47 protein-coding genes (1 of these 47 only partly in view) are annotated in these 57,180 nt (G+C 63.0%); 12 read left to right on the top strand and 35 right to left on the bottom strand.

The window, feature by feature from the left end:
* The 12 genes from GXN74_RS05940 to GXN74_RS05885 form a co-directional block, all read right to left on the bottom strand.
* Positions 1-950, bottom strand: partial view of an MFS transporter gene (locus GXN74_RS05940; RefSeq protein WP_162370002.1) — the 5' portion only. It extends 274 nt beyond the left edge of the window; only the first 950 of its 1,224 coding nucleotides appear in the window; its start codon is at positions 948-950; its stop codon lies beyond the left edge, outside the window.
* A gap of 105 nt (positions 951-1,055) precedes the next feature.
* Positions 1,056-2,159, bottom strand: a complete 1,104-nt coding sequence (locus GXN74_RS05935) for a diguanylate cyclase (protein ID WP_162370001.1) — start codon at positions 2,157-2,159, stop codon at positions 1,056-1,058.
* A gap of 157 nt (positions 2,160-2,316) precedes the next feature.
* Positions 2,317-2,937 carry an ABC transporter ATP-binding protein gene (locus GXN74_RS05930; RefSeq protein WP_162370000.1) on the bottom strand — a complete coding sequence of 207 codons (621 nt, stop codon included), beginning with the start codon at positions 2,935-2,937 and terminating at the stop codon, positions 2,317-2,319.
* Between the two features lie 53 nt (positions 2,938-2,990).
* Positions 2,991-4,643, bottom strand: coding sequence for an ABC transporter permease (locus GXN74_RS05925; protein WP_162369999.1), 1,653 nt, complete (start codon positions 4,641-4,643; stop codon positions 2,991-2,993).
* Positions 4,644-4,701: 58 nt separating this feature from the next.
* Positions 4,702-5,784, bottom strand: coding sequence for a Fe(3+) ABC transporter substrate-binding protein (locus GXN74_RS05920; RefSeq protein ID WP_162369998.1), 1,083 nt, complete (start codon positions 5,782-5,784; stop codon positions 4,702-4,704).
* A 422-nt stretch (positions 5,785-6,206) separates the two neighbouring features.
* Entirely contained in the window at positions 6,207-7,574 is a 1,368-nt protein-coding gene (locus GXN74_RS05915; protein WP_162369997.1) for an O-antigen ligase family protein, read from the bottom strand.
* Positions 7,568-8,719: a trans-sulfuration enzyme family protein gene (locus tag GXN74_RS05910; RefSeq protein ID WP_162369996.1), complete on the bottom strand. Its 1,152-nt coding sequence runs from the start codon at positions 8,717-8,719 to the stop codon at positions 7,568-7,570. The genes GXN74_RS05915 and GXN74_RS05910 overlap by 7 nt, the downstream gene beginning before the upstream one ends.
* Before the next feature lie 76 nt (positions 8,720-8,795).
* A complete protein-coding gene (locus GXN74_RS05905; RefSeq protein ID WP_162369995.1) occupies positions 8,796-10,226 on the bottom strand; it encodes an isochorismatase family protein in 1,431 nt (476 codons plus the stop codon).
* A gap of 114 nt (positions 10,227-10,340) precedes the next feature.
* On the bottom strand, positions 10,341-13,496 hold the full coding sequence (locus GXN74_RS05900; RefSeq protein ID WP_162369994.1) for an S-layer homology domain-containing protein: 3,156 nt from the start codon (positions 13,494-13,496) through the stop codon (positions 10,341-10,343).
* Positions 13,497-13,571: 75 nt separating this feature from the next.
* Complete coding sequence (locus tag GXN74_RS05895) at positions 13,572-15,842, bottom strand: putative bifunctional diguanylate cyclase/phosphodiesterase (protein WP_162369993.1); 2,271 nt, start codon at positions 15,840-15,842, stop codon at positions 13,572-13,574.
* 59 nt (positions 15,843-15,901) lie between these two features.
* Positions 15,902-16,282: a hypothetical protein gene (locus tag GXN74_RS05890; protein WP_162369992.1), complete on the bottom strand. Its 381-nt coding sequence runs from the start codon at positions 16,280-16,282 to the stop codon at positions 15,902-15,904.
* A 38-nt stretch (positions 16,283-16,320) separates the two neighbouring features.
* Positions 16,321-18,135 (bottom strand): S8 family serine peptidase, encoded by a 1,815-nt coding sequence (locus GXN74_RS05885; RefSeq protein WP_162369991.1) that lies wholly within the window; start codon positions 18,133-18,135, stop codon positions 16,321-16,323.
* 90 nt (positions 18,136-18,225) lie between these two features.
* Here GXN74_RS05885 and GXN74_RS05880 point away from each other — a divergent pair, with 90 nt between their 5' ends.
* Positions 18,226-19,503, top strand: a complete 1,278-nt coding sequence (locus GXN74_RS05880; protein WP_162369990.1) for a 4Fe-4S binding protein — start codon at positions 18,226-18,228, stop codon at positions 19,501-19,503.
* 149 nt (positions 19,504-19,652) lie between these two features.
* Here GXN74_RS05880 and GXN74_RS05875 read toward each other — a convergent pair whose 3' ends face one another.
* Positions 19,653-20,639, bottom strand: coding sequence for a GDSL-type esterase/lipase family protein (locus GXN74_RS05875; protein WP_162369989.1), 987 nt, complete (start codon positions 20,637-20,639; stop codon positions 19,653-19,655).
* Between the two features lie 225 nt (positions 20,640-20,864).
* On the opposite strand from GXN74_RS05875, the gene GXN74_RS05870 reads away from it, so the two are divergent.
* Positions 20,865-22,034 carry a Gfo/Idh/MocA family protein gene (locus GXN74_RS05870; RefSeq protein ID WP_162369988.1) on the top strand — a complete coding sequence of 390 codons (1,170 nt, stop codon included), beginning with the start codon at positions 20,865-20,867 and terminating at the stop codon, positions 22,032-22,034.
* 7 nt (positions 22,035-22,041) lie between these two features.
* Here the strand turns inward: GXN74_RS05870 and GXN74_RS05865 are convergent, their stop codons facing one another.
* Positions 22,042-22,608, bottom strand: a complete 567-nt coding sequence (locus GXN74_RS05865; protein WP_162369987.1) for a hypothetical protein — start codon at positions 22,606-22,608, stop codon at positions 22,042-22,044.
* A gap of 178 nt (positions 22,609-22,786) precedes the next feature.
* On the opposite strand from GXN74_RS05865, the gene GXN74_RS05860 reads away from it, so the two are divergent.
* The 4 genes from GXN74_RS05860 to GXN74_RS05845 all read left to right on the top strand — a co-directional run bounded on the left by GXN74_RS05860 (position 22,787) and on the right by GXN74_RS05845 (position 26,933).
* Entirely contained in the window at positions 22,787-22,972 is a 186-nt protein-coding gene (locus GXN74_RS05860; RefSeq protein WP_162369986.1) for a hypothetical protein, read from the top strand.
* Between the two features lie 217 nt (positions 22,973-23,189).
* Positions 23,190-24,656 (top strand): DEAD/DEAH box helicase, encoded by a 1,467-nt coding sequence (locus GXN74_RS05855; protein WP_212505720.1) that lies wholly within the window; start codon positions 23,190-23,192, stop codon positions 24,654-24,656.
* A gap of 13 nt (positions 24,657-24,669) precedes the next feature.
* On the top strand, positions 24,670-25,650 hold the full coding sequence (locus GXN74_RS05850) for a 2-hydroxyacid dehydrogenase (RefSeq protein ID WP_162369985.1): 981 nt from the start codon (positions 24,670-24,672) through the stop codon (positions 25,648-25,650).
* A 56-nt stretch (positions 25,651-25,706) separates the two neighbouring features.
* A complete protein-coding gene (locus GXN74_RS05845; protein WP_162369984.1) occupies positions 25,707-26,933 on the top strand; it encodes a nickel pincer cofactor-dependent isomerase, group 22 in 1,227 nt (408 codons plus the stop codon).
* A 120-nt stretch (positions 26,934-27,053) separates the two neighbouring features.
* On the opposite strand, the gene GXN74_RS05840 is transcribed toward GXN74_RS05845, so the two are convergent.
* The 3 genes from GXN74_RS05840 to garR are packed head-to-tail and all read right to left on the bottom strand — an operon-like array spanning position 27,054 to position 30,822.
* A complete protein-coding gene (locus GXN74_RS05840) occupies positions 27,054-28,496 on the bottom strand; it encodes a four-carbon acid sugar kinase family protein (RefSeq protein WP_162369983.1) in 1,443 nt (480 codons plus the stop codon).
* A gap of 28 nt (positions 28,497-28,524) precedes the next feature.
* Positions 28,525-29,883, bottom strand: a complete 1,359-nt coding sequence (locus GXN74_RS05835; RefSeq protein ID WP_162369982.1) for a GntP family permease — start codon at positions 29,881-29,883, stop codon at positions 28,525-28,527.
* A 42-nt stretch (positions 29,884-29,925) separates the two neighbouring features.
* Positions 29,926-30,822 carry a 2-hydroxy-3-oxopropionate reductase gene (gene garR, locus GXN74_RS05830; protein WP_162369981.1) on the bottom strand — a complete coding sequence of 299 codons (897 nt, stop codon included), beginning with the start codon at positions 30,820-30,822 and terminating at the stop codon, positions 29,926-29,928.
* A gap of 370 nt (positions 30,823-31,192) precedes the next feature.
* On the opposite strand from garR, the gene GXN74_RS05825 reads away from it, so the two are divergent.
* Together GXN74_RS05825 and GXN74_RS05820 are read left to right on the top strand one after the other, a co-directional pair.
* Positions 31,193-31,855 carry a GntR family transcriptional regulator gene (locus tag GXN74_RS05825; RefSeq protein ID WP_212505719.1) on the top strand — a complete coding sequence of 221 codons (663 nt, stop codon included), beginning with the start codon at positions 31,193-31,195 and terminating at the stop codon, positions 31,853-31,855.
* A gap of 283 nt (positions 31,856-32,138) precedes the next feature.
* Positions 32,139-33,242 (top strand): S-layer homology domain-containing protein, encoded by a 1,104-nt coding sequence (locus GXN74_RS05820; RefSeq protein WP_162369980.1) that lies wholly within the window; start codon positions 32,139-32,141, stop codon positions 33,240-33,242.
* A gap of 103 nt (positions 33,243-33,345) precedes the next feature.
* On the opposite strand, the gene GXN74_RS05815 is transcribed toward GXN74_RS05820, so the two are convergent.
* From GXN74_RS05815 to GXN74_RS05790, 6 genes are all read right to left on the bottom strand, one after another.
* Positions 33,346-34,101 (bottom strand): PepSY domain-containing protein, encoded by a 756-nt coding sequence (locus GXN74_RS05815; protein ID WP_162369979.1) that lies wholly within the window; start codon positions 34,099-34,101, stop codon positions 33,346-33,348.
* 102 nt (positions 34,102-34,203) lie between these two features.
* On the bottom strand, positions 34,204-35,262 hold the full coding sequence (locus tag GXN74_RS05810) for a PepSY domain-containing protein (RefSeq protein WP_162369978.1): 1,059 nt from the start codon (positions 35,260-35,262) through the stop codon (positions 34,204-34,206).
* Positions 35,252-35,854: an RNA polymerase sigma factor gene (locus GXN74_RS05805; RefSeq protein ID WP_162369977.1), complete on the bottom strand. Its 603-nt coding sequence runs from the start codon at positions 35,852-35,854 to the stop codon at positions 35,252-35,254. Before GXN74_RS05805 ends, GXN74_RS05810 begins: the two co-directional genes overlap by 11 nt.
* Positions 35,855-35,896: 42 nt before the next feature.
* Positions 35,897-36,844 carry an EFR1 family ferrodoxin gene (locus GXN74_RS05800; RefSeq protein ID WP_162369976.1) on the bottom strand — a complete coding sequence of 316 codons (948 nt, stop codon included), beginning with the start codon at positions 36,842-36,844 and terminating at the stop codon, positions 35,897-35,899.
* A gap of 80 nt (positions 36,845-36,924) precedes the next feature.
* Positions 36,925-37,347: an HIT family protein gene (locus GXN74_RS05795; protein ID WP_162369975.1), complete on the bottom strand. Its 423-nt coding sequence runs from the start codon at positions 37,345-37,347 to the stop codon at positions 36,925-36,927.
* Positions 37,348-37,447: 100 nt separating this feature from the next.
* A complete protein-coding gene (locus tag GXN74_RS05790) occupies positions 37,448-38,629 on the bottom strand; it encodes an MFS transporter (protein WP_162369974.1) in 1,182 nt (393 codons plus the stop codon).
* 227 nt (positions 38,630-38,856) lie between these two features.
* Between GXN74_RS05790 and GXN74_RS05785 the strand changes: the two genes are divergently transcribed.
* Entirely contained in the window at positions 38,857-40,350 is a 1,494-nt protein-coding gene (locus GXN74_RS05785) for a hypothetical protein (protein WP_162369973.1), read from the top strand.
* A gap of 107 nt (positions 40,351-40,457) precedes the next feature.
* Here GXN74_RS05785 and GXN74_RS05780 read toward each other — a convergent pair whose 3' ends face one another.
* From GXN74_RS05780 to GXN74_RS05765, 4 genes are all read right to left on the bottom strand, one after another.
* Positions 40,458-41,849: an S-layer homology domain-containing protein gene (locus GXN74_RS05780; protein ID WP_162369972.1), complete on the bottom strand. Its 1,392-nt coding sequence runs from the start codon at positions 41,847-41,849 to the stop codon at positions 40,458-40,460.
* Between the two features lie 183 nt (positions 41,850-42,032).
* Positions 42,033-43,307: an S-layer homology domain-containing protein gene (locus GXN74_RS05775; RefSeq protein ID WP_162369971.1), complete on the bottom strand. Its 1,275-nt coding sequence runs from the start codon at positions 43,305-43,307 to the stop codon at positions 42,033-42,035.
* A gap of 63 nt (positions 43,308-43,370) precedes the next feature.
* On the bottom strand, positions 43,371-43,931 hold the full coding sequence (locus GXN74_RS05770) for a phosphohydrolase (protein WP_162369970.1): 561 nt from the start codon (positions 43,929-43,931) through the stop codon (positions 43,371-43,373).
* 109 nt (positions 43,932-44,040) lie between these two features.
* A complete protein-coding gene (locus GXN74_RS05765; RefSeq protein ID WP_162369969.1) occupies positions 44,041-44,460 on the bottom strand; it encodes a VOC family protein in 420 nt (139 codons plus the stop codon).
* Between the two features lie 249 nt (positions 44,461-44,709).
* Here GXN74_RS05765 and GXN74_RS05760 point away from each other — a divergent pair, with 249 nt between their 5' ends.
* Positions 44,710-44,979, top strand: a complete 270-nt coding sequence (locus GXN74_RS05760) for a hypothetical protein (protein ID WP_246208615.1) — start codon at positions 44,710-44,712, stop codon at positions 44,977-44,979.
* Positions 44,976-46,568, top strand: coding sequence for an ABC1 kinase family protein (locus tag GXN74_RS05755; RefSeq protein ID WP_162369967.1), 1,593 nt, complete (start codon positions 44,976-44,978; stop codon positions 46,566-46,568). The genes GXN74_RS05760 and GXN74_RS05755 overlap by 4 nt, the downstream gene beginning before the upstream one ends.
* A gap of 109 nt (positions 46,569-46,677) precedes the next feature.
* On the opposite strand, the gene GXN74_RS05750 is transcribed toward GXN74_RS05755, so the two are convergent.
* The 5 genes from GXN74_RS05750 to GXN74_RS05730 form a co-directional block, all read right to left on the bottom strand.
* A complete protein-coding gene (locus tag GXN74_RS05750; RefSeq protein WP_162369966.1) occupies positions 46,678-47,448 on the bottom strand; it encodes a DUF2500 domain-containing protein in 771 nt (256 codons plus the stop codon).
* 86 nt (positions 47,449-47,534) lie between these two features.
* The gene (locus GXN74_RS05745; protein ID WP_212505718.1) at positions 47,535-48,263 is read right to left on the bottom strand and encodes a ferritin-like domain-containing protein; all 729 of its coding nucleotides are present in this window, start codon (positions 48,261-48,263) and stop codon (positions 47,535-47,537) included.
* A 175-nt stretch (positions 48,264-48,438) separates the two neighbouring features.
* Positions 48,439-49,089 (bottom strand): stalk domain-containing protein, encoded by a 651-nt coding sequence (locus GXN74_RS05740; protein WP_162369965.1) that lies wholly within the window; start codon positions 49,087-49,089, stop codon positions 48,439-48,441.
* Positions 49,090-49,129: 40 nt separating this feature from the next.
* Positions 49,130-51,352: an ABC transporter permease gene (locus tag GXN74_RS05735; RefSeq protein ID WP_246208614.1), complete on the bottom strand. Its 2,223-nt coding sequence runs from the start codon at positions 51,350-51,352 to the stop codon at positions 49,130-49,132.
* 26 nt (positions 51,353-51,378) lie between these two features.
* Positions 51,379-52,077: an ABC transporter ATP-binding protein gene (locus GXN74_RS05730; RefSeq protein ID WP_162369963.1), complete on the bottom strand. Its 699-nt coding sequence runs from the start codon at positions 52,075-52,077 to the stop codon at positions 51,379-51,381.
* Positions 52,078-52,315: 238 nt separating this feature from the next.
* On the opposite strand from GXN74_RS05730, the gene GXN74_RS05725 reads away from it, so the two are divergent.
* Positions 52,316-52,684 carry a cyclophilin-like fold protein gene (locus tag GXN74_RS05725; protein ID WP_162369962.1) on the top strand — a complete coding sequence of 123 codons (369 nt, stop codon included), beginning with the start codon at positions 52,316-52,318 and terminating at the stop codon, positions 52,682-52,684.
* Positions 52,685-53,229: 545 nt separating this feature from the next.
* Here the strand turns inward: GXN74_RS05725 and GXN74_RS05720 are convergent.
* From GXN74_RS05720 to GXN74_RS14470, 3 genes are all read right to left on the bottom strand, one after another.
* Positions 53,230-55,029, bottom strand: a complete 1,800-nt coding sequence (locus tag GXN74_RS05720; RefSeq protein ID WP_246208613.1) for a stalk domain-containing protein — start codon at positions 55,027-55,029, stop codon at positions 53,230-53,232.
* Between the two features lie 377 nt (positions 55,030-55,406).
* Positions 55,407-56,201 (bottom strand): PhzF family phenazine biosynthesis protein, encoded by a 795-nt coding sequence (locus GXN74_RS05715; RefSeq protein ID WP_162370017.1) that lies wholly within the window; start codon positions 56,199-56,201, stop codon positions 55,407-55,409.
* Between the two features lie 21 nt (positions 56,202-56,222).
* On the bottom strand, positions 56,223-56,981 hold the full coding sequence (locus GXN74_RS14470; protein ID WP_246208612.1) for a prepilin-type N-terminal cleavage/methylation domain-containing protein: 759 nt from the start codon (positions 56,979-56,981) through the stop codon (positions 56,223-56,225).
* Positions 56,982-57,180: the final 199 nt, after the last annotated feature.

Here is a 57,180-nt window from a genome sequence, read left to right as displayed (position 1 = left end):
AGGCCCATGAGGACGAAGCTTCCCATGAGGAGGACCGGGGGGAGGGGCAGCAGAAGCGCCGCCGCCCCCAGGATGGCCACGGCCTGCCCCGCCCGGACCAGCCTCCTGCTGGAGACCTGGAAGGTGAGGAAGCCGGTGAGGAACCGGCCCAGCATGATGCCCCCGTAGTAGAAGGAGACCCAGCGGGCGGCCGTCTCCGGGGCCAGGCCCCGGGTCTGGACCAGGAAGCTGCTGCCCCACAGGCCCATGGTGGTTTCCGCCCCGCAGTAGAAGAGGAAGGAGGCCAGGGCGAACTTCACTCCCGGCACCTGGAGGGGGCCTTTGGCCGCCGTCCCCTGGTCCTGGAGGCCGTCCCCAGCCTCCGCAAGCCCCGCGGCTTCCCGCCGCTTATGGTGCAGCTTCTCCATTTTTGCCCAGAGGGGCAGGGACAGGAGCAGGACAAGGACCAGGCCGAACTGGATCAGGGAGGTGGCCCGGTAGCCCATGCGCCAGTTCCCCTCGGACCCCATGGCCGCCGCCATGACCACCGGCCCCAGGGTGGCCCCCACCCCCCAGAAGGAGTGGAGCCAGCTCATGTGGTGGGCCTTGTAGTGGGCGGCCACGTAGCTGTTCAGGGCCGCGTCCACCGCCCCGCCGCCGAAGCCCAGGGGGACGGCCAGGGCCACGACCCAGCCGAAGCCGGGGGCCAGGGAATAGCCCATCAGGGCGCCGGCGGTGAGGATGCAGCTGCCCAGGACCACCTTCCCCGTGCCCAGGAGCTTGGTGGCGTGGCCGCTGACCAGGCTGGAGAGGATGGTCCCCACGGCGATGGTCATGGAAACGGCCCCCGCCGCCTCCAGGGGCAGGCCGAAGCCGGGACGCATCACCGGCCAGGCCACCCCCAGGAGGGAATCCGGCAGCCCCAGGCTGATGAAGGACATGTAGATGATCAGTAGGAAAATGGTTGCCATAGGTCGCACCTCGCTGTTTCTTCAGGATGACCCCAGTGTACAACAAAAAAGGCCGGATGGCAAGGAGGGCAACGGACCGAGGGGACGGTCCATCTTTTTTTCCAGCTAGGCCCGGCCGGCTTCCCCGTCTTCCCCGGCCACCATCACCTGGTTCCGCCCCGCCTGTTTGGCCCGGTAGAGCGCCCGGTCGGCCCGCTCCAGCAAATCCACCGCTGACGGAGCCTCCTCCAGGGCTGCCACCCCAATGGAGACGGAGATATGGATGCACCCGTGGTCGGGCAGCTGGAACCCGTGCTCCTCCACCGCCTTCCGGATGCGTTCCGCCACCAGGGCCGCCTGCTCCAGCCCGCAGTCCACCAGGAGCATGGTGAACTCCTCTCCCCCCTTCCGGAATACGATGTCCCGGCTGCGCCCCATCCTCTTCAGGATGGCGCCCAGTTCCTGGAGCACCAGGTCCCCGCTGGAATGCCCGTACCGGTCGTTGATGTTCTTGAAATAGTCGATGTCGATGTAGAGAAGGGAGACGCCTTTTCCCGACAGGCCACCCGCCGCCAGATGCTTCTTCAGGTTCCTCTCGAACTGCCTGGGGGTCTTCAGACCGGTCAGATGGTCCACCTCCGCCTCTTCCCTGATCCTCTGGATCTTCCGGTTGAAGGCGGCGATGTACTCCGTGAAGAAATGCATGGCCGTGGACATCCCGGCCAGCAGGGCCAGATAGGCCAGCAGGATGTAGGGGCGGTCCGGATGGCCCTCCAGCACGGAATGGATCCCCACCCCTGTGACCAGGCAAACGGAGGCCACCGACAGCAGCCATTTCGTACGCATCCGCAACGAGGTCCTGCCCACCAGGCCGCATGCCACGCCGGCCAGAAGGACCACCCCAAAGGCGACCAAAGAGGCCCTGTTGACCCCGAAATACCCAAGGCGGAAGATGCCGATGACCAAGGCCGTTTCCATGGCGGCGAAGAACGACACGTACAGTGCCATCAGGATCACCGGGATGCACCGGAAATCGATGATCACCTGGTCGGTGATGGGGACGCTCAGGAGCATCAGGATGCAGCCCAGGATTCCGGAAAGGAACCCGTTGCGGACGTTGTTTTTCCAGTTGACCGAAAGATGCTTTTCATGCATCAGCATGTTGGCGAACATGACGATGGACGTGATGGTTGCCATGTTGAAGAGCAAACCCTTTATGATTTGGACCATTTTGCCGATTCTCCCGCCTGTGCAAATCCGTTTGTGGCTTCAATAGTAAATCCTAAGCCAGTCCGGAACGTTTGTCAACAGGAAATGGAACAAGGGGACGGTTCTTCCGTACCAGTCCTGATGGACTGGTACGGAAGAACCGTCCCCTTGTTCCAACCTAGAGCTCCAGCCACTGGTCGGCCAGGACTTCGGCGTCCTCCCGGTTGTGGGTGACGAAGATGGTGGTCATGTTCTTCTTGCGGATGATCTCCTTCAGGTCCCGGCGCATGTCCGCCACCAGGGCGGTGTCCAGGTTGCTGAAGGGCTCGTCCATGAGCAGGAGGGCCGGCTCGGCCCCCAGGGTCCGGGCCAGGGCGGCCCGCTGCTGCTGGCCCCCGGAGAGCTGGTGGGGATACCTTTTCCCCAGCCCTTCCAGCCGGGTGAGCTCCAACAGCTCCTCCGTCCGCTTCCTGTCCTTCCGCTTCATGCCGAAGCCGATGTTCTGCTCCACCGTCAGGAAGGGGAACAGGGCGTAGTCCTGGAAAAGGAAACCGATGTTCCGCTTCTCCACGGGCAGGAAACGCCTTCTGTCCTGGAAGGTCCGCCCTCCCACCTGGATGGTCCCCCCGGCCCTGTCTTCCAGGCCGGCGATGATCCGCAGGAGGGTGCTTTTTCCGCTGCCGCTCTGTCCCAGGACGGCCAGGATCTTCCCCTCCGCAAGCTCCAGGTCGAACCCCTGGAAGAGGGGCTTGTCCATGGTCTTGAACTTGAACTGCAGGTCCTTTATCCTCAATTGCATGCCTCTTGCTCCTTTCCTGATCCGCACGGCTTCCTTGTCGCGCGGCTTCCTTGTCATGGGGTTTCCTTGCCGCAGGTCCTCTTCTCGCTCAGCCGGGCCAGGACCGCCACCCCTCCCAGGCTGACCAGCACGATCAGCAGGGAGGGCACGGAGGCCTCCATGATCCGCTCGTCGTTGGCGTACTCGTAGGCCCGGCTGGCCAGGGTGTTGTAGTTGAAGGGCCGCAGCAGCAGGGTCAGGGGCAGCTCTTTCAGGATGTCGATGAAGGTCAGCAGGAACCCCGCCACCAGGGAGTTCTTCAGCATGGGCAGCTCCACCCCCAGCATGGCCGCCCCCCGGCTCCGTCCCAGGGTCCGGGCCGCATCGTTGTATTTACGGCCGATCCGGGAAAAGGCGGCGTTCACGCTGTTGTAGCCCACGGCCATGTAGCGGACCACGAAGGCGAAGACCAGCATGGCCACGCTGCCGGAAAGGACCAGCTTCCTGGTCTCCGGATCGAAGAACCGGTAGACCGGATGCAGGAAGTTGTCCAGGGAAACGAAGGTGGTGACCACCCCTATGGCGATCACCGCCCCCGGGATGGAGTAGCCCGATTGGGTCAGGCGGCCCAGGACCTGCTTCCCCCGGTCCCCGTACCAGCGCCGGTAGTGGGAGACGGTCACGCCCAGCAGGACCACCAGCCCAGCGGCCAGGCTCCCGAAGAGCAGGGTGTTCCCCACCACGGCCCCCAGGTTCTCCAGCCGCACCTGCCGGTAGGCCAGGACGGACCAGCCCAACATCTGGGCCAGGGGCAACAGGAAGGCCACCGCGAAGAACAGGAAGAGCCCCCCCGTGAGGGCCCAGCCCCGGCCTCCCCCAAGAACCTTGGGGGTGATCCCCCGGGGCTGGGAACCGGACTGGTTGAACCTCCTTTTTCCCCGGAGCACCTCCTCCAGCACCTGGAAAAGCAGGATGAACAGCAGGACATGGAAGGCCAGCCGGATGGCCACCTCCCCGTCCCCCATCCCGAACCAGAGGCTGAAGATGGAGGAGCTGACGGTCCGGATGTTGAAGTATTTCACCACCCCGTAGTCCCCGACGACCTCCATCATGACCAGCATGAGGCTGCCCGCCAGGGGCACCCGGACCAGGGGCAAGACCACCTTGGTGAAGATCCGCAGGGGGCCGCAGCCATGGATCCGGGCCGCGTCGATGTAGCCTCCGGAATGGTTTTCCAGGAAGGCGCGGACGATGCCGTAGACATAGGGGTAAAGGGTGATGGTGTAGATGAAGATTGCCCCCCGGATGTGCATGATGTTGAACCAGCCTGGCTGGACCTCCACCTCCCAGGCCCGGAGGGTCTTCTGGAGGATTCCGGTGTAGCCCAGCATCCCCGTGTAGACGTAGGCCGCGATGTAGGGGGGGATGGTGATGGGGATGTAGAGGAGCCACTTGAGCAGCCCCTTCAGGGGGAAATCGAACATGGTCACCAGGTAGGCCAGGACCACCCCCGCCAGCCCGGTGAAGAGCATGCTTCCCAGGACCAGCAGCAGGGTCCCCTTCACCATGTCCGCCAGCAGGAACTCCTTGAAATGCTCCCAGTTTTCGTTGGGGCCAAACCCCACCCGCTGGAGGATCACCAGCACCGGCAGGTTCAGCAAGAGAATGACCAGGAAGGTCGGCAACAGACCATAGCCGACCTTCCTGTTTTGGTTCAAAGCGTTCATAGACATCTGCCCTTTTCTTGGTTGTGCGGGGTTTCAGGCCGGACCATTCCCGGCAGGGTCATTTCCAGCCGTACCGGTTCAGCAGCTGCACCGCCTCCCTGTTCAGCTCGCCCAGACGGTGCAGGGGCACTCCCTGCTCCTTGAATCCGCCCAGGCCCTGGAGGAATTCGGAGGGTTCCACCCCGGGGACCACCGGATACTCGGCGTTCTCCTCGGCGTACAACTTCTGCACCGCGGGACTGGTCAGGAACTCCAGCAGCTTCTCCGCGTTCCCCTTGTTCCTGGAGGCCTTCACGATGCCCGCGCCGGAGACGTTGATGTGGGTGCCGTCCCCTTCCTGGTCCGGGAAGAACACGCCCACGCTTTCGGCCACCTTCACCTCTTCCGGGTCGGAGGATTTCAGCATCAGCCCCAGGTAGTAGGTGTTCATGATGGCCACGTCTCCCACGCCGGCCACCACGGCCTTGGCCTGGTCCCGGTCCCCGCCCTGGGGGTCCTGGGCCATGTTGGCCACGATGCCCTGGACCCAGGCGCCCGTCTCCTCTTCCCCGTCGAGCTCCAGGAAGGAGGCCACCAGGGTCTGGTTGTAGATGCTGTCCGCCCCGCGGACCAGCACCCGGCCCTTCCATGCAGGGCCGGCCAGCGCGGCGTAGGTGGAAAGTGTTGCGGGGTCCACCCTGTCTTTGGCGTAGACGATGACCCTTGCCCGCTTGGTCAGCCCCGTCCAGTGGTCGTCCGCATCCCGGAGGTTCTCCGGCACCGCGTCCTTCACGGCCTGGCTCCCGAAGGCCTGGAGCACGTCCGCCTCCTTGGCCCGCTGGAGCCTTCCGGCGTCCGCGGTGACGAAGAGGTCGGCTTCCGTGTCGGCCCCTTCCGTCTTCAGCCGCTCGATCAGCTCGTCGGATTTGCCCTTCACCACGTTGACGGTGATGCCGGTCTCCTCCTTGAACTTGGCGTACAGGGCGTCGTCGGTGTCGTAATGCCGGTCGGTGTACAGGTTCACCACGCCGGCGTCGGCCGGGGCCGCGGACTTGCCGGCCTCCACCTGGGAAGTCGGGGTGCTGTTGCCCGCGCATCCAGCCAGGATGCCGGCTGCCAGAAGTGCGGATGCGAGTGCGCGGATCGTCTTGAATCTTATCATGTTGTCCTCCTGATCGATGGGTCTATGTTTGTAGGTTGCTTCTCTCGTTTTGCCCTTCCTGAGACCGGGTCTTTTTGAGATTGATTCTCAATATCAGGTATTTTTGATTATAGGACAGGTTCCGCACTTTGTCAACAGGCAATTCATATAAACAATATGGTTTTTATATGTTATCCATGCTTCCTTCCTTCCGATTGGAGGGAAGATGCCCGGATGATGCCCAGGGACGGTTCTTCCGCATCGTTTACGGGCCTGGGTGGTCCAAAAGAACCGCCCCCTCCGAGAAAAGCGGCTCCGCCTCGTTTGCGAAGCAATTTCTCATGGAAGGAAAGTCTCCGCGACGGGGATGCGGATGCTCCACCTGCATCCCCTCGTTGAGGACTTTCCTATAATAGGACAAAAAAACACCGGAGGGCGCCTGTTCAGGCGTCTTCCGGTGTTTCCAGCATTTGATCCGTTTGCTCCTTCCCCTGCATTCCCTCCGTTCCCCCTTTTTTCAGGAGTCCGGCCAGGAAGTAGAAGACGGGCAGCACCCCGATGGTGCCGATGTTGAAGGTGGCCTGGAGGAGGTAGCCTCCCGCACCCGCCAGGGCCCCCCACTGGACGGGGTCCAGCCGGTCCTTCCGCCGGATGGCCCCCAGCACCAGCCTTCCTGCAAACCACAGGTAGAGCAGCAGCCCGGGCAGCCCCAGGGTGGCCGCATACTCCAGGTACTCGCTGTGGGCCTTGTCCAGGATGGCCACCACCCCGCCCCCGAAGTAGGTCTCATTGTCCTCCTCGGAGACCTGGATGTGGTGGGCCAGGTTGTCCGGTCCCGTCCCGAAGACCGGGTTCGCAAGGAACACCTCCAGACTCCGCTGGTAGATGTAGAGCCGGGAGGTCCCCAACTGGGCCACATCCCCTGCCTGGGCCATCTCCACCTGGTCCAGGGCGTTGTCGATCCGGCTCCCCAGCCGGCCGGCCCCCGCCCAGTCCAACAGCACCGCCACCAGCAGGAAACTGCCCAGCAGGGCCAGGAACCCCTTGCGGATCCGCCTCCACTCCCCCCGCAGGAGGAAGAGCATCACCGGCAGGGCGGCGGCGAACCCCAGCCAGGCCCCCCGGGTCTGGGACACCAGCAGCCCCGCGAACAGCAGCACCGTCAGCAGGAAATGCCTTTTCGAACCGCTTCTGTCCTGGAGATGGCGGAACATGGCCGCCAGGGCCAGCATGCACAGGTAGCTGCCCAGGAAGTTCCGGTTCCCGATGGGAGATCCCACCTTGAAGTCCGTGCCCCCCACGGTGACCTCCAGGGGCGGCGCCCCCAGGTAGACCGCCACCACCACCAGGGCGGTGACGGCCCCCGCCAGGAAAGCGGCGTCCAGCAGCCGTCCCCGGGCCGCCGCCCCTCTCCCGTGGTGGGCCGCAAAGGTGAAGACCCCCAGGTACAGCAGATGGGTGAAGGCCCCCTGCCACCGCCAGGGCCATCCGAAGAGGCCGGTCAGCCGGTGCTCCGACAGCAGGGCGGTCAGGAAGGTCCAGCCCACGAAGGCCAGCAGGACCCCGTCCACCAGGGGCCACTTGCCCGTGGCCGTCTGCTCCCTGTAGGCGCTGTAGACCAGCAGGGCCACCAGCACCCCCAAGAGCAGGACCTTCCCCCCGTAGTGCAGCTCCATATCCACATAGAGGGTGTTCCTAAAGTCCAGTACCGTCATGGTGGGGAACAGGAACAGGGGCACCAGGCCCACCACCAGGGCCAGAAGCGTCTTCCCCTGGAACAGCTTGTCCAGAAGCGTCTTCCCCCTCAGCATAGGGCCTGCTCCAGGTCGGCGATCAGGTCCTCCACCGCCTCGATCCCCACGGATAGGCGCAGTAGGGTGTCCGTCACCCCGATCCGGTTCCGGATCCCCTCGGGGATGGCCGCATGGGTCTGGACCACCGGGTAGGTGATCAGGCTCTCCACCCCGCCCAGGCTCTCCGCGAAAATGATGGTCTCCACCCGTTCCAGGACCTGGGCCACCAGCCCCACCTCCTTCACGTTGAAGGAGATCATTGCCCCGAACCCGGAGGCCTGGGCCTTCATGACCTGGTGCCCCTCATGCTCGGGGAGCCCCACATAGTTGACCTTTTCCACCTTGGGATGGGTCGACAGCCAGCGGGCGATCTTGAGGGCGTTCTCCTGCTGCTTCTCCAGCCGGATGGCCAGGGTCTTGATGCCCCGGAGGAGGAGCCAGCAGTCGAAGGGGGCCAGGACGGCGCCCTCGGACTTCTGGAGGAGGGCCAGCCGCTCGGCCAGTTCCGGGTCGTCCACCACCAGCAGCCCCGCCAGGGTGTCGTTGTGGCCCCCCAGGTACTTGCTGCCGCTGTGGACCACCATGTGGGCCCCCAGCTCCAGGGGCCTCTGGAAGTAGGGGGTCAGGAAGGTGTTGTCCACGATCAGCCACAGGCCAGCCCTTTCCGCCAGGGCGCCCATCCACCCCAGGTCCGCCACCTTCATCATGGGGTTGGAGGGGGTCTCCACGAAAATGGCCTTGGTGTTCCCCCTGCAGGCCGCCTCCACCTCCTTCGGGTTCCGGGGGTCCACATAGGTGAACTCCAGGCCGTAGCGCCGGTAGACCTCCTCGCAGATCCGGTAGGTCCCCCCGTAGAGGTCGTCGGTGATGACGATGTGGTCCCCGGGCCGGAAGAGGGCCAGCACCGTGGAGATGGCCGCCATGCCGCTTGCGAAGGCGAAGCCGAAGCGCCCCCCCTCCAGCTTGGCGATGGTCCTCTCCAGCTCCTCCCGGGTGGGGTTCTGGAGCCGGGAATAGTCGTAGCCCGTGGTTTGGTGCAGACCGGGGTGGCGGAAGGTGGCGCTCTGATAGATGGGGAAACTGACCGCTCCTGTGGTAGGATCATACCCTTGGGCCCCGTGGACCACCTCCGTGCAGATGCTAAGCTTTCTCTCTTTTCCCATGTCGTTCATACCCGTCCTTTTGCTATAGTTTATAATTCATATATGCTTTATATAGTACCAGCCCCGCCCTTTCCTGTCAACGGGTTGTTGTCGGCGGGTTCCTGTCGGCGGGTTGTCCACCGCCTCCCCAGCGTACCAGCTCCACCCCGTTCAAGGCCATGGTGTAGAGGGCCATGGCGTGGCAGAGGTCCCCCTGGTGCAGGCCCAGGTCGAAGGTGTCCACCAGGTCCACCGGCACCAGGATCCTGGAAGGGCGTCCCAGGCGGTTGAACCAGGTCTTCAGGGGGATGGCCAGCTGCTGGATGCAGATGTCCGTGCAGACCCCCGTCACCAGGAAGGTGTCCACCTCCGGATGTCCCTCCAGCCACTCCTGGAAAAGGGGCTCCAGCAGGCAGTCGGTGCTGTTCTTGGGGACCAGCAGGTAGCCGCCGATGGCCTTCAGCTCCTCCACCACCTCCCCTTCCGGGGTCCCCGCCACGCAGTGGGGGGGATAGGCGGAGAACTGCAGTGCCCCTTGTCCGTGGGCGTCTGCGAAGGCGACCTTGGAAATGCCCCGGCTGGTGCACCAGGCGGAAAGGCCGGCGATCCCCGGGATCAGGGCCTCCGCACGGGGGCTCTGCAGGGCCCCTTCCCGGGTGAAGCCGTTCAGCATGTCCACCATGCACAGGCAGGTCCGGGCGGGGTCCAGGGTGTCGGGGTCCAGGGCCGGGACCTTCCCCTGCTCCTCCAGGATGGCCGCAAGGGCCGGCAACAGGGCTTCGGCCTTCCGTTTTGCCGGGGCCTTGGGGGCGGCCTTTTTGGCGGTGAGCACCAGGGCGAAGGATTCCATGGGGTCGTAGGGGGCCTTCCCGAAGCCGCCGTAGGCCCGGATGTCGGAGAATCCCGCCTTTTCCAGGAGGCCGCCCAGCTCCGCCGAAGTGACGGGATGCAGGGGCACCTCGTTCTCCAGGGTCCGTCCCTCCACCTGGAGGACCGTCCTGAAGGCGATCTTGTGGGCCTTGCGGTCGTAGCGGTAGTATCGGTCGAAGGATAGGTCCGCCGCCACGTTTAGGATGGGGGGCAAGCTTTGCACGTCCTTTTCCAGCACCCGGTCGTAGTTCACCACCTGCAGCAGGATCCTTCCCCCGGGGGCCAGGACGGCGGCGCAGCCCTCCAGGAACCGGCCGATCTCCTTTTCGTCCTCCAGGTGCACCAGGGAATTCCCGATGCAGTAGACGAAGTCGAAGGTCCGGTCCAGGCGGGGGATGTCCAGCATGTCCAGCACCCGGGCGTCGATCCGGGGAGCCTTCCTTAGGAGGCCTTCCACCATCTGGGGGCTCAGGTCGATGGCGGTCACCTGGTGTCCGGCTCCCGCCAGCTCCAGGGCGTAGCCGCCGGTGCCGCAGGCCACGTCCAGCACCCGGGCCGGAGGCTCTCCCGCCGTCTCCAGCAGCAGGGCCACCTGGTCGGCTCCCACCGGAAAAATGGCGTCATAGTATTTTGCGATCTCTTCGTAGAATTTGGACATGGGTGGACCTCCTTTTGCATGTTCTTTTTTTTCAGCTCCCGTCCTTTGGCTCCAGTCCTTTGGCACCTTTCCCCATCCGGTTCACCGCTGGTCCATCGCTGGTTCACCGCTGGTTCACCATGCGGCGTTGACGGGTTTCTGCAGCTTCTGGCCGGCCTTCTGGTAGGCCTGCTTCTCGAAGGCATAATCCGTCTTGGGGTCCAGGTAGAACATGCCCTGCTGGAGCAGATACTCCCTGGCGGTGGGGAAACGCCCCACCAGGCTGAAGTGGGTGAACTTCTTGTTCCCGTTGTGGAAGTACATGTTCTCGAAGTCCAGGCTGCGGATGTTCTCCCCTTCCGGATACAGGCGCATCCTGCCTCCGTCATAGGGGTTCAGATGGACGGTGAGGACCCGAACCTCCCCGGCCAGGAGCCGGGGGACCTTGACCCCGACCTGGGGGTTGAAGACATCGTAGACCGCCTTGTCCCCCTGGGTGTAGCGGACCGTTCCGCCGTTCAGACCGTACAGGAAGTGGTTGCTGTACTGGGTCGCTACGGTGGTTCCCGCCGCCGAATGGACCGAATAGTTGGTGTCCACCGAAAGATGCAGCCCGGTCTGTCCGCTGGCGATGTTATGGTTGTCCATCTCGAAGGTGGTGTGCAGGTTGAAGGTCCCCGGTATGGAAGGCACCCCCGTGGGGTTGGAAATCCGGACCCGAAGGCTTGCGGGCCTGTACAGATGGTCGGGATCCAGCTTCAGGAAGGGCGCATCCACGGGGTTCCTGTCCGCATGGCTGGTGGCCCGGACCATCTGCTCCCCGATCTCTTGGGCCACGTCCTCCACCAGGTCCTTGCTCCATTCTGTGACGGGAACCCCCGCCTCCGTCAGGGCCACCTCCGCCAGGTAGTCCAGGCTCATGTCCGTCAGCTGGTCGAAGTTGGGCAGGGTGGGCGGGACCCCCAGGGTCATGAGCCCGTAGTTCACCAGCCCCTCCAGGGCGGTCCGAAAAGGGCCCTTCAGGCTCTCCACGGGACAGAGGGCCACCACATGGGCCACCAGTCCGGTCTTCAGGTCGGCGTAGGCCTTGGAGACCTGGTTCGCCAGCTCCTTGGTGACCTGGAACAGGTCCTCGAAGAATCCCACCACGCCCTCGTAGAGCTGCTCGTACCAGGCCTTCTGCTCCTCCTTCGGCGGCGGGAAGTAGACCTTGGCCCCCACCGGCAGCACCTTGGGGATCTCCTTGCTCTCGTATTCCTGTGCCGAACGGATCCCCCTGGAGGCATAGTAGGCCTCGTGGAGGATGTAGGGATAGAGGACATAGCCGTCCTGGTTCTTCCACTTGTTCAGGATCTGATGGGCCGTGGGGGCCTGGAATACATAATAATGGTGCAGATAGTCGGTCGCCTGCCACCGCACCGGGGTGTAGTCCACAATCTCCAGGTCCGGCAGGGAGTGCTTCAGCACCTCCACCTTCGTGTAGGGGGAGTCGCTGTACCAGGTGACGGGCGGGTTCCATCCGTAGTCTATGGTGACGGGGCTGGAGTGCAGGACCTCCCAGGTGCCCGGCTCCAGGCCGGCTTTGAGGGCCACCCCCCGGAGATGGTACCGGATGTGCTTGCCCTCCTCCATGGCGCTTGCCGGTTTGGCGAAGGAGGTGAAATCCACCAGCAGGCTGTTGGGATAGGCCGTCGCCAAACTCGGCACCGGCAGGTCGTGGAGCTCCTCATGGACCAGGTTGGGGGTGTCCGGCCATCCGCCGCCCTGGGACGGGAAAGGCTGGGTCGACACCTGTATCCCTATTTTCACCAGGCCGGTTCCCAGCGTGCCGTCCAGACCGTTCAGATGGAAGATCCGGCGCTCGCTGGAACGGGGGTCGACCCCCACCACGGGCCTGTAGGTGGGCAGGTCCATGTTCTCCCCGGAGAATTTCCCCTGGGGGCTTAAGGGGGTCCAGACCTGGAAGGAGGCGGCCACCGGTTTGGTTGGATCCGGCTCCGCCGTCCGGATGCCGCAGAGGACGGCCATGCCTGTCCCCGGTTCCCCCACGGGATTGCCGAAGCCGTCCACAGGCACCGCGCGCACATAATAGGGCGTCCGGTCCTGGGGGATGGGCTTGTAGGCGGAGGCCAGGACGAAGCTCCCGGTGCCCAGGTTGGCGAAGTCGATCTGGAACTCCCCGGCGGTTGCGGCGACCTCCCCCCTGCCCTTCAGGCCTGTGGGGGTCTTCCATCCCAGGACGCCTCCGGCAAAGGGTGCGGTGGCCACCTGCCAGACCACATTCTTGGCGTCTGCACCCGGGGCCAGGACATAGGAGAACCAGTGCCTGCTGGAGATGTCCTTGTCCACGAAGGCGCCGAAATCCGCATCCGTGTAACGGGCCCCCCCCAGAACGATGGGGAAGGCGGGGATCAGGTTGACGCTTGTCTGGAGCTGGTCCAGGAGGCTGGCCGTGGGTCTGGCCAGGGGCTTGGCGGTTCCCGTGGAGGCGTAGAGCTTCAGCTTCTCGTCGAACCTGGGAAAAACGGGCCCGCTGCCGTCCAGGGCCCTATACCTTCCCAGGGCGGCCAAGCCCAGGAGGGGCGGCTTCTGGAGCTGGACGGTGCCTTCGACGACGCCTTTACGGTCGGGCTTGGCGTATTGGACATAGGTCCGCTTCAGGAGGACGATTGCCTGCTCCCGGGTGGTGTTCTCCAGGGGGCCGATCCGGTTGTTGCCCACGCCCTTCATGATCTGGTTCCTGTAGGCGAAGCGCATCTCCGTCAGGGCCCAGGCCGCGATGCTCCCCTGGTCCGCGAAGGGGAAGTCCCCGGAGGTGTCCTTGTCCAGTCCGGCGATGGAGACGTCCAGGGCGCGGTAGATCATCACGCAGATTTCCTGCCGGGTGATCTGCCGCTGGGGGGCGAAGGTGGTGGCGTCAAGCCCCTTCACGATGCCCAGGTTGTAGGCCTTTAGGACCTCCGGATTGCTGGTGTCCTGGAAGGTGTTGGCCCCGGGGACCGCCTTTTTCCCGGTGATCCCCTCATACAGCTTCACCGCCAGGATGCTGAACTCCTCCCGGGTGATGGGCTGGCGGAACCGGTTCATGACTGCCGGGACGGTCAGCCCGTAGCCGTGGGCCTCGAACAGCTCCACCTCCGCCCAGGCGCTCTGGGTGCCGTCCAGCACCAGGGGCGGATCCGCGGCCTTCACGGTCGAAGCCGGTCCGAATGCTGTTCCTGGGGCGGTTCCGGATACCGCCAATGTCCACGCCAGCAGAAGGGCAAACAAACGTACAAATCGTCCTTGCATGGGAACACCTCCTAATTGTGTTGGAATTGATTGGTGCCAGGCACTGTGAACGCTGTTCACAGTGCCTGGCACCATCTACCGTTTCAGCAGCTCCAGGGCCTTCCCCTCCTCCAGGGGCCTGCTGAACAGGTATCCCTGGAGGACGTCGCAACGGCAGGCCTTCAGATATTCCTTCTGGGACTCCTCCTCCACCCCTTCCGCCACCGTGGTGAACCCCAGGCGGTGGGAGAGGCGGATGATGTCCCCGGCGATGGCCTCCTCCGGGTCACCCACCAGCAGCCGGTCGATGAAATGCTTGTCGATCTTGACGGTGTCGATGTGCAGCTCCTTGATCCGGGCGAAGGAGGAATACCCCGTCCCGAAATCATCCAGGGCCACCTTGATGCCTGCCTTCCTCAGCTTCTCCAGCTTCTCGTTGATGATCTCGTAATTGTCCACGAACATGGACTCCGTGATTTCCAGCTCCAGGTCCCGGGGCCGGATTCCCGTCTCCCGGACCGTCTCCATGACCGAATCGAAGAAATCCTCCCGGAGCAGCTGGATGGCGGAGACGTTCACCGCCATCCGCAGCTCCCCGTGCCCTTCGTCCGCCAGCCGCTTCTGGAACCTGCAGGCCATCCCCAGGATCAGCTGCCCCAGGGGGGCGATCAGGTGCCGCTTCTCCGCGATGTCGATGAACTCCATGGGCGGCACTGTCCCCAGCCGGGGGCATTCCATCCTGGCCAGGGCCTCGAAGCCGATGACCTTCTCCGCCTTCAGGTCCAGCTGGGGCTGGTAGTGCAGGAACACCGTCTCCTGTCCCGCCCTCTTCACCGCCTTCTCCAGCTCGCTTTCGATGATCCGGGCCCGCACCAGCCCATGCTCCATCACCATGTCGAAGAAGCAGTGGTTGCTCCCCTGGCTGTCCTTCACATGGTCCACGGCGATGGCCACGTCCTTGAACACCTGGTCCGTGTCCCTATGATCCCCGGTAAGCTCCAGGATCCCGATCTGGGCCAGGACATACTTGTTGGCGTCGGTGACCCGGTAGGGGGACCGGAACACCTGGTTGATTTCGCCGCAGATCCGGACCAGGTCTTCCTGGCTTTCGTACCCTTCCACATACAGCAGGAACCGCCCTCCGGAAAAACGGAACAGCTCCCCTTCCCCGTACAGCGCGTCCCTAAGCTTCCCGGCCAGCTCCTCCAGGACCTGGTCCCCCACCTGGTAGCCGAAGGTCATGTTCAGGACCTTGAAGCTGCTGCAGCTGACCAGCATCACCGCCTTCTTCCGGTCTCCGGGGCTCTGGAGCTTCCCCTCCAGGAAGCCCGTAAGCTGCTCCTTGTTGGGCAGCCCCGTCAGGGGATCGTAGAAGGCCAGCCGGTACAGCCTCCGGTTCTTCTGCTGGGCCGCGGCGATGGTTGCCGTGGTCCCCAGGAATACGCCCCCCAGGACCAGGAACGCCAGGAGGTTCCCGTTCCGGATGATCCTCTCGGTCTCCTCCATGGATTGGAGGACCGCCAGGGTCCCCAGCCTCTTCCCCTCCACCCGGATGGGCAGGAGGACCTGGTAGACCTTTTCCCCGGAATGCCAGGCGACCTCGTTATGGGCCTGGCCCGCCGACACTGCGGCCCTGGCTCCGGGGCTCAGCCCCTCCTCCCAGTGGGGCTCCCCATGGCCGCTGGCCGTGATGTTCCCTTGGTTGTCGATGAAATAGAGGTGGTCCACCGGTGCGTCCTGGAAAAGCGTGGACACCAGCTCTTCCACCTCGAACCGTTTCCGGAAGTCGTTGATCTTCTCCGCCAGGACCCCGATCTGGACGAAATCCCCCTCCGGGGCCCGGAAATATCCGTACTTGTAGTAGACCCCGGACACCGTGTCCTGGCGGATGGCCTCCACCAGGCCCGACTGGCCGCCGTTCATGAAGTCGTGGACCGGATGGCCCTCCTCCGCCTTCCAACCGATGAACTTCCCGGTGCTGGAGTGGAGGACCTCCCCCTGGGCGTTGTATAGGTAGATCTCGTCCACCCCCAGCTCCAGGACGTATGCCGCCAGGTCCTGGTCGTCCAGGGCCTCATGCTGGTTGATGACCGCCCGGCTGGCGGCCAGGATCTTCTCCTCCAGCAGGTTGTTGATGATCTCATGGGCCTCCACCCCCGTGGTCAGGCTGAAAGCGTAGCTCCCCGCCAGCCATCTGGCCTCCTCGGTCATCTGCCTGTGGAAATGTTCCCGGATGTTTCCCGTCAGGATGATTCCCATCGCCAAAAAAAGTGCCGAAATCCCCAGTATGGATGCCAGCAGGGACTTGAATCCGATGGGCTTGATGATCTTCCTATGCTCCAATGTGCGCTCCCCCTCGTCTCTCATAAGCCTGTTCCACCCATGGTATCATGTGAGGCGGACGCACGTCAACGGAAAAACCCTTTTTACCGGGGGTAGAGGACCGTCTCCACCTTGCCCTTCACGCTTCCGTACCCCACACGGACCTCGTTCTCCTCCTGGTCGTAGGACCAGGTGAAGGGGACATGCCCCAGCTTGGGCCGGGGGAATTCGCCTCCGAAGGCCTTGGCCACCAGCGCCTCGTTCTCCTCGTTGTGGGGGAAGTTCCCCTGGTTGATCATGTTCCCCCGGACCGTCCTGGCCAGGGTGGCGGCCGTCTGCCGGTCCAGGAAGCCCTTGGCCGATTCCACGGCCTGGGGCAGCCGGGGCGTCAGGACCGCCAGCAGGACCGCCAGCCCCATCATCAGCACCGCGAACCTGACCACCGTGATCCCTTTCGCTCTCCCTCTTGTCCTCTCTCTATCCACTCTGCGGATCCTCCTCTATGGGTATTGGAAGGACAGCACTACCTTTTCGTTACGCTGAAGATCGTGCCGGCCCCGTCGTTCAGGCTTCCCAGGGTTGCCACCGCCTCCACGGCGTAGGTCCCGACGGGCGCCTTGTTGGGGACCCGGTGGCTGAATGCCGCCCTGCCGTCCCCTCCGGTGGCGCCTGCGAATTCCGCTACGACCTTGCCTGCCGGGTCCTTCACCCTGACCGATACCCCGGCGCCTTCCACCGGAGCCCCGTCCTGGGAGGCTACCGCGACGGTGATGCCCACCCAGCTGTTGTAGATGTAGGAGGTCCGGTCCGTTGCGACGGTGGCCTGGATTGCCGTCACCGCCTTGGCCTCCTTGAAGGTCGCATGGATGGTGTGGTCCGCCGCCACATTGGCGAAGGTGTAGATGCCGACCGCTCCCACGGAACTTCCGTCCACCAGGACGTCTGCGACCGCATGGCCGGCATCCGGAGCGATTCCGAACGTCTGGCTGCCTCCTTCAAGGACGGAAACCGTTCCGGAGGGGCTGATGCCGCCGCCTGGGCCTGCCGTTGCCATGATGTCGTACCGCACTTCCGGTTCCGGGTCAGGGGCGGGTTCCCCGACCGCCGCAACCGCCAGGTCCGCACGGACCAGCCCGGCTCCCTGCTGGGTTGCGGGCAGGCCCAGGTTCCAGGCCGTCTGCCCCAGGATGTCCCGGACCCCATCCGGGGTCAGGCCGGGACCGGCACCCAGCAGCTGGGCGGCCACGCCGGCCACATGGGGGGAGGCCATGGAGGTTCCGCTCATGGTGGCGTAGTATCCGTTCAGGTAGGTGCTGTAGATGGTGGATCCCGGCGCCATGATCTCAACGTCGGGACCGGTGCTGGAGTAGCTCGCCCGGGTGTCCGCGGATGTGGAGGCCGCCACCGCCACCACGGAAGGGTACCGGGCGGGATAGCCCACATTGTCTCCGGTGCCGGAGACCTTGCCCGCGTTCCCGGCGGCCGCGATGTGGAGCACCCCGGCGGCATAGGCGTTCTGGAAGGCGTTCCTTACCTGGGTTCCCGGATCCCCGGAGCTTCCGTAACTGTTGTTGGTCACCTGGATGCCGTTGGCGATGCACCAGTCCAGGGCGGCGATGATGTCGCTGAAGGATCCGGAGCCTCCCTCAAGGACCTTCAGGGCGTAGAGCTCCACTCCGGGAGCCGCTCCGGCCACGCCGATTCCGTTCCTTGCGGCTGCGACCGTTCCCGCCACATGGGTGCCGTGGCCGTCCGCATCCAACGGACCATAGAAGTCGTTGGGGAATGCGGGATCGTCCGGGCTGTTGACGAAGTCGTATCCGCCCTTGTAGATGCCGGTGAATTCCGGATGCCGGTAGTCGATGCCCGAGTCGACCACCGCCACCTTGACGGCAGCGCCAAAAGCGCCCGCCCCGTGGGCGGCCCCTTCCCCGATCCGCACCATGCCCCAGGTCCGTTCCAGTTCGGCCTGCAGGTCTTCCTCATAATTGCCGATGGCGTATGCCCGGATGTCCGGTTCAACGAGAGCCACCAGGGGATTTCGGGCCAGGCCGGGAAGGGCCTGCAGGGGCACTTCCGCAGCGATGGATGGAATCAGTTCGTAGGTATGCCGGACGGTGCCTCCAAAGGCCCGGACCAGGGCCTCCTCCGCGGCACCCGGCCGGCCGGTGAAGCCGATCAGGACCCGCACCTTGGCTCCTGTGGCCTCCGCTGTTGCCTCCGCTGCGGACGACGGGAGGACGGATCCCCCCGCCGCCAGCGCAACCACAAGAAACATTGCCAGAAACGCTGCCAAAACCCCACGGAATGTCTTGTTGCCGTCTTTTCTCTTACGCATAATCCAGCACCACCTTTCTCCTCTGTCATGACAACTCCATTATACCACTCCGACACTGGACGGACAAGGAAATGGTCCGAGGGGTTCCACATGCAACGAAAGAGAATCCGAACCCTGGTCCAAGCCGTTTTTTTCGCGGTGGTGGCCCTGATTGCGGTCAACCACACCCTGGCGGAGTCGGGAAACGCGCTTCCCTTCATTTCCACCGCCTCCCTCCACGCCCTGTGTCCCTTCGGAGGGGTGGTCTCCGTCTACAGCCTGCTGACGGCGGGGACCTTCGTCCAGAAGATCCACGCCTCCTCCCTGGTGATGACGGCCGCCATCTGGGTGACCGCCCTCCTTCTGGGCCCCCTCTTCTGCGGCTGGGTCTGTCCCCTGGGCAGCTTCCAGGAGGCCCTGGGCAAGCTGGGCAGGAAGGTCTTCGGAAAAAGCCACAACCGTTTCGCCTTCATCGGAACCCGTCCGGAGCGGGCCTTGCGACTGTTCTGCTACGTGGTCCTGGTCTGGGTGGTCTATGTCACCGCCAAGTCCGGCACCCTTCTGTTCGCAAACCTCGATCCCTACAACGCCCTCTTCCGCTTCTGGAGCGGCGAGGTGGCTTTGCCCGCCTTCGTGGCCTTGGGTGCCACCGCCTTGGGCTCGCTTTTTTTGGAGCGTCCCTGGTGCAAGTATTTCTGTCCCTACGGGGCCCTCCTGGGTATCACCAACCGGGTCAGCCCCTTCCGGATCCGGCGCAATCCGTCCACCTGCATCGAATGCGGCAAATGCGACCGGTCCTGTCCCATGAACCTGGAGGTCCAGGCCCGGGAGACCGTCCGGGACAACCAGTGCATACGCTGCATGGAATGCACTTCCGACAGCGCCTGTCCGGTTCCGGATACGTTTCGCTGGAAGCGGGAAGGAGGGGGAATGATGCGGACCCTCCCCTTGCAGGTGGCCCTTGCCATCCTTCTTCTCATCACAGGCACCCTCTCCGGCGCCAAGGCCGCCGGCCTCTGGATCACCGAATCCACCAAAATCCCCGGCCGCATCACCGAGGGTGCGGCGGCCGGGGAATACGACCCCGTGGACATCCGGGGCTCCTACACCTTCGGGGAAATCGCCGACCTGTTCCAGGTGGAGCTCCCCGTATGGGTGTCCGGGGAGGCCAACGACAATGCGGAGCCGACCGGGGAGGCGCCGCTCCATGCCGTCACCGGCAAAACCACCTTCCGGGACCTCCTGTCCTGGGGGGTGGAGGAAGAGGCCCTGAAGACCCTCCCGGGAACGGAGGCGTTTGATCCCGGAACCAGTGTCCGGGACCACTGCGAACGGAACGGTCTGGAATTTTCCTCCATCAAGGCGGAACTGGAAGGGCTGATTCCGTGAAGATCCCGTGCAGCATGCATGTTGCGGTTGATGACGGAACGAGGGGAAGGCCCCTCCGGATCGCGATGGTCCGGAGGGGCCTTCCCCTCGTTTGGATTACTGGAATTCTGGATTTCAGGATTCTGGATTTGCCGCCATACGGCTACCGGCTACCGGATGGCCAGCCTCAGGGGCCGGAAGTCCCGCAGGTTGCTTGGAACCGTCAGCTGTTCAAAGAGAATGCCGTGGCCTTGGGTGGTGGGATGGATGTCCAGGTTCAGGGTGTCCCACGCAAGGCTGAACGCCACCGCGTCCCCGTCCCGTCCGAAGGCCTTGTAGGCGTCCGCCAGGAGGACCTGGTTCTGGGTCTTGCGCAGGGCCCCGTTCATGGGCTTGACCAGTTCCTCATAACGGCTGAAAAGCAGGATGCCCTCCAGCGGGTCCACGGGATTGTAGAGGGTCAGGGCCAGCACCACCGCATCCGGGTTCAGTTCCCGGATCCTGGCCACAATCGCCGGCCAGTCCTCCAGGAAGTCGGCTTTCCCCGCATCCAGGGCGATGCCCAGGGCGGAGGCGGGGTCCAGGGCCTCCGCAGTCAGTCCTGCCACCAGGACTTCCCACAGGGCTTCCGGAGGAAGGCCGGCCGGATTGAACGCCGGGTTCAGTGCCAAGGCCGCCACGGCCGCCTTCACCGCCGCCGGATCCGTGTAGTCCACAGGCCCGGGGAGCAGGCTTCCGATCCTCTGCTGGATGGGTCCCAGCAGGTTGTTCCCGCCGATGCTGATGGTGATGACAGACGCGCTGGCCACCGCCAGCTGGGCCTGGGTGGTGTACGTCAGCCCATCCATTAGGTCACCGCTCTTCAGGCCGTCGACGGCGAATCCGTTGCCCGGCGACAGGGGGACGATGCCATACGCATCCAGCAGGTAGCCGCCGTACAGCGAATGGTAGTCGGCCCCCGGGGCCGCGCTCCTTCCCTTTGCGATGGAATCCCCCAGGTTCAGGTAGACCCCCGGCGGCATCGCCTGTTGTTCCGCCGCCCCCTTGGCGGCTCCCAGCGCCTGGGCCGGTGACAACAGCGCCAGGCAAAGGATCAGTGCAAAAACGAAACTCTTCCCTTTCGATTTCAATGCAACCACCTCCATCTTCTTCCTCATGTCATATCCTGATTATACCACACTTCCCGGACGAAGGGAACGGACGGGGTAGGGCCGACAGGGCTGGGCCGCGGGGACGGTTCTTCCGGACCGTTCGCGGTCCGTTTGCAGCCGGAATGATGCGGAAGAACCGTCCCCATGCATCATTTTCCTGTTGCGCATTCCCCCGAAAAGAGCTACCATTACAGGAGACCAAATCCATCGAGACTTGAAAGGCGGGAAACCATGAAAAAATTCAAAGTCGGCGTGCTGGGCCTCGGGGACATCAGCGACGTCTACATAAGCAACCTGCAGAACTACGCCATCGTGGAGGTGGCGGCCTGCGCCAGCCGCGGCCTGGAGAAGGCCCAGGCCAAGGCGGCACGGCATGGGATCCCCAAGGCCTACGCCTCCCCCGCCGAGCTCCTGTCCGACCCGGAGATCGACATCATCCTCAACCTGACCCTGCCCGAGGTCCACGGTTCCCTGAACCTGGCTGCCCTGGAGGCCGGCAAGCACGTGTACAGCGAGAAGCCCCTGGCCGCCACCCTGGAGGAGGCAAAAAAGGTCATGGACCTGGCCAAGCGGAAGGGCCTCTCGGTCTGCTGCGCCCCCGACACCTTCCTGGGCTCCCGGCTCCAGACCTGCCGCCAGCTCATCGACGAGGGGCGGATCGGCAGGGTCACCGGCGCGGCCGCCTTCGTGGTCAGCCACGGCCACGAGTGGCACCATCCCAACCCGGACTTCTTCTACCGCCGGGGTGCCGGCCCCCTCCTGGACATCGGCCCCTACTACATCACCGCCCTCCTCTCCCTCCTGGGACCCGTCCGCAGCTGCTGCGCCATGGCCAACCGGGCCTTCGACCGGCGGACCATCGAAAGCGAGCCCCGGAAGGGGGAGACCATCCCCGTGGAGGTGGACACCCACATCTCGGGCAGCCTGGCCTTCGAGAGCGGCGTGGTCGCCACCGTCCTGGCCAGCTTCGACGTCTGGGATTCGGAACTCCCCCGGATGGAAATCTACGGCACCGAGGGCACCCTCTGCCTCCGGGACATCGACCCCTTGGACGGCCCCAACCTGTTCGGCGGGGAAATCCTGCTCCGGACCCGGGAGAACTACCGGTGGAAGGGGATGCCCCGTCCCGAGGAGCTTCCCGACTGGGAGAAGGTCCCCGTAAAGCGCCCCTTCAGCGAAACCAGCCACCGGAAAAACAGCCGGGGCATCGGGCTGGTGGACATGGCCTACGCCCTCCGGGACGGCCGTCCGGCCCGGGCCGGAGGCGAAATGGCCTACCACTCCCTGGAAGTCATGGAGGGCCTGCTCCAGTCCGCCGAAGCCGGCTACTACCATCAGGTCAAAAGCACCTTCCAGCATCCGGAGCTTTTGCCGGTGGACTTCCCGGGGAGCGAGGGCTGAACCCTCCTCAACCCGGCGCCGGGTCCTCGTACCTGAACAGCAGCTCCGCCTCCAGGAAGCGTTCGATCTCCTTTGCGTGCTTGAAGAGGGCCTGGCTCTCGAACGCCACCATGTGCAGGGCCTCCCACATGAAAACCCAGCCCCCGATCATCAGCCCCTCCAGGAAAACGGAGGTCCAGATGGACTCTTGGATTATTGTTCCCAGGATGGCTTGGGCGAAGATGAGGGTGAGGGAGATGGCCAGCAGCAGCATGGCGTAATGGAAGTTCCTGGCCGCCTTCTTCTTCTGCGTCCTGCCGAAAAAACCGTAGTAGGTCCGGAAACTTTCAACGATCATCCTCTCCCTGGCATCGTCCTTCTCCTCGTTCTCCACGTAGAACCGGATGGTCAGCTTCTGCTTCAAGGGGATGTCCGCGGAGCAAAGCTCCAGGAATTCCGCCAGCTCCGGGTGCATGTCCCTCTTCCGGAAGGTGGCGTTGTCCCACTCGTGGAAAAAATCCATATAGTCGCTGAGGGCCACGTCGATGACGATCCGTTCGCCCGCGTTTTTTACCCCGTAAAATTTCTTGTACATGGTTCCTCCTCCGGGCAATCCCTGTCATTTCGAAGCGCATCGTTTCCCTTACCAACAGTTTACTCCAGGGAAATCCGGATGACAAGGAAATTTCTCCGGCTCCATCATCCCTCCATATCCAGCCTGTATGCTGTTTCCATCGGGACAAACCGACAAATCAGATCAGGAGGATATGGTAATGAAGAAATTCGCAGCAATGGCCCTGGCCACCCTCATCATCGCAGGCACCGCACCTCAGGTGCAGGCGGCCAACAACATCTCCAACATGGCGGTCCTAAAGGGCGGCCAGCACGTGGCGGAATGCGCCCGGACCATGGACCGGGGCTTATCCGGCTGCCTGGGCATGGCGGAATGCGCCAAGTAGCTGAAAGCCCCGCATATAGGCAGGCGTACACTGCGCCCTTGTAAAAAACGGCGGCTCCCAAGCTCCGGGCTCCTTGAAAAAAGGGTCCGGGGCTTTTTTTGTCTTCCCATTGACTTCCCCCTCCCCTTCGTCTATGCTTGTAGGGAGATTTTTCGAAAAGACCCGGCCCGGGCCAACCCATGGCCCCGGGCCTCCCACGGAAGGATAAGACAAGACCATGCAAATGAACGAAAAGAGCGGCTTCGGCCGCTTCGGGCTCCAGGAGCCCATCCTCCAGGCCCTGGACGCCCTGGGCTACCACACCCCCACGGAGGTCCAGGAGCAGGTGCTTCCCCTGGTCCTCCAGGGGCAGGACGTCATCGTCCAGTCCCAGACAGGCAGCGGGAAGACCGCCGCCTTCGGGATCCCCCTCTGCGACCGGATCGTGGTGGAGGAGACCCGGCCCCAGGTCCTGGTCCTGACCCCCACCCGGGAGCTGGCCGTCCAGGTGGCCGAGGAGGTCGCCCACATCGGCAGGCAGAAGAAGGTCCGGACCCTGGCCGTCTATGGGAAGCAGCCCATCCACATCCAGTTGCGGCAGCTGAAGCAGCGGGTCCACGTGGTGGTGGGCACCCCCGGCAGGCTGGGGGACCTGGTCCAGCGGAAGAACCTGGACCTTTCCGGCATCCGCTTCCTGGTCATCGACGAGGCCGACGAGCTCCTGAACCGGGGCTTCCTGGAGGAGGTGGAGGCCATCCTGGGCCGTATCCCCCAGGAGCGGTGCACCCTCCTCTTCTCCGCCACCATCCCCGACAGGATCCGGGAGGTCTGCGACCGGCACATGCGGACCCCCGCAAAGGTCGCCATCCGCTCCACGGAACCCACCCCGGAGCAGATCCGGCAGTACTGGATCGAGGCCGCGGACGACTGGAAGTTCCAGAAGTTCCTGGAGGTCCTGGAAAAGCACGCCCCCGCAAACTGCATGGTCTTCTGCAACACCCGGGAGCGGGCCACCCAGCTGGCGGACCGGCTGCACAAGCAGGGTCTGGAGTCCTGCCTGCTCCACGGGGGCATGCCCCAGAAGGAGCGGCTCCGCTCCATCTCCAGCTTCAAGAGGGAGGAATCCCCCCTGCTGGTGGCCACGGACCTGGCCGCCCGGGGGATCCACATCGACCGGCTGGACCTGGTGGTGAACTACAACGTCCCCACGGAGCTGGAGAACTACGTGCATCGGATCGGCAGGACAGGCAGGGCCGGGGAGAGCGGTCTGGCCGTTTCCCTGGTTTCGGTCCACGAGAAGGCGAAATGGCTGGAGATCCAGGAGTACCTGGGCTTCACCGTCCCCCTGGAGGAGTCGGGTGGACCGGCCAGGCCCCCCAAGGCCGGTCGGGCCCTGGAGAAGCTGAAGCACAAGTCCCCCCACAAGGCCCCCAGCAAGGCGGCGGAGAAGCACAGGAGCGTCCACAAGGGGATTTCCCGGATCCGGATCAACGCGGGCAAGAACAAGAAGATGCGGGCCGGGGACATCCTGGGGGCCCTGGGGAGCATACCCGGCATCCAGGCCGGGGACATCGGCATCATCGACATCCAGGACACCTGCACCTATGTGGAGATTTTCAACGACCGGGGGGCACAGGTCGCCGAGGGCCTGGCCAAGACAACCGTGAAGGGCCGGACGGTGAAAAGCACCCTGCTGAAAAACTGAGGAGGAGCGTTTTATGGAAGGAAACGGATTGCCCAAGGTCTTCGTCGCCCAACCCGTGCCAGGGGAAGTGGAGGCCTATTTGAAGGAACACTGCGACTGCCGGATCTGGAGGGGGCCGGGACGGCTCCCGTTGGACACCCTTTTTTCGGAGGTCGGGGAAATGGAGGGCGTCATGCTCTCGGGCTTCAAGGTGAACGGGGAGCTCCTGGACCGGTCCCCTAAATTGCGGGTGGTCAGCGACGTTTCGGTGGGCTACAACAATTTCGACCTGGAGCTGATGCGGGCCCGGGGCGTGGCGGGGACCCACACCCCCGGGGTCCTGGACGACACCGTGGCGGACCTGGCCATGGGCCTGTTGCTGGCCGCGGCCCGGCGGATTCCGGAGCTGGACCGGTATGTGAAGGACGGGAATTGGCAGCGGGGGGACAACGAGGCCCTCTTCGGGAAGGACGTGCACCACGCCACCCTGGGCATCCTGGGGATGGGGCGGATCGGCGAGGCCCTGGCCAAACGGGCCCGGTTCGGCTTCGACATGGAGGTCCTCTACCACAACCGGCACCGGAAGCCGGAGGCGGAAATGGCCCTGGGGGTCCGGTATGCGGGGTTCGAGGAGCTCCTTTCGGGGAGCGACTACGTGGTCCTGCTGGCCCCCCTGACCCCCGCCACCCGGGGGATGATGGACGAGGAGGCTTTCCGGCGGATGAAGCCCGACGCCGTCTTCGTGAACGTCTCCCGGGGGGAGACCGTCCGGGAGGAGGCCCTCGTCAGAGCCCTTTCGGAGGGCTGGATCCGGGGGGCCGGGCTGGACGTCTACGAGAAGGAACCTGTACCACGGGAGAGCCCCCTGCTGGGGATGGCCAACTGCGTGACCCTCCCCCACATCGGCTCCGCCGTGGCCCAGACCAGGGCCGACATGGCCATGCTGGCCGCAAGGAGCATGGTGGCGGTGCTGGAAGGCAGGGATCCAGGGACCATCGTCCCGGAGTTGCGTTGAAACGGCCGATGCGCACTTGGGGTCAGACCCCAAGTGCGCAGACCCCAAGTGCGCATTTGGAGAAGCTTCTTGAGGACATCCGCCTACCCCGTATGGTCCCGGTGCGGCAGACCTTCCCCCGGGAGTTGGTGGAGGACATCCCTGCAGCCATCCGCGCGGAGCTTTCCAAGGATTCCCTGGCCGGGGCCATCCGTCCGGGCCAGCGGGTTGCCGTCACCGCCGGCAGCCGGGGGATCGCGAACATCCCCCTCATCCTACGGGAGATTGTTTCCTGGGTGAAGGGACAGGGGGCCCACCCCTTCCTCATCCCTGCCATGGGCAGCCACGGAGGCGCCACGGCAGCAGGACAGCTGGAAATCCTGGCGGACCTGGGCATCACCCCGGAGGCCGTGGGTGCCCCCATCCGGGCCACCATGGATGTGGTCCGGGTGGGCACCTCCCCCGGAGGCCATCCCGTCTGCATCGACCGTTTTGCCCAGGAGGAAGCGGACGCCATCCTGCTGGTGGGCCGCGTCAAGCCCCACACCTCCTTCCGGGGGCCCTACGAAAGCGGATTGGCCAAAATGGTCGCCATCGGATTGGGCAAGCAGGTGGGGGCGGACATCTGCCATTCCGGCGGCATGGAGGACATGTCCGCCCGGATCGGGGAAATGGCTCGGGTTGCCCTGGCGAGCGCCCCCATCGTACTGGGGGTTGCCGTCCTGGAAAACGCCTATGACGAGACCATGGGGATCGTGGCCTTGCCTGGTTCCTCCATCCTGGAGGAGGAGCCTGCCCTGCTGGAACTTGCCAGGGCCAACATGCCGTCCATCCTCTTCCCCTCCTGCGACGTGCTGGTGGTGGAGGAAATGGGCAAAAACATCTCCGGCACCGGCATGGACCCCAACATCATCCGTCGGCACTACATGGGAAACATGGTGCTGGGGAGTTTGGCCCAGCGGATTGTGGTCCTCTCACTGACCAGGGAATCCCACGGCAACGCCAACGGCATGGGGAACGCGGACGTCTGCACCCGGGCCTTCCTGGACCGGATCGACTTCCAGAGCACCTATGCCAATCCCCTCACCAGCCGGGTGCCCGCCTCGGTGAAGATTCCCATGGTCATGGAAACCGAGGAACTGGCCATCAAGGCAGCCGTCAAGACCTGCTGGAACCTGGGCCCCGGCGGCGCCCGCATAATCCGCATCAGGAACACCCTGCAGCTCGGCGAGATCCTGGTATCCGAAAACATGGCAGATGCGCACTTGGGGTCTGACCCCAAGTGTACATCGGAAAGACCGTAAAAAGGGGCGCATCCAAGCCGGATGCGCCCCTTTTTACGGTCTTTCCTCGGTTGCTCCCGTGAAAACAATGCGCACTTGGGGACTGTCCCCAAGTGCGCATTGTTCACCTGACAGACATCGTCAACCCAGCAGCACCTCCACGGCTTCCTTTAGGGTCGTGGCGTCCCCCACATTCCCAGGGAAGATGATGTAGGGCGTGGCGGGAAATTTGCTTTCCTCCCCCGTCCTCCAGACAGGGATGCCCGGCTTGATCTGTCCCATGACGTCGGCTCGCCGGACCGCCAGGGCCTTGGTGCCGATGTCGCTGGAGGTGATCCCCCCCTTGGCGACCACGAAACTGGGGGTGACGGCGAGCCTTGCCACCAGGGACTGGACGGCGTCGGAGATTTTCACCGAGCGCACCAGGGCCTCCTCCTTGGTGTCGTGCTCCAGGGTCAGGAGCTTCCGCCGGGTGTAGACCACCGCCGTATCCCCCGCATCCATCACCCGCTCACATTCCTCCACCACCCGCCGGATTTCCTCCTCGAAGGCCTCCGCCTCGAGCACCAGGTCGGAGTTGAACTCGATGGCCCGAACCTTTTCCAGGGTCAGTAGGGCCTCCAGCTGCTCCGTGGTTTTGGCTGTGTGGGAGCCCACCACCACGATCCCTCCCTTGTCCGTGTGCCGGGTGACCATCTGCTCCCGGGTCAGGAGGGGCTGGTCCGTGATGCCGCCGATCACTTTCACCAGGGCCGCCCCGGACCGGAAGAGGAAGTTCTTGCCTTTTTTCAGGGCACGGTAGAGGCTGGTGCAGAACACTTTCAGGTCGCAGTAGTCCACCGCGTTCACCACCACCTTGTTGAAGCCCTCCACCCGCAGGAGCTGTGCCTCGATCCCGTCGTAGTCCCGGGCCCGGAGGGATTCCAGGGATATGCAGGTCACGTCCCCTGCCTTGAAGGCCCCTTTGGTCTTCTCCTCCACATATTCCCTCAGGTCGGAGGAATGGTAGCCGAAAGTCTTGTCCCTGGCGAACTCCGTTTCGGCGGCGGGGACCAGGGTGTCGCCGTACTTCACGTAATGCACGTTCCCGAGGGTATACCTGCCGCCCTCCTTGAAAAAGGGGCAGAGGATTTCCCCATCGAACCGGACCATCCCCTTCTCTTCGATGGTCTCCTTCAGACGGAGGGTCTCCAGGGGATAATGCCCCCGGAGGGTGGAGTCGCTGCGGCTTATGAGGATGTAGGGCCGGCCCGACTCCTCCGCCACCTCCTCCACCACCCGGGCAATCTCATCGTGGACCCGGGTGGTCTGTTCCGCGGTGAATCCCCGGGAGTTGGTCAGGATGTAGAACAGGCTGCCCGGCTCCCGGAAGCCTTTTTCCACACTACCCTTGTCCCAGTCCGTGTAAACCGAAATGTCGTGGACGGTCTGCACCCCCGTGGGGTCGTCGTCCAGGACGATGATCTTCCTGCCGGAAGTGCCGATCTCCTTTTGCAGGAGCCTGTCGACCTCCTCAAGCTCCTTTTTCCCCGGCCTTCCATAGGCCTCCAGGATGTCCGCGGATATCTTCTGTTTCGTTTCCATATGTACCTCCATTATGATATTCCTTGCCTTACAGGCCAGGCAGCCCCACAAGGCTGTTCAGTGCGCTGAGCAGCATGACCATGGCGAAGACCACCAGGCCTGCGATGGTACCCCCCGCCGTCCAGGTCTTCAGGGTGTCGTTGACGGAGATTCCGCTGAACCGAGACAGCACCCAGAAGCCGGAGTCGTTGGGCAGGGAGAGTCCCACGCCCCCCGCGCAGATGGCCAGGCCCACCAGGATCGGCGACACGCCGGTGCCGGCGATGGCCGCCCCCAGGATGGAGGAGGTGGTCACGATGGCCACGGTGGTGGAGCCTTGGGAGACCCGGAGCACGCCGCTGAGGACGAATCCCAGGAGGATGATGGGGACGTTCAGGGTGGACATGGAATCCACCAGGTAAGCCCCGATGCCGCTGCCGTTGATGACGCTCCCGAAGGCGCCGCCGGCGCCGGTAATCAGCAGGATCAGGCCCGCGGAGTCCGCCGATTCCAGGACGATGTTGGAAAGGGTCTTCTTCAGGTATTTACGCAGAGCCATGAAGGCCACCAGGATGCCGATCAGCAGGGCGATGTTCTTGTCCCCGATGAATTTCACGAAGGGGACGATGGGGGCCTCGGGGGAGACCGCGGTGAGGATGATGTTGGCCACCAGGATCAGCAGGATCGGCAGAAGCAGGGTCCCCATGGACAGCCCGAAGGAGGGCAGCTCGTGGACGTTCTTCTGGGCCTCCTCATAAGCCTTCTCGTCCTTCTCGTCGAACTGGTAGGCCGGAAGGGCGTTGAAGCTTTTCCCATAGAGCCATCCGGCCACCAGGACGGCGGGGATGGCGACGATCAGGGAGTAGAGGATGAAGTAGCCCACGTTCGCGTTCACGTTCGCGGCCACGGCCAGGGGACCCGGGGTGGGGATGACCACCGCATGCCCCACGATGGTGCCCACGCCCAAGGCTGTCACGAAGACCAGCAGGGATTTCTTCGTGGCCTTGGCCACGTACTTCACGATGGGCATCATGATGACGAAGGCCGCGTCCATGAAAACGGGGATGGAGATCAGGAAGCCGGCGACGGTGACCGCCAGGGCCGCCTTGTTGTCCCCGGTGCGCTTCAGCAACCCCCGGGCGATGGCCTCCGTGGCCCTGGATTCGGCCAGGATGTTGCCGAAGATGATCCCCAGCCCGATGACGATCCCGATGCCCGCCAGGGTGTTCCCGAAGCCTTTGGAGATCGTGGAAGAGACCTCGTCCACAGGCATCCGGACCAGGAAGCCTGTGAGGATGGCGGTCATCAGCAGGGCGATGAAGGGGTTCAGCTTGAATTTGATGATCAGCAGAAGCAGAACAGCGATTGAAATCGTAAACACCACCAGTAATCCTATCCCAGTTATCATTTCTCTATTCCTCCATTATGGATTGTTTTTATTGGATTGTGCTTATCGGATTGGCTTTTTTTCCACCCGGACGTCCGCCAGCTGCTCGAAGTACTGGACGATGCCTCCATGGTCTTCGTCCATGTGCCCACCCACCTTCAGTGCCTGCATGATTTCAAAGAGTTGGCTGGTCAGGGGCACCGGCACGTCGATGGCGTGGGCCGTGGCCAGGACGTTCTTGATGTCCTTGTGGTTGATGGAAAGCTTCCCGCCGGGCTTGAAGTTCCTTTCCACAATCATGGGGATCTTGGCGTCCATCACCACGCTGCCCGCCAGTCCTCCCCGGATGGCCTGATGGACCTTCACCGGGTCGGCGCCTGCCTTGGCCGCCAGCACGAAGGCTTCCGAGACGGCTGCGATGGTCATGTTCACGATGATCTGGTTGGCCAGCTTCGTCACGCTGCCGCTGCCGCTGCCTCCGATCAGGATGGCGGAGGCTCCCATGATCTCGAAATATCCCTTCAGTGCGTTGAAATGGGCTTCTTCCCCTCCCGCCATGAAGGAGAGGGTGCCGTCGATGGCCTTGGGCTCCCCGCCGCTGACGGGGGAATCCACGAAGCCGACCCCCAGCACGGAAAGCCTTTCCGCGCAGGTCTTGGACTCCACCGGCGTCACGGAGCTCATGTCGCAGACCACCGTCCCCGGTTTGACCGTCTCCCCCACGCCGCCTTCCCCGAACAGGACCTCCTGGACAATCCCGCCGCTGGGCAGGATCGTGAAGATGACCTTGCACTCCTCCCCGATTTCCCTGAGGCTAGCCGAGGCGACGCCTGCGTCCTGGAACTCCTCCAGCACCCCTGGGTTCACGTCATACACCAGCAACTCCACGCCCGCCTTGTGCAAATTCATTGCCATGGGTTTTCCCATGATTCCCAATCCGATGAAACCAATCTTCTCCATGTCGTCTCCTATCTTTCCGATCTCTTTTACGCAACCTGTGTGGATGGAATCCCGGACTTTCGGACCTGCAGTGCCCTTCGCCCTTTTATGTATTTATACTACTACATACCGGTATACCGGTCAATACCTTGTTTTTTATTCTACAATTCCCACAGCGCCGCCCCTTTTTCATTGTGCGCATTGCACAAGTAGTTTCCGCTTCCATTGGATTACTATGTTAATATCTTATCAATGCTTTTCCGGGACCTTTTCCCCCTTTGCCGGGTTGCCGGCCGGTATTGACCAATCCCGCAAAGTGTAGTATGCTATTAAATTAACAAGACCGGTTTCTTCCATCAAGGCTACGGCGCAGACAGGATGGTGTGTAAAAATGAGAAAAATCCAACCCTTACAGTCAAGGGCCTATGAGCATATCCGGGACATGGTCCTCACGAACCAGTTCCGCCCCAACGAAATCTATTCCGAGACGAAGATCTCCAAGGAGATTGGGGTCTCCAGGACCCCCACCCGGGACGCCATCCAGCGCTTGTCCCAGGAGGGCTTCATCGACATCATCCCCAGCAAGGGGTTCATGCTGCACCAGATGTCCCCGAAGGACGTGGAGGACACCTTCCAGGTCCGGTCGGCCATCGAGTGTTACTGCACCCTGCTCATCACCAAGCAGCATGACACGGCCAGGGCCCAGGCCCTGCTGGAGGAATTGGAAGGCTTGCTGGGGAAGCAGCGGGAGGTCCTTGAGACCAGCCACGACATCCAGGCCTTCATCCAGCACGACTTCGCCTTCCATCTGAAGATTGTGGAGTTCGCCGGCAATTCCGTGTTCAGCAGCATCTTCGAGAACTACACCTACAAGATCAAGCGCCTGGCCGGCCTCTCCCTCTCCCATCCCCAGCGGATGGAGGACACCCTGGCGGAGCATGTGGCCATCCACGAGGCCATGAAGCGGGGGGACGTGAAAAACATCTACGAGACCACCCTGTTCCACATGGACACTCCCAAGGGCATCAACCTGGAGGACGTGCTGGGGGAATGATGCGCACTTGGGGTCAGACCCCAAGTGCGCATCCCGGGCAAGGACAGACCCGGTAATCCCCACAAAAAAGGGCCCATCCAAGCCGGATTGGCCCTTTTTTTGTGGGGATTCCAATAAATCCATGTACACTTGGGGACTGTCCCCAAGTGTACATCAAGGCCGTCAGCTTCCCCCGGAACCGGCTTTTTCCCCGCAAAAAACGGTTGCCTTTTCCCCCCGGCGGGGGTACCATGGAGGTAGCACCCGTACACGGAACCCAGAGAGGATTTGAAAGGAGCGCACTATGGACATCAAGAAGAAATTGCTTGCCTGCATCTGCACCGCTTCACTCCTGCTGACCTTGGGGAACGGAACCCTTTCGGCCGCATCCGCCTTTCCGGACACTGCCGGACACTGGGCGGAGACCGAAATCGCCTATCTGGCCGGGGAGGGCCTGGTGAACGGCTTCCCCGACGGCACCTTCGGGCCTGAACGGACCCTGACCCGGGCCCAGGTGGCCATGGTGGTTGCCGCCCAGCTCCAGCTGGCCCAGCAGCCCGCCGGCTTTCCGGACGTACCCGCCGGCCATTGGGCCAGCCAGGCCATCGGAGCCCTGGAGGCCGCCGGCGTCATGAACGGCTATCCCGACGGCACCTTTTTGCCGGAGAAAGCCATGACCCGGGCCGAGGTGGCCGCGGTACTGGCAGGGGCCTACAGCTGGCCCTCCACCGGAACCTCCTCTCCCTTCTCCGACGTCCCCGCTTCCCACTGGGCCTTTGGACATGTCCAGGCCATGCGGGACAACTTCATCACCACGGGATACCCGGACGGGACCTACAAGCCCGGCAACCCCATGACCCGGGCCGAATTCTCCATCTTCATGGCCAAAGCCGTGAACCCGGCTTTCACCCAGCCCGCCATGCTGACCGCCCTGGCCCAGGACATTTCCGCCCTCCTGGATGACGGGGACATGGATGGCCTTGCCGCCTACGCCCATCCCGACAAGGGCATCCGCTTCTCCCCCTACACCTGGGTGGAGAACGACCACCAGGTGGTCAGCCCCGCCGCCCTCTCCGCCCTTCTGACCGGCCCCGCCATCCTGGTGTGGGGTGTTGAGGACGGCACCGGGGACGACATCGAAATGACCGCCCAGGCGTACTTCGACCGCTACGTCGCCGCCCGGGACTTCAGCGTTCCCAACGACATCCAGTACGATACGGTTGTCAGCCGGGGATCCCTGCTGAACAACATCCCCGACTTCTATCCCGACGCGGTCTTTGTGGAGCTGTTCGTGGAAGGCACCACACAGTACGGCGGCATGGACTGGCGTAGCCGGTACATCGTGCTGGAAGAGCAGGACGGCGTCTGGTACGTGGTTGCCGTCGTCAACGGGGAATGGACGACCTAGAACTCCGGAAAAAATGTGTTTCAAAGGGGGGCAGCCGCGGCTGCCCCTCTTCTTTTGGCGTAGGCCGAAGAATGATGCATGGGGACGGTTCTCCCACATCATCTCAGTCGTCGATTTCCATCTTCAGGACTTCCCCGGTGTGGGCGTCGATCTCGACCTCCACTTCCCGTCCTTTGCTTTTGATCTCGAATTCGTAGACCAGCCGTCCGTCGTCCTCATCCAGCTCCTGTTCCCTGACGGTGCCGGGGGCCAGGCCCAGGGCGATGTTCCTGGCGGCCGCCATTCCGATGGTCCGCCTGTCTGCCGGGGGTGCCGGGGGTGCGGTCCGCGCTGCTGGGGTCTGTGGAGCCGGCGCCGGAGTTGCAGGTGCGGAAATTGCAGGTGCCGCTGCCGTGCCGGTGCTGTTGCCGGCGCTGTTGCCGACGCTTGTGCCGGCGCTTGTGCCGGTTCCATCGCTTCCGTACCGTTCGAACTTCAGGACCTGGCCGGTGGAGGCGTCGACCTCCAGCTCATATTCGAAGCCGTCCCTGCCCCGGAGTTCGATTTCGTACCGCAAGAGGCCGTCGTCGGATTCCAGTTCGATTTCCCTGATCTGCCCGTCCACCCTGTCCGTGGCGATCTTCTGCGCCTCCGCGACGGTGATCCGCCGGCCGGCCGGCTGGACCGTTGCTTGTTCTGCGGCCTGGTCCGTATTCTGGTTGGTGGTCTGTTCCCCAGCCTGTACGGTGGCCTGGGAAACCGCATCCGCCTGGTCCGCACGGGAACGGTCCGAACTTGTTCGGGAAGCCGCCTGGGCGACAAGCAGGAAAACCATCAGTGCGGCGATGGTGCCGATGACTGTGAATGCCGTTCTTTTCATGATGAAAACCTCCTTCGTTTGTGCTTTGGTACAAGGTTAATGCATGAAGGAGGTTTTTTATCGCATGCTATTGATTTTTCGGGAATTTTTTCCGGAACTTTTTCAGTCGTCTTCCTCTTTCTCGAATTTCAGGACCTCTCCGGTGTAGGCGTGAATCTCGATTTCGTACTCGAATCCGCCGCCTTCCATGTCGATCTCGTAGTACCAGACGCCGTCGTCCTCTTCCAGCTCCAGGTCCACGATCCGGGCGTCCGCTAGGCCCAGGGCGATCCTTCTGGCCGCTTCCGCTCCAATCCGCTGGGGCGCCGCCGGTGCCGGTCCGGGGGCGCCGGCGCTGCCGTCGTCCGAATCGTCCTCATCCCGGTCGGAATCGGAACCGTCCCACTCCTCCTCGTCCCACTCCACGATGCTGTGGATGTCCAACCCCTGCTCCTTGGACAGGCGGAGCAGCCCCTCCAGGGACAGGCCCGCCAGCTCCTCCACCGCAAGCTCCGGATCCAGGAGGATCAGGTTCCGTATGAAGGTCATCCTGCCGGGGGACACCCCATAGGTCCGGGCGAACTCCCGGACGGTGTCGCTCTCCTCCACCATGGTCTGGCGCAGGACCACCGGATCGATCCTATTTTCCCGTAAGACACCACCGATGACCTGGTTCAGCGCCTTGGTCCGCTCCTCCCCCCGCGCCTGGTCCTTGTTCCGCACGGAAAGGAGCAGGGTGTGGTTGTCGGAATCGATCCAGCCCTCCAGGAGCAGGATGTCCAGCAGCTCCCCGGTGACCTGGGCCAGGGTCTTCCTCCGGTACTCCACCCGTTCCACCAGCCGCGCCCCCTCCCCGTTCAGGGCCTCCAGGCCGATGACCTGGTCCCTGCGGTTGGCGGCGAGCTGGATGGAGGGGTTCAGGTCCAGGTAGACCAGGGTGTCCACGGTCCGGTACTGGAGGAACCAGCCCAGGCTGAAGGCCAGGGCCAGGCTGGCCGCGGCCACGGACATCCCCAGGGGCTTGGACCTGGAGGCCCTTTTCCTTTTTCCCGGCTCCTGTCGGGTGATGGCGTCGTGAACCTCCATCCTTTCCACCGGCATGTCCTTCATCTTGTCGAATACGTCCAGGGGGGCCGCCTGGACCGCCCGCCGCAGCCGTTCCTTGATTGTCCTATTTTTCATCGGGCACCCCCCTTTCCTCCAGATGCTGGCGCAACTTCTTCAGGGCCCTGTAATATTTGGAAAGGACCGTGGACAGGGGCTTGCCCAGGCTCTGGGCGACCTCCCTGTGCCGGACCCCCGCCACGGCGTGGAGAAGGACGACCGCCCGCTCCTCCTCCGTCAGGATGGTCAGGGCCGACTCCAGCACCATCCTGTCCTCCGGGTCCTCCACATAGGAGAAATCCAGGCTGTCCTCCATCCGCAGGGACTCCCCGTCCACCATCCGGCTATCCCGGCGGAACTTGCTGTAGGCCAGGTTCTTGGCGATGGTCAGCACCCAGGCCAGGGGCTTCCCCCGGGGCTCGTAGAGGTGGGCCGCCGCCCGGACCTTCAGGCAGGTCTCCTGGAGGATGTCCAGGGCGTCGTGGTGGTTGTGTACCAGGGACAGGCTGTAGGCGTAGAGGGTCCGCTCCGTGAGGCGGTAGAACTCCTCGAAGGCATCCTTGTCCCCCGCCCCAATCCGGAAAAAGAGGGTTTCGTCTATTTTGGGCTGCCCCGGCTTGGAACGGTCCGGCGGGGCCGGTTCGCCGAGGACTTGGGCAAAGAGGATCATGGGCCGCTCCTTTCTGATAGGACAACGCGGGAGGAGGGGGTTTTATCGCAGGGCTGGGGGATCAGGACCTCCTTTCTGTCCCGCAATCTCCCGCCACCCCACCTGGGGATGGTGGTACCGCCCCAGCTTCTTGACATAGTGCTTCACGCCGATGGCCTGGACCGGACAGTAGTTGAAGCAGGCGTAGCAGTAGTTGCAGTTGTCCTCCGCCCACCGGGGCCTTCCCGACCCCATGGAAATCCGCCTGGTGGTGCAGACCTTTTCGCAGATGCCGCAGCCCGTGCAGGCCTCGTCCAGCAGGAAGGAAAGCTTCGGCTTGGAGTTCCCTCCCGACTTCCAGAGCAGGCGCATGATCCCGTAGCCCAACCCCCGTGCCTTTTCGTCCAGCGCCGCAAGGGACTCCCGGTCCCTGGCCCGGACTGCGGCGGCGATGGCGTCCGCCCCCTCCTGGAGCCGCGCCTCCATCCGTTCCAGGTCCTTAGGCCCGATCCCCTTCTCCCAGTCCATCCGCATGAGGGGCCTGGGGGCCACCCCCTTGGGGGTGTTGTTGATCATCTCGATCTCGAAGTAGGCGGAAAGAGCCAGCCCGTGGTCCGCCAGGACCTGCCGCAGATGGCAGCCCGCCTTGCCCGGCAGTCCCCCGTGGGTCGCCACCCCGTAGAGATGGCAGGGCCCTGCCAGGCGCAGCCGGCCCAGGAAATCCGCCACGGACCAGGGGGTGGCGTTCATGTGGATGGGATAGAAGATCCCCACCGTCTCCGCCTCCCATACCGCCCCGGGGTCCGCAGAGAGCAGGGGAACCAGCTCCGCCTCCCCCAGCCGCCCGGCCACCGCCTTCGCGGCCGCCAGGGAGTTGCCCGTGCCGCTGAAATAGAACAGCAGGTTTTTCATCATGTACGCATCACCCTTCCTTCCGTCAACTTCTTCTCCCTCCATGTTACACCAAATCCCCGCCCTGTACAAGCGGTTCGGATGGCCGCTCTCTTTCATCTTCCCCAGCCCCCACGGAAAAAAGGTGCCGGGCACTGTGAACATCCGTTCACAGTGCCCGGCACCTTTCGTCCTGCAGATTACAGGTTCGCTTTGATCTCTTCGATGACGGCCGCGTACTCCTCGTCGGTGAGGTAGACTTCCGCGGGGTTCATGGCGAAGATGCTGGCCCACTCGAATCCGTCCTTGTACTTGGGCACCAGGTGGAAGTGGGCGTGTCCGCCCGTGTCCCCGTAGGCGCCGTAGTTGATCTTGTCCGGCTTGAAGGCCGCATGGAGGGCTTTCGCCACCCTAGCCATGTCCTTGAAGAATCCGTCCCTCTGCTCGTCGGTGAGGAAGGCCATCTCTCCCACATGCTCCTTGGTCGCCACGATGACCCTTCCCTTGTGGCTCTGCTCCTTGAAAAGGTAGACCAGGGCGTTGTCCAGCTCCGTGATCTTGATGCCGAAACCGGCCAGGAGGTCCCCCTCCACACAATACGCGCAATTCATATCCTTTGCCATGCTGTCACTGCGTCGGACTCCCCCTTCCGGTTCGGCCCGACTACTCCCTTCTTTTTTTGATGTCCGTTCTTTCCCATAGTATCAAAAATAGAAGGGCGGGTCAAGCCTGGGGACCCTCCAGGGCGATTTTACCCGAGGGTTTTTCCGACGGGTCCAGCAGGCAGAAAAGGACCCCGTCCAGGAGGACCACCGCCGCCCCGAGGGTGAAGGCGGCTCCGAAGCCGAACCGGGTGGAGACCTGGCCCAGGAGCAGGGCCCCCAGGGCGATCCCCACGTCCATGGAGGCGAACATGGTGGCGTTGGCCGCCCCCCGCCTTTCGGGTGGCGCTGCCTGCATGCCCATGATTCGGACGACGGCGAAGCCCGCGCCGTTGCCCAGGCCGTAGAGGACCGCGGCGGCCAGCACCTGGGGCAGGGACCGGGCGGTCGCCAGCAGGAGGAAACCGGCGGCCTGGAAGGCCAGGGCCGGAAGGAAGACACGACGGGCCCCATGCTTTTGGACCATTTTTCCGGTGAAGAAGGAGACCGTCACCGTGCCGGCCGCGAAGAAGGTGTAGAAGAGGCCGATGTCCGGGATGCCCCTGGACGCCCCGTAGATGGGGAGGAAGGTGATGACCACCGCCAGGCCGAAGGCCATGCAGGCCTGGTAGAGGGAGGGCCGCAGCACCGTCCTTTCGAAGAGGGCGCCGGAGGATGGTGGCCGGACGGGCTTCTTCCGCCGTTTCTCGTAGTCGACCAGGCGGGTGAGGGCCAGCCCCAGGAGGGCGATGCCGGAGGCCGTAAGGAAGGTGGCGGAGAAGCCGTGGCTCTTCATGAGCAGGAAGGCCAGGAAGGGTCCTGCGGCCATGGTCAGGTTGGTGGCGACGCCGTAGAGGCTGATCCCCTCCGCCAGCCGGGAGGGGGGCGTCACATCCGCCACCACCGTGGGGGTGGCCGTGGAGAGGGCGCTGACCCCCAGGCCCATCAGGACCCCCAACCCCAGGAGCAGTGCCAGGGTGGCGGTGAAGCCGAAGAGGAAGGCCACCAGGGCCAGGGTGGACGCCCCCAGGACGAGGACCAGCCTCCTGCTCCGGACGTCCATGAGGTTGCCCAGCACCGGCCGGAGGACCAGGGCCGTGAGGCTGATGACGGACATGAAGGCCCCTGCTGTGGACGGGGTCCCTCCTATTTCGACCGCATAGAGCGGCACGGTGGTGATCAGGATGTTCTGGGTGAGGAAACAGGCAAAAACAAGCAGGTTGATGGCGATGTACTGTCTGTTCCACAATTTTTCCGGAGCCATGGCGGCGTTCCCCCTTCTCTTTCTTGGTATGCGCAGTCTTTTGCATGCGCTGTCTTTTGCATGCGCAGCATTGCAATGGGAAACTCCATTATACAACGGGGTGGAACCCCTTTCCTTGCGAAAGGTGCCCTTTTCTGTCGCACTTTCTGGCAACTTTTTTTCCCCTGTGGTATGATGGTTCCAAAGAACACATCCAAAGAATACATCTTCGGAAACGGGAGGTGCCTATGAAATTGAGATCAGGATTGGGATCGGCATTTGGATTGGGACTTGCAAGCCTTCTTTTCGCCCTGCTGCTGCACCGGAGCGTCTGGGCCGCCGGGCCGGACATGGAACTGGAGCCGGAACCGGATTATGCCTTGGAGGTGCTGGAGGAGTCCGCCCGCTTCGGCCAGGTGGAGACCCTCCAGCGGAACGTGTCCTACGGGGGGCGGGGGTTCTTCTTCGTCCGGAGGGTGGATTTCCAGGCCCCCATCCCCTACACCACCAGCTTCGTCCTTCCCGGGAGGGAGGGTACCCTTTCCTTCTTCCGGGCGGACGGCAGCCTGGTGGTGCGCCCTCTGGCCCCGGGCCCCCTGCCTGGGGACGGGCCGCTTTTTCTGGAGACGGCGGAGTACAACCTCTTCCTGGGGCAGCCCTACCTGTACCGGGACCTGGGCCGGGGGACCATCCAGGCCGCGGAGGGCGGGAGCGGAATCACCCTCCAGCGGCAGGGGGACGGCTGGCTGGTGACCGTTTCCCTCCAGCCTGAAGGCCAGTCCGGGGTCCGGTTTTTAGACCAGGAGCATGGCCTCCTCTACGGCGCGGGTTCCAGGGAGCCCCTGCTGGACCTTTCGGACCCGGGGACCGCGGAGCGCTGGAGCCGCTACGACTTCACCCGCCAGGCCCGGCTGGGCTTCGACGGCTACTATTACAAGAGCCCGGCTTCCTACACCCCTTCCGGGCCGGGGGCCTACTGGCGGAACCCCTCCATGTACCTCATCAGCCACCTGGTGAAAAACGGGGACAGCCTGTTGGACGAGCTCCTGGGGGCCTCCTACCTTGCCCTGGGGTCCGCCAACCTGAACGCAGCGGGCTTCTTCCCCTCCCTTCCGGAGAGCGGCTGGCTCCGGTCCAACTACGGCATGGAGCCGGGGTTCTTCGACACCCGCTTCAACGCGGACATGCTGGAGACCTACCTGCTGGCCTGGGAGAAGTACGGCTACGGGAACTTTTGGGCCACCGCCAGGACCCTGGGGGACTTCTACCTGTGGCACGGGACGGCCAACCACCGGACCACCCTGCCGGTCCTGGAGAAGGGACCCCTGCTCCTGCCGGAGGAGGGCTGGCTGGTGGAGGACTACAGCATGGGGGACTCCTCCCTGGACACCCACATCTCCCTGAACCACCAGCTCCAGGCCATCCACGCCTTCCTGCACCTCTACCGGGTGGGGGGGGCGGAGGCCGACCTGGACTTCGCCGTCCGGATGCTCCTGGGGATCGAACACACCCGGGACCGTTGGGTCATGGGGGACGGCAACCTGGAATACGCCATCCTGCCCGACGGCTCCATGGGCTACGAGGACTACTCCACCCTGACCTACAACGACCTGGTCCGGGTCCAGGCGGTCTTCGGACAGCTGTTCGGGAAGCGCAACCCCGCCCTGGACATGCTCATGGGGCACAAGCGGCTCTGGATGGACAGGAACGGAATTTCGGACTACCTGGGATTCGGAGAATGAAGTTTGGAACAGGGGGACGGTTCTTCCGTACCAGTTCTGGTACGGAAGAACCGTCCCCCTGTTCCATTCCACAAGAAAAGGCAGCCGCGGCTGCCTTTTCTTCATTTTCATTTCCCCAGGAAGGAGAAGTGCATGTAGTCGTTGTTCTGGGACCAGGCGTCCCCGCCCCAGCTGAAGCCGTACTTCTTGAAGGCCCGGACCACGTCCCCGTCGGGGAGGATGGAATGGGGGTCTTCCCCGGGCAGCCAGTGGGTGCCGACGACAATGGTCCCGTCGGACCGGACCAGCGGGTTCTCGTTGGCGTTGATGTCGATGGCAAGGCCCCACCGGTGCTCCGAGGTAGGGCTGGCCCGCCAGGCGTAGCCGCCCACATCCTTTATGGAGAACCGTTCCTCCCCCTCGAAGACCTCCCGGAAGACGGCCTCCACCATTTCCGCCACCGCCACGTTGACCGTGAGGGTACGCCTGCCGGCCGTCTTGGTCCCGTCGTCCTGCAGCTGCCACACGTCCACCGTGACCGCCACCATGTGTTCCAGGGCCTCCTCCTCGGTCTGGTAGAAGGGGGCGTCCGGCTCCCCGAAGACCAGGGCATGCTTCACGGAATTGGTCCCCGGCATCACCAGCAGTTCCTCTGGGGTGTACAGCTCCTCCAGGGAGAGCCGGGTGTACCGGCCGCCTTCCGTCTGCCACCCGTCGGAAACCGGTTCCCCACTGCCCTCATAGGCCAGCCATGTCCCTTCTTGGGAGGTCCCGGCGTCGTCCGTTCCGGGGTTGTCCGTCCCGGTGTTGTCCGTTCCGGCGGCGGCCTGGGCCAGCTCCTTGAGCCGCCGGTCCCTGGTCCGCTGGGAGACGGGCCCTGGGGCCACCGTCTCCATGGACCGCTTCAGGATCACCAGGGCCTGGGCCCGGGTGGTGTTCTGCTGGGGCTCCAGGTTCCCCAGGTCGGTGCCCAGGACGATCCGCCTGCCCGCCACCACGGCCGCCGCCTCCCTGGCCCAGGCGCTGACGCTGGATGCGTCCCCGAAGCCGGCCAGCACCGTCTCCACCACCGCCGGATCCACCGCCTTCAGGTCTCCCAGTTGCCCGAGCAGCCGTCCGATCATCACGAACATCTCCTCCCGGGTGATCTCCCCCTCCGGCCGGAAGGTGCCGTCCGGGTATCCCGTGACGATTCCCAAGGCGTAGGCCATGTCCCCATGGAGGCCCACCTCGTCCCCGAAGACCTCCCGCTCCCAATTCCGGGGCCATTCCCCGCCTCCGCTGACATAGGCCAGCACCACCGCCTCGGCGAACTCTCCCCGGGTCACCGGGCGGTCCATCCTGCGGTTGACGAAGCTCTCTGGGATGATCCCCCAGCTCTCCGCCTCCCCAATCCCCTCCACGAACCAGGTGTCCACCCCCTCGTAGGCGTGGGCTTCCTGTCCCATGGCCCCGAAGGCCATGAGGAACGCCAGCGCCAGCGCGGCGCCCCTTTTCAATCGTCCTGTCCCCATCTTCATGCCGGTCTCCTTGTCCCCATGTCCGTCTCGATCCGTGTCCGCACGAAGCTCCGCAGCCGGCTTGCGGCCGGCCGGGAGCCCGCTCGTCTTCTTCAGTTCCTCCTGGCTGGACAGGATGTCGTAGCCTTCCAGCCCCCGTTCTCCGGCAAAAAGGGTGGCGACTCCCCCGGTCTCCCCGGCATCCTACCGCACGTTCACCATTTCAGAGACCAGCACCACCTCCACGATCCCCGGGTCGTCCCCGGAGACGGTGTAGAGCCGGACGAAAGCGTCCGCCTTGATGTCCCTAAGCACCCCCGGTTCGTAGGTGACTTTGCCACCCACCAGCTTGGCCCTGTAGACGATGGGACCTTCGATGATGGTGCGGATGTCCGGATTCCCGTCCTCGTCCCCGTCATAATCGATGGTGACCACGGAATCGTTCCGCTCCAGGACCTTCGCCCATGCGGATCCCGTGTGGTCCTCGAATCCGCTGACGGTCCCCAGTCCCGCAAAGTCCAGTCCGCTGGTGGAGGCGTTCCGCACCACCCCGAACTGCATCCTAAGTCCGAACAGGTCCCCCGCATCCAGGGCGGCCTGCAGGTCCAGGTCCAGGGTGTCGTCGTCCCTGGTCGGCACGTACACGACATCCTTCCCGATGAGGAATTCCAGCTCCTGGACCTCATCCCCGGCGGAATTCAGCACCCTGGCCGTCTCCAGGACCAGTCCGAAGGCCCTGCCGGTGTAGTCCGCCAGCCTGCCTGCCGGATCCGGTCCGGGCTCTTCCTCTTCCACCGGCGCGGCGTAGACGCCCAGTTCGGCCGCCAGTTCCCCGTCCACGGCTCCGGAAGCCACCAGCAGGTCGATGGCCTTCCTGCCTTCCCCGTCCACCGCCTGGAGGGAGCCGAAGGTCATGCCCACGGCGTCGTCCCGGATCAGGGCCTTTTCATTGAACTTCTGGGCCTCCTCCGGGGTGACGCCTCCCTTGTCCGATAGGGTCTGGGCCGCCTGGTCATAGTCCGCGGCGTCCACCGTATGGCCCAGCTGCCGCAGGATCATGGTGGCGTACATCTTCCCAATCAGGGGCTCCATGGGAGCCAGCCTGTCCGCGGCCACACCCACCAGGATCCCGTTCTCCACCGCATAGGCAATGTTGTTCCTGGCCCAGCCGGATACCGCTCCCGTGTCCGTGAAGGGCGCCAGGGCGGCCGCGGTCTCCGCTTCGGTCATCCCCAGGGCGTCCTCCTCCAGGCCGAAGAGGCGCAGCAGCAGGGTGACGCCCATCTCCCGGGTCAGGGCCCCGCCCAGGTCCGGGACGAAGGCCGTCTGGGAGGTCCCCTTGAAGAGCCCCAGCCGGTTCAGTGTCACGGCCTCCTCCCCGTAGGTGTGGGTCTCCTGGGCAAAAACGGTCCCCAGGGACAGGGTCAGCATGGCCACCACCAGCAGCAGCGATAAAAGCTTGTTTTTCGTCGTTCCCATGGCAAGTCCTCCTCTTATCTTATGCGTTTAACTTTTGTGTTTACTGTTGCGTTTACTGTTGCGTTACTGTTGCGTTACTGATGGATTCTCCGGAACCGTCCTCCTGAAGGCGGAAAGGAACTCCTTTTCCACACTGCCGAAATCCCTCTGGGAGAAATCCAGCTCCCTGGAGTGGACGGGCATCACCTCCATGACCGCCACCTCCATCAGCTCCTGGAACTCGTGGTACAACAGGGCGTCGTCGATCTCCCTGATCCGCCCCAGCTCCTCCTCCGTCAGGTCCCCGATGCCGAACCGCCGGTAGACGGCCTTCTGCAGCCGCTCCTCCATGGGACCGTAGGCGTGCAGGTTCCGCTTCACCGGTCGGGTGATGTCCGACAGGTAGCTCTCGCTGGCGTCGTGGAGCAGGCACCCCAGCCGCACCCGGTCGGAATGGCCCCGGCTTGCGGCTTCCCTCCAGCAGTTGATGGAATGCTGGGCAACCGAGTAGAAATGCCTGAAGTGGCCGTTGGCCCTGGTCATCAGGGACAAGGAGTGGGCGATGTCCTCGATATGGATGTCCTCCTCCACGGGGTCCAGTGGATGGAATTTCGTTTTCGTATAGGTGAGAATGTAGTCCGCCATATTTCGCCTCTTTTCGTTTCCGTCCTACCCTTATGGTACAACAGATTCCCCGGGAAAACAAGCCCGGACACGCCGAAAGGGCGGCCGCAGCCGCCCTTTCGGCGTGTCCTTACTTTTCCTCCGCGAGGCTCACCTGCCATCCGACGCCGTACTTGTCCACCAGATAGCCGTAGACCTTGCTCCAGAAGGTCTCCTGAAGGTCCATCTCCACCTTGCCGCCCACCTTCAGGTTGTTGAAGGCTCTGGTCAGGGCCTCCTCGTCCGTTCCGGTAAGCACCAGGCTGATGTTGTCCCCGATGGTGGCGTCCCTGCCCGGCAGGGCGTCGGAGAACATCACGATGCCCCCGAAGATCTTCAGGTCCGTGTACATCACCAGCTCCCTGGTGTAGTCGTCCAGGGGAAAATCGGCGTCCGGCGGCATCTCCCCGAAGGTCATGATCTTCGGCTCTTCCACGCCGAAGGCCTCCGCATAGAACTTGACCGCTTCCCGACAGTTTCCATTGAAATTCACAAACGCTTGAACGCTCATACGTACTGCCTCCTTCAATCGAAAAACCACTCCCGCCGCATCCCTATCCGTTCTTCCATTATACCATGTTTTCCCGGGAAAGGAAACTACCGTCCCCGGGAAGGTAGCCGGGGCACCCAGCGGCAGCAGGCAGGATTCAAGCCCTTCCCCCATGTTCAGACAGCCGTTCTTGTGGTACAATCATTGTATGATTTGGAAAGGAAGACCACCAAACAGCTACAGGGAAATCGAATGGGAAGGGGAATGGACATGGGTAATGGATTGGGAGACGACCTTAGGAAACTGATGCTGGCGGGGATTGGCGGAGCCGCCGTGGCTGCGGAGAGCGCCAAGAAGGGATTCGACATCCTGGTGGAAAAGGGGGACGCCACCGTCCGGAAGGGGAAGGCGGCGTATGCGGAGCTGAAGCACAAGGCCTCCCCCTCCTCCCTGATCGACCGGGTGGACCAGCTGACACCGGAAGAGCTGCAGGCCCTGAAGGCCAGAATCGGGGAACTGGAGCGGCAGGGTAAGGAATGACGGGGGAAGCCAGGCCCAAGGGCGGCACGGACAGGGCCCGGTTCCTGGAGATCCTTTCCCTGCTTCGGAAGCACCGGGCCGCCAAGGGCCTGACCCCGGTGAAGCTGCGGGCCCTCCTGGAGGACCTGGGCCCCACCTACATGAAGCTGGGGCAGGTGATGGCCATGCGCTCGGACCTGCTTCCCGCCGCCTATTGCCAGGAGCTGAAGAAGCTCCATTCGGAGGCGGCTCCCATGCCCGTGGAAGAGGTCTACGGGGTCATCGCCAGGTCCCTGGACCCCCCGCTCGGCACGCTTTTTCCCAGGTTCGATCCCGTCCCCTTGGGGGCCGCCTCCATCGCCCAGGTGCATCTGGCGGAGCTTGCCGACGGCACCCCCGTGGTGGTGAAGGTCCAACGCCCAGGGATCCACGAGACCATGCGCCAGGACGTGGCCCTGATCCGCAGGGCCCTGGGGTTGGCCCGGGTGGTGGGCGGGACCGGGGACGTGGTGGATTTCGGCATGGTCCTGGACGAGATCTGGGCGGCGGCCCAGGAGGAGATGGATTTCCGCATAGAGGCCGGGCACATGGAGACCTTCGCCCGCAACAACCGGGACGTGGCCTATGTGGACGTCCCCAGGGTCTTCCGGGGGCTTTCCACCGGGAACGTGCTGGTGATGGAGCACATCCGGGGCATCCCCGTCACGGACACCCAGGCCCTCCGGGCGGAAGGCTACGACCTGGAGGAGATCGGGGCCAAGCTGGCCCAAAACTACCTGAAGCAGGTGGTGGAGGACGGATTCTTCCATGCGGACCCCCATCCCGGGAACCTGCGGATCCGGGACGGCCGGATCGTCTGGATCGACTTCGGGATGATGGGCCACCTCTCCCCCCGGAACCGGCAGCTCCTGGACCAGGGGGTGCGGGCCATGGCCCGGAAGGACCCGGGGGCCCTGAAGGATGTGCTGCTGGCCATGGGGGCCCTGGGGGAAGGTACCGACCAGAACGCCCTTTATGGGGAGATCGACGACTTGCTGACCAAGTATGGGACCGTGGACCTGGCTTCCATCGACATGGGGTCCGTGCTGGAGGATTTCCTGCATCTGGCCCGTCGGCAACACATCGTGCTGCCCGGGGGCGTCTCCATGCTGGGCAGGGGTATGGCCACCCTGGAAGGGGTGCTGTCGGTGGTGAGCCCGGGGATCAGCCTCCTGGACATCGCCGCCGGACGGATGGCCGGACGGCTTCCCCACCGGGAGGACTGGGAGCGGCAGCTGCTCCAGGACGCGGCCGGGCTGGCGGCGGCGGGACACAAAGCCCTGGGGCTGCCCGTCCTCCTTTCCGACCTGCTGAAGATGGGGGCCAAAGGCCAGGGAAGGATGCACCTGGAGCTTACCCCCTCCAAGGCCCTGGACCGGACCGCCTATTGGCTGGTGGGGCGGCTGACGGCGGGCATGGTGGCTTCCGCCATGCTGGTGGGCTCCGGCATCCTATGCACCACGGACCTCACCCCCCGGTGGCTGGGGGTCCCCGCCCTGGGGCTGGCCGGCTTCGGCCTTTCCATCCTCCTGGCGGCCGGCCTGCTGTTGGGGATCTGGCGGGAGCGGTAGGGGGAGCCACCTCCGCCCCAAGGGGAAAAGCGGCGAATGCGGCAAACGAAAGGGAAGGCTACGGAAACGCGGTTCACGGTTTCCGTAGCCTTCCCTTTTTCCTCTTCCTTTACCAGGCCTGGAGCACCAGGCCGAACTTGACCACCAGGTCCTCCCCTTCATAGAAGCCGCGGATGCAGTCTTCCAGCTGCTCCATGGACCGGAGCTCCCCCTGGTGGGACTTCCCCTGGCCGACGGGCATGTCCACCTCCACCGGAGCCCCCGCCCCGGCCTTGGAGAACTGCAGGATTTCCCCGCTGGGCTTCTCCAGGCCGAAGAAGTTGTCCTTCGTGGTGTCCTCCAGCATGCGCTTGGCATACCGGACCACCTCGTCGAAGGTGCACGGCAGGGGGGAGCTTCCCGGAATGCTGACCCCCAGCTCCTGGGAATCGGCGTAGAACTTCAGTGTCGGCCCCTGTCGGTCCCCCTCCTGGAAGAAATATCCAGAACCCGCCGGCCGGTGGCTTGCGGTTGCGGTATCGGGCCGCGGACCCCTCTCGAAGCCCACCAGCCTGTCCCCCTGGAAGGTGAGGACTCCCCGGTCCCCGTCGTTCAAGGCCAAGAACTGCTTCTTCCCCACCTTGAAGGTCTTTTGGGACCGGTCCTCCAGCAGGAACTCCACCCGGTAGGTGCTGGTCGTCCGGGCATCGGCGGTGTCCACCGTATGGGACTCGTAGGACTGGCTGTAGGTCCCCAGGACCTTGGCCTGGACGCTGACCACGGGCGCCTCCCTTTGACTCCTGGAATTCCGGATGACGGTGAACACCGCCAGTACCACCGCGGCCAACGCACCAAGCAGCACGACGGCGACCAGCAATAGCAAAACTGTGCTTATGGACATGTTTTTTCCCCCTCTCAAGACTTTCGGGCAACCGGTATCCTGCGGCTGCCCGATTGCTAAAATTATACAAGTTCCTTGTTTTTTTGTCAATCCAGACAGTTGCCGTCCTGAAGGCGCACCCTGTCACCGCCGCCCCCAAGGTTGTTCCTGTTTCCGGCAGCTTCCGTGGGGCGTCCCACAGCTTTTCCGGGTCCGGCAGGTCCGTCGACGCTGGCGGGGCCGTTGCCGACCGCTGGTCCGTTGCCGCTTGCCGGGCCGTTGCCGACCGCCCGGGCACCACCCCTTGCCGGCCTGCTGTCGATCCGCTCCAGGCCGCGCTCGAAGGCCGCCAGATGGTGCACGCTTGCGTCCCTAAGTGCCGTGAACACGATCCCCATGTCTTCGGGAAGGTCTGGTTGGGTCAGGAATTTCTCGTACATCGCGATGTTGTCGATTTCCGCCTGGACGCCGATCTCGAAGGTTTCCTTCAGCGTTTCCGGAATCACCACATGTTCCGCAGCCGTGTCCTCAGGGACCGGGATGCCGTACTTCTCAAAGAGGGGCAGGAGTGCGCTGATGTGCTGTTCTTCCGCTTCCATGATGTTGGAGAAGGGTCTGGTCACGTCGAATTCTTCCATAATCGCTTCATATTCCGCTCTGGCAAGGTATTCGTCCTGTATGGCATAGTCAAGCATTTCTTTCAGTGTGAGGTCGGTGTCGGCTTCCGCGCCGCCTGCGCCGTAATCGTCCGTGCTGGCGAATACGGTGGTGGATGCGAAGATCATGGACAGGGTGAGGACTGCAGGGATGAGTTTCTTCATTCTTTTGGTTGTCATTGCAACCGCCTCCAATCGTAGTGGGTTGGTTGGTTTCGCTTTCAAGTCCAGTATAGTCCCAAAATGTAAAAAAGTTGTGAATGGAGAAAGGTTCCTGCCGGAAAATCCTTCTTTCGTCTGGAACAGCAGGCAAAGCAAAGGACCGGCCGACGGCCGGTCCTTTGCTTTGCCTGTCTCAATATTCGAGGGTCACTTTCTTGGTATCGGAATCCCAAACCACCTCGCAGCGGAAGTTCTCCGCCACGAACCGGACCGGTACCATGGTCCTTCCGTTGACCGACAGGGGGGCGACGTCCGTCTTCCCTTGGACTCCGTCCACGCGGATTTCGTTCCTGTCCAGCCACATCTCGATCGATGTGCCCCTGGCGTCCAATACAATCCCCTTTTCCTCCGCAACCCAGCTTACGGTCCCCCCCATGCTCTCCACAAGGGTCCGGATGGGGAGCAGCGTCCTCCCCTCCTGGATCAACGGGACCGTGTCCCGGCCCGGGTCGATCTCCTTCTCCACACCGTCGACTTCCATCATCGGATTCCCGATCTGGACCACAATCCGTTTGCCTTCGGCCGCATTGGAAGCCGGAGCGATGGCAGGATCGGCTGTTGCTGCCGTTTCGGCGGTTTCCCCTCCTCCGCCTTCCTCCCCCTCCCCGTCCGGCGTCGGGACCGCAGGCTGGACATTCCTGGCCTCCGTCTCCGGCCCGACCGGCGCTGCCGGCTCCCTTGCCGCAAAGTGGGCCAGGGCGAAGGAGAGGAGGACCAGGATGGCCCCCAGCGCAATCAGGATGTCTTTCCAATCCGGCTTGAACCTGTCACCATTTTCTTTCATACCCTTACCTCCCCATAATCTCTTCTGTCTATTCTTCTTTCTATTCCCCCACCGCCTTCAGCGTTTCGGCCATGGACACCCTGTCCACCTTCCTGCCTCCCAGCTTCTTGGCCAGCAGGTAGGTGGCCAGGACAAGCAGGAAGCTCAGGAGCACGTACAGCGGGTCCACCACCGTAGGAATCGTGAAGTCCATGGTGTCCCCCAGGTTGCTGTACACGCTCCCGAAGGAGGCCGCCGCCAGGGGGATGGCTGCCAGGAAGCCGGCCAGGACCACCAGGTCCGTGCTGTCCAGGATCAGGGACCGGACCTCCCTGCGCCGGTAGCCGAAGACCTTGAACAGGGAGATGGTGTTCCTGTTCTCCTCGATGATCAGGGAGGTGACCAGTTGGATGATGATCAGCCCCATCACGCCGGAGAGGAGGACCATCGCCCCCACCATGGCCACGGTGGCTCCGAAGAAGGCCTCCATGGCGGCGGGGATTTCCCCCATGTCCTTGACCCCCGCAAGCGCCTCCGGGGGGATCTCCAGTTCCCGGGTGCTGAAGAGCCCCATATGGCTGTCCGGGGGATACCCCAGCTCCTCGTTGAACCGGTCGATCGGCAGGAAGAGGAAGTGCTCCGTATAGGACTGGGCCACGGCGTCGATCCTGAATTCATGGACCTTCCCGGTAAGCTTCCCCACCACCCGGATCGTGTCCCCGGCCTCCACGCCCAGGCGCTCCGCCAGGGGCCTGGTGATGTTCGTCCGGTCGTTGGGCAGGAGGTTGCCGTCCTTGTCCCTAAGGGTCAGGAGCCTGGAATCCGGCTGCACCCCGGAGGCCCAGAACTCGGCGCCCTCGTCCCCTTCCAGGTGGAAGACCGCCCCGGAGAAGGCTTCCGCCCCTTCCGGCACCTCCCCGGTCTGGAGTTCCCGGAAGGCGTATTCGTAGTCGAACCGGTAGGTCTCCCTGATGTCGCTGGTCAGCAGGTGGGTGAAGGAGCTCAGGATGGTGAAGGCCAGCAGCATGATCAGGGACGCCCCGACCACACCCAGCAGGAGGAACAGCAGCCGGGGGATGCTCCGAAGCTGCTCCCTGAGCTTGAACCTGGTCCCGAACCGGAGCCCCTCCAGCCGGAGCTTCCGTTCCAAGGCGCTGACCTTGGTCTTCCGGCTCCCCCCCTTCATCAGCTCGGCCGGGGGGCGCTTCAACTCGCTGCGGACGGCCAGCCAGCCCCCCAGGCCCAGGAAGAGCACGGGGGCCAGCAGGCCGGCCAGGAGTTCCGGTGCGCTCCACCGGATGGCCGTGACGGGCAGCACATAATAGTCCAGCATGGCCAGGACGCTGGGCCGGATGGCCGACAGGGCCAGCAGGCTTCCGGCGGTCCCCCCGGCCAAGGCCACCAGGAGCGGCAGGGCCATGTAGTGGCGCATCAGCTCCCGGCGCCGGTAGCCTTGGGCGTACAGGGTCCCCACCACCACCGCATCCTGTCGGACCATGCGCCAGACCAGGATTCCCATGACCAGGCAGGAGAGGAGGAACATCCCCACAGGCAGGGGTACGCTCATGGTGCGCATCCCCGTGACGGAGGCCCAGGGCGTGGACGCCCGCCGGTTGAGTCCGATGGGGATCCAGTCGGACGCGGCGACCCCCTGCTCAAGGAGCAGCTCCCGCAAGCGGACCGTCTGCTGGTTGATGCTGCCGTCCCGATCCAGGAACCGGGCCCCTTGGATCTTCACCACGCCCTCCATCCCTTCCAGGGCTGCGGGGTCCACCACACCCACGCCGAACCGTTCCGGAGAGGGCAGGATGTCGTAGGGGTTCTGGAGGGGATAGATGTAGTTGGGCAGGGCCACGTATCCCACCACGGTGAAGCTCTTGCCCCCGGCCTGGAGGGTGCTCCCCACTGTGTACCCGTTGGCTCCGGCCCAAGTGGGTTCCAGGAGGAGTTCCTCCGGGCCTTCGGGCATGCGCCCTTCCAGCACGGCCGGCACGTTCACCCGCCTGGTGGCGCCCAGCAGCCGCAAGGTGGCCGTGTCGGACAGGGGGGCGTCCAGGCTCAGGGATTCCTCGATGAGGGCCCCGGCCTGTTCCTCCAATGACTCCCTGTCGGGTATGGGACGGTCGGTCCGAAAGGAAATGTCCTCCTGCCGGTTTTCTTCCATGAAGTCCGTCATCAGGTCGCCCAGGTTCCGGGAGATCCCCGAGGCCAGCACGAAGGTGAAGCTGCCGATCAGCACCAGGACCAGGATGCCGATATGGCGTGCCGGATTTTCCTTGAACATGCGGTATAACCTTCGATGCAGCGCCATTACCACTCAATCCTTTCCGCCGGAAGCGTTTCCTTGTTCCGGACCCGTTCCACCACAGCCCCGCTCCGCAACCGGAACACGGTGTTGGCCATCCCGGAAATCGCCGTGTTGTGGGTGATCATCAGGATGGTGGTGCCGAAATCGGTGTTGATGCGCTGCAACAGCGCCAGGATGCTCCGGGATGTTTCGAAATCGACGGCTCCCGTGGGTTCGTCGCACAGGAGCAGTTTGGGGTTCTTCACGATGGCCCGGGCGATGGAGACCCGCTGCTGCTCCCCGCCGCTCAGCTCCCGGGGGAAGCGGTCTTTCTTGTCCAGGAGCCCCACCGACGCAAGGACCTGGTCCACGTCCAGGGGGGCGGTGCTGATGTTGGCGCAGACCTCGATGTTCTCCCCGACGGTCAGGTTCGGCACCAGGTTGTAGAACTGGAAGACGAAGCCGATGTTCTCCCGGCGGTACTCGGTCAGTTCCACGTCCTTAAGGCTCGTGACGGTGGTGCCGTCCACCATCACGCTGCCCCCGTCCGACCGGTCGACCCCGCCGATGATGTTCACCAGGGTGGACTTCCCCGAACCCGAAGGGCCCAGGATGACGCCGATCTCCCCCTTTTCCAGTTGCAGGTCCACCCCTTTCAGGACCTCCGTCCTGACCTCCCCGGTGGTGTAGCCCTTCTTCAAGCCTGTGACTTCGATGAACATGGCGGCCTCCTCTCCTCCCAGCCTTGGAATCCTGCTTGGGCGATTGTCGTTGATTCAATTATAGAACAGAAACCGGCACCTTACAACGAATTTTGCGTTTGGTTGAAGGCGCCTGCTTTTCTCGTACTTGATGCACAATTCCAACGGGATATTTCATTCAGCGGGGAGGATGGCAAACCTCCCCGGATTTGGTACAATGGACCTGTTGACGGACACCGATGACCCAAGGAGGTTTTTCATGAAGACCATCACCATGACCACAGGAGCCCAGACTTTCGAAATCGAACTGTACGACAATCCCTCCGCAAAGGCCTTGAGGCAGGCCCTGCCCATGGACCTTTCCATGTCCCGCTGGGGCGGGGAGTACTATGGATCGATTTCCAGAAGGATACCGGTGCACTCCGAGATGACCAGCTGGTTCAAGGAAGGGGAGGTTGCCCTTTGGCCCGATGGCAACGCCTTTTGCATCTTCTTCGGGCCCACCCCGGTCAGCACCGACAGCCGTCCCAAGATGGCCTCCCCCGGAGTCCCCTTGGGACGGATCGTCCGGGGAAGCCTTGAGGATTTGGACGCCATGGGCGGAAGCATCCGCCTCACCCTGACCTGAAGAGGCAAGGCAGCGCACGTTTGCAGACAAAAAGAGGACCAGCCAATTTGCCTGGTCCTCTTTTTGTCTGCTTCCTGTCAATGGGCATCCGGAACCTACTCCATTGGAAAGATATCCCTCTTCCCTTTGCTCCACGATGCTGTTGATCTCCCCAGGGAGGCGGGGCACATAGGATGGGATGTCTTCCGGCCATTCCTGCTGGCCGCCTGCGTCGACGACGACGGAAGCATCGTCCGCTTCCATCGAAACAACCGCGTCCCCGCCGTCCGAGCCGATGTCCACCTCGGCCGCTCCAGCCGTCTCCCCGGTTCCAGCTTCGGTTGCCTGGATATCCTCTTTGACGGCTTCTTCCGGTGTCTTGCCGCATCCCGCACCGGCCAGCACCACCAGCAGAAGCACGCTTGTCAACGCAGCCCAACATTCCCATTTTTTACAGGTTCACGCCAATTCCCCGATGATGTTCGGCACAACCCTTCCCCTGTTCAGCATGCGGTCGATACCTGCTAGAAGCGCAACGCATGTCCTGTGTTTCATCCGGCCCCAGCCTATCGGATTGGTAGGATCGGTACGATAGGAACGATCGGCAGATCGATGATTGTGGTCTTCTTGGGGACATAGAATTTTTTGGTTTCCCCGGGTGCGATGGTTGCCCCCGATTCTGTTGACTTGAACGTTTCCGTGGCATAACTTCCATCCGGGTTCTTGTGGAGCCGTGCGAATGTGATCTCCTTCAACACCGCCGGATCCCAAGTGGAATTGTTCGTCACCTCCACATACCAGTGGGTGCCGGTGGCGGGCGGCCAGTAGTCCACCGCATAGATGGGCAGGGGCACATCCAGTTTCAATGTCTTGCTGTAATCGATCCACAAGGTCTCGTTGGGGGTGTCCCAGACGGTGAAGGGGCTCCTGCCGTCCACGCCCAGGGTCACCTTCAGCTTGTTACGGGAATCGGCCCCGGTCTCCACATGGATCCTTGCGGAATAGGCCTGGTCCGTTCCGGCCCGCTCCACCGGGATGACCTGATAGAATCTCACATAATTGAAGTTGTCCTCCAGGGCGTCATAAGGAACCGTGAAATACCCGTTCCCCAGGTCCCCCCAGGTGTCCCCCCAGCTGTTCAGGCACTTCACCGTCTTCGTCACATCGTCGTATCCCACGATGGTGACCGCATGGCCCTGTTCGGGGTTATCCCCCTGGATCAGCGGGATGTCTCCCCCCGCCAGCAGCGGGCCGTAATTCCGCAGGAAATGCCGGATGTTCTCGATGGTGGGTTCGTATCCCCCGCTTTCCTGCATCCGGTAATAGGAGGCCAGATAGTTGGTCCATCCATTGGGCCTGGGCATCTGGCTGTAGTCGTAGGTGCTGTTGCCTGCAGCGTCCTTGCCTATGATCACCTTGTCATAATCCGAATGGGAGGAAGCCTCCGGAGCGATTCCGTTCTGTTCCAGCACGAACTTCGTGTTGACCGGTCCCCCGTCCGCCAGCTCCTCCTGTCGGCCATGGAGATACCAGAAGGACACGTCCGGGGTGTAGGGATGCTCCCTTTCCTTCAGGATGTTCATGATGTGCACCATGGATCGTCCGATGCATCCGCCCCTGCCGTCCTGGTTCCCCGTGAAGGTCACGTACGGCGTGTAGTCGCAGCCGGTGGACCAGCAGATGAGCGAATCCAGTGCATACGGAGGCTTGCTCCAATCCTGGGATGGCTGCAGCAGGGAAAGGTCCACATCCTTCTGCACGGTCAGGGAATCCGCATGGATTTTCGCCGTATCATAGGTCCGGTCGTTGGGCGCAAGCAGCAGGCCGTTTTTCACCCAGTCGGGCAACAGGGAGAGGTTGATGCCCGGCAGGTTGAAGCCAGGCAGCTGGAAGTCCGGAACCTCCGGGGCCTCTGTCTGGGTCACCACCGTGACGATCCGGTTGAGGCCGTCCCAATCCACCTCCGCCCCAAAGGATTCGCTGACGAACCGGAGGGGCACCAGGGTCCTGCTGTTGACAATCTTGGGCGGCACATCCAGAACGACGGGGGCCCCATTGACCCATGCCGTCGCATTCCCGATATACAGGACGATGGTGGTCCCCTCTCTAGTCGCCGTCACCTTCCTGTCCAGCGCGTCCCACTCCACGGCCGCCTCCAGGCGCTCGAAAATGGCCCGCAGAGGCACCAGGGTGCGTCCCGACTCGATGATGGGCGGGGTGTCCGTCACCAAGATCTCCCCATTCACGAAGATGCTGATCGGTTGCTGGGTTTGCCCCACGGCCATGCCGGACGGCATCACCACCCCGGTCAACAAAAGGCTGAAGAGCAGTACAAAGGAAATTAGTTTCATGTTCTTTGATTTCATAACATCCACCTGCCTTTCCATTCATGCATCCTGTTGCCAACACACCAGTATGATATCGGCATCACCTCCTTCAATCGCTTGTACGCCAGGGGTTTCACCTTGTTTACATGATGGTATTTCTGAAATTCCAACCGTTGTTTATGCTTATTTAAAACCGTCTTTCACACTTGCAACCTTAGGTATATTATAGGTCATATTCCATTTGCTTACAATCACTTTCACTTGACCTTGCGGCTTCATCAGGAGCAAAAAAAGAAGGACAATCCGCCGGTTCGCTTCTTGTCCTTCTGGGTCCGTTCATGGGGCCAGGCCCCAACCGAGCCCGGCGAATTCGCCACCCGGGAGGAAAAGTTTGCCCGGCCCGGCGTAGTTGCTGTCTATTCTTCATCAACACAAATATCCCCAATCAAGTAAAGTGCCGCTCTACCGCTTAGTTTCACCCTTTCGCCGCAAAACTCACAGTAAACCGTGCCGCCACGCTTGGATACTTGTCTGGCGACCATCTTGTCAAGGCCGTTCTGTTCTCTCCAGTAAGGAATAAGAGAACAGTACATCGTGCCACATACGGGATCCTCATCGACATTTATCTTTGGCCAAAAAGCTCTGGCTACAAAATCAAATTCCTTGCTTTTTGCTGTTACATAGGCAGACAATCCAACTGGAAATTGTTTTATTTTTGAGAAATCCGGCGTTAGCTTCTTCACCGTATCCTCTGAATCAAAAATGAATATCAAATCCCTACTGGTTCTAAGCACCTCTACTGGAACCGCACCTAACGCATCAACCATCAGGTCGGTCAAGTGATACCTTTCAGGTATGATGGTGGGAAAATCCATTTCAAACAAATCATCATTCTTTCTAACAATGAGATGATGGTTCGCTTTCTTTGTATTGAAATGGAGCACATCGGCATTTTTTTCGACAAACCTAAATACAACATAAGCGGTTGCAAGTGTTGCATGACCGCAGAGGTCTATCTCTCCGCCGGGAGTGAACCATCTCAATCCATAAGAATTTCCTTCCTTCACAGCAAAAGCTGTTTCTGACAGGTTGTTCTCTATTGCGATTTTCTCCATTTTTTCCATGGGGATCCAATCATCCATTATGCACACACCAGCTGGATTCCCTTCGAAAACATTGTCCGCAAACGCATCCACCACATAATATTTCAACAAAGCTTTCCCTCCTTCTGGTCAGTCCAAACGCGTGATGGTGGGGGCTCCCGATGCAGGAATGGTCACGCTGAAGCGCACATCCTGCTCCACTTCCCCAACGGTGGCCCGCAGGGTCAATGTCAACGTCCTGGTGCTGCCTCCCGGCGGGCGCTGGGTGATCACTGCGGTCATACCGTCCCCACCGAGCGTGATGCTTGCCTGGCTGCTGCTGGAGACCCCATAGAACCTGAAGACCACCCCATCCTCTCCCGCTGCAGGAACCGCCAGCTTTGCGTTGGTATCAGTGTAGGTGATGCTGCCTGGGGCAACCCCCGCCAGCGCCTGCTCCAGTCTCTGCTGGTCGGTTGGGCCTGCCGGTTCTTCGGGATCTTCCGGGACTTCCGGACTGCCGCCGGATCCTCCCGAATCCATCATCCCTCCATAAAGCGGATAGACGGTGATTCCGGAATTCTGGTAGTAGACCACCAGACTGCCCACACCCGGATCATACGCAAATCCGAAAGCATTCTCTCCCCTTTTCATGGGCGAAGGGACCTCCCCCCTGTAATGCTCCTTGACGATCTCATCCTCCGGCAGCTCCGAGCCTTGGGCCTTGCCCGCATAGACCACTGTCGCCATGGACTTCGCCACGCTCTTGTCGACCGCGATCCTTGCAGCCTCAACAAAACCGGGAAACCTTGGGATTGCGACGGCTGCCAGAATGGCCAAAATTGCAATGACGACAATCAGTTCGATCAACGTGAAGCCTTTTCTTCCCCAACCACAGTGCTTTCCCATCCGGCCATACCTCCAAGTTGTGCATCCTCATGTAACCTGATCAACAGCATGTTTTTTTCAAATCTTAGATGTATTGTACCAAATCGCTGGCGCGATGGCTAGGCAAGGCACATCGTTTTTCAAGCCTTTAGTCTTTCCCGTAGCCATGTTTTTTTGATTTAGAACAAAAAAGTAGTAGCTGCTTTTGAATATGTGTTAT

It is taken from the genome of Anaerotalea alkaliphila, assembly GCF_010179735.1.
Taxonomy (GTDB): Bacteria; Bacillota; Clostridia; order Lachnospirales; family Vallitaleaceae; genus Anaerotalea; species Anaerotalea alkaliphila.
This window is presented reverse-complemented; position numbering and strand designations above follow the sequence as displayed.

What these genes read in the sequence shown, in the direction of transcription:
- GXN74_RS05935 (WP_162370001.1), bottom strand. Translation starts at nt 2,159, where the DNA reads ATGGTCCAAATCATAAAGGGTTTGCTCTTCAACATGGCAACCATCACG.
- GXN74_RS05930 (WP_162370000.1), bottom strand. Translation starts at nt 2,937, where the DNA reads ATGCAATTGAGGATAAAGGACCTGCAGTTCAAGTTCAAGACCATGGAC.
- GXN74_RS05925 (WP_162369999.1), bottom strand. Translation starts at nt 4,643, where the DNA reads ATGAACGCTTTGAACCAAAACAGGAAGGTCGGCTATGGTCTGTTGCCG.
- GXN74_RS05920 (WP_162369998.1), bottom strand. Translation starts at nt 5,784, where the DNA reads ATGATAAGATTCAAGACGATCCGCGCACTCGCATCCGCACTTCTGGCA.
- GXN74_RS05915 (WP_162369997.1), bottom strand. Translation starts at nt 7,574, where the DNA reads ATGCTGAGGGGGAAGACGCTTCTGGACAAGCTGTTCCAGGGGAAGACG.
- GXN74_RS05910 (WP_162369996.1), bottom strand. Translation starts at nt 8,719, where the DNA reads ATGGGAAAAGAGAGAAAGCTTAGCATCTGCACGGAGGTGGTCCACGGG.
- GXN74_RS05905 (WP_162369995.1), bottom strand. Translation starts at nt 10,226, where the DNA reads ATGTCCAAATTCTACGAAGAGATCGCAAAATACTATGACGCCATTTTT.
- GXN74_RS05900 (WP_162369994.1), bottom strand. Translation starts at nt 13,496, where the DNA reads ATGCAAGGACGATTTGTACGTTTGTTTGCCCTTCTGCTGGCGTGGACA.
- GXN74_RS05895 (WP_162369993.1), bottom strand. Translation starts at nt 15,842, where the DNA reads ATGAGAGACGAGGGGGAGCGCACATTGGAGCATAGGAAGATCATCAAG.
- GXN74_RS05885 (WP_162369991.1), bottom strand. Translation starts at nt 18,135, where the DNA reads ATGCGTAAGAGAAAAGACGGCAACAAGACATTCCGTGGGGTTTTGGCA.
- GXN74_RS05880 (WP_162369990.1), top strand. Translation starts at nt 18,226, where the DNA reads ATGCAACGAAAGAGAATCCGAACCCTGGTCCAAGCCGTTTTTTTCGCG.
- GXN74_RS05875 (WP_162369989.1), bottom strand. Translation starts at nt 20,639, where the DNA reads ATGAGGAAGAAGATGGAGGTGGTTGCATTGAAATCGAAAGGGAAGAGT.
- GXN74_RS05870 (WP_162369988.1), top strand. Translation starts at nt 20,865, where the DNA reads ATGAAAAAATTCAAAGTCGGCGTGCTGGGCCTCGGGGACATCAGCGAC.
- GXN74_RS05865 (WP_162369987.1), bottom strand. Translation starts at nt 22,608, where the DNA reads ATGTACAAGAAATTTTACGGGGTAAAAAACGCGGGCGAACGGATCGTC.
- GXN74_RS05860 (WP_162369986.1), top strand. Translation starts at nt 22,787, where the DNA reads ATGAAGAAATTCGCAGCAATGGCCCTGGCCACCCTCATCATCGCAGGC.
- GXN74_RS05855 (WP_212505720.1), top strand. Translation starts at nt 23,190, where the DNA reads ATGCAAATGAACGAAAAGAGCGGCTTCGGCCGCTTCGGGCTCCAGGAG.
- GXN74_RS05850 (WP_162369985.1), top strand. Translation starts at nt 24,670, where the DNA reads ATGGAAGGAAACGGATTGCCCAAGGTCTTCGTCGCCCAACCCGTGCCA.
- GXN74_RS05840 (WP_162369983.1), bottom strand. Translation starts at nt 28,496, where the DNA reads ATGGAAACGAAACAGAAGATATCCGCGGACATCCTGGAGGCCTATGGA.
- GXN74_RS05835 (WP_162369982.1), bottom strand. Translation starts at nt 29,883, where the DNA reads ATGATAACTGGGATAGGATTACTGGTGGTGTTTACGATTTCAATCGCT.
- garR (WP_162369981.1), bottom strand. Translation starts at nt 30,822, where the DNA reads ATGGAGAAGATTGGTTTCATCGGATTGGGAATCATGGGAAAACCCATG.
- GXN74_RS05825 (WP_212505719.1), top strand. Translation starts at nt 31,193, where the DNA reads ATGAGAAAAATCCAACCCTTACAGTCAAGGGCCTATGAGCATATCCGG.
- GXN74_RS05820 (WP_162369980.1), top strand. Translation starts at nt 32,139, where the DNA reads ATGGACATCAAGAAGAAATTGCTTGCCTGCATCTGCACCGCTTCACTC.
- GXN74_RS05815 (WP_162369979.1), bottom strand. Translation starts at nt 34,101, where the DNA reads ATGAAAAGAACGGCATTCACAGTCATCGGCACCATCGCCGCACTGATG.
- GXN74_RS05810 (WP_162369978.1), bottom strand. Translation starts at nt 35,262, where the DNA reads ATGAAAAATAGGACAATCAAGGAACGGCTGCGGCGGGCGGTCCAGGCG.
- GXN74_RS05805 (WP_162369977.1), bottom strand. Translation starts at nt 35,854, where the DNA reads ATGATCCTCTTTGCCCAAGTCCTCGGCGAACCGGCCCCGCCGGACCGT.
- GXN74_RS05800 (WP_162369976.1), bottom strand. Translation starts at nt 36,844, where the DNA reads ATGAAAGAGAGCGGCCATCCGAACCGCTTGTACAGGGCGGGGATTTGG.
- GXN74_RS05795 (WP_162369975.1), bottom strand. Translation starts at nt 37,347, where the DNA reads ATGGCAAAGGATATGAATTGCGCGTATTGTGTGGAGGGGGACCTCCTG.
- GXN74_RS05790 (WP_162369974.1), bottom strand. Translation starts at nt 38,629, where the DNA reads ATGGCTCCGGAAAAATTGTGGAACAGACAGTACATCGCCATCAACCTG.
- GXN74_RS05785 (WP_162369973.1), top strand. Translation starts at nt 38,857, where the DNA reads ATGAAATTGAGATCAGGATTGGGATCGGCATTTGGATTGGGACTTGCA.
- GXN74_RS05780 (WP_162369972.1), bottom strand. Translation starts at nt 41,849, where the DNA reads ATGAAGATGGGGACAGGACGATTGAAAAGGGGCGCCGCGCTGGCGCTG.
- GXN74_RS05775 (WP_162369971.1), bottom strand. Translation starts at nt 43,307, where the DNA reads ATGGGAACGACGAAAAACAAGCTTTTATCGCTGCTGCTGGTGGTGGCC.
- GXN74_RS05770 (WP_162369970.1), bottom strand. Translation starts at nt 43,931, where the DNA reads ATGGCGGACTACATTCTCACCTATACGAAAACGAAATTCCATCCACTG.
- GXN74_RS05765 (WP_162369969.1), bottom strand. Translation starts at nt 44,460, where the DNA reads ATGAGCGTTCAAGCGTTTGTGAATTTCAATGGAAACTGTCGGGAAGCG.
- GXN74_RS05760 (WP_246208615.1), top strand. Translation starts at nt 44,710, where the DNA reads ATGGGTAATGGATTGGGAGACGACCTTAGGAAACTGATGCTGGCGGGG.
- GXN74_RS05755 (WP_162369967.1), top strand. Translation starts at nt 44,976, where the DNA reads ATGACGGGGGAAGCCAGGCCCAAGGGCGGCACGGACAGGGCCCGGTTC.
- GXN74_RS05750 (WP_162369966.1), bottom strand. Translation starts at nt 47,448, where the DNA reads ATGTCCATAAGCACAGTTTTGCTATTGCTGGTCGCCGTCGTGCTGCTT.
- GXN74_RS05745 (WP_212505718.1), bottom strand. Translation starts at nt 48,263, where the DNA reads ATGACAACCAAAAGAATGAAGAAACTCATCCCTGCAGTCCTCACCCTG.
- GXN74_RS05740 (WP_162369965.1), bottom strand. Translation starts at nt 49,089, where the DNA reads ATGAAAGAAAATGGTGACAGGTTCAAGCCGGATTGGAAAGACATCCTG.
- GXN74_RS05735 (WP_246208614.1), bottom strand. Translation starts at nt 51,352, where the DNA reads ATGTTCAAGGAAAATCCGGCACGCCATATCGGCATCCTGGTCCTGGTG.
- GXN74_RS05730 (WP_162369963.1), bottom strand. Translation starts at nt 52,077, where the DNA reads ATGTTCATCGAAGTCACAGGCTTGAAGAAGGGCTACACCACCGGGGAG.
- GXN74_RS05725 (WP_162369962.1), top strand. Translation starts at nt 52,316, where the DNA reads ATGAAGACCATCACCATGACCACAGGAGCCCAGACTTTCGAAATCGAA.
- GXN74_RS05720 (WP_246208613.1), bottom strand. Translation starts at nt 55,029, where the DNA reads ATGAAATCAAAGAACATGAAACTAATTTCCTTTGTACTGCTCTTCAGC.
- GXN74_RS14470 (WP_246208612.1), bottom strand. Translation starts at nt 56,981, where the DNA reads ATGGGAAAGCACTGTGGTTGGGGAAGAAAAGGCTTCACGTTGATCGAA.